We start from the raw sequence: 57,117 nt of genomic DNA on the forward strand, positions 1-57,117 counted from the left end.
TGGTCCAAGCAGAGAGGGAGTGTCTTGTTGGGGCCTTCACGCATTTAACCCACCAGGCTCTAGCGTGCAATGAATGCGAGCGGGAAGAGCGTCGCGTCATAAGAATTGGCGTGGCCGCCGCAGAGGTTTTCTTGCCATTCCAGTCAGTGCTTGATGTCTTCTGTGGCCATGTGCTTTAGAATACTTTTATGGTTAAAATCCAAAACGCTCATTGGACACAGATGCGTCATGAAACGGCATACAATATTGCACGTCTTCGGTACCGCGTCTATGTCATGGAACAAGGCATCACAACGGTTGAAGAACTTGATGGTCGCGATTTAGAACCCACGACTCAAGCCTGGTGGATCCAAATTGAGGGTGTACCAGTCTCGACACTCCGTGTGTTGCGAGAGGACCCCCACACGCTGTCTATCGGTAGGGTTGCGACAGATAAACCGTTTAGAGGGCTTGGTCTTGCGAGCGCGTTGATCCGTGCCGTAATGGCGTATTATCCTGATCAGCGACTTGTAATGCACTCACAATCGCATTTACAGGACTGGTATCGGACCTTCGGGTTAGAAACCCAGGGCGAACCTTTCTACGAGGCCGGTATCGAACACGTATCAATGGTGCGGGATCCTACGCTGCAATCCGACGAGCAATTAACGGCTGACATCGACACCTCTTCATTGTGGGCCATAAATGAAGATACGCCCTCTGAAGTTGATCATGGGACTCCGGATCCTGGGACGCCCCAATATTTTGAAGACCTACAGCGCCGCTATCTTATGCGGCGAAGCCGGAGATCCTAGAACCCTCAGCCCGTAGAAGATGTAGCGGACGTTAGAGCAGCTGTCGGGTGAGTTGCTCGGAAGTCGCCGCAACGTTGAAATAGGTGGTTCCTGGCTCGGTCTGCCGGCCGGCGGCCAGGGAGTCCGCAACAACGGGGTCGAAACCTAGCAGAGCCAACACCTCGGCGACCTTTTGGGCCGCTTCGTCGTGGTCTGAGGCGACCGCCGCTGCTCGAGCGTCATCCGCGCGAGGCGTGTCCATGGCCCAGTGCGAGATATGGTTCAAAGCTTTTACGACTCGCGTCCTTGGGAATTGTTGTGCGATGACCTCTGAGGAGCTCAAGCCAGAGTTTAGCGCGGTTGTGAACCATTCTGGAAGTGGCTCATCCTCCCATCGATTCGTAGCGTCTACGAGAATGCCTTCACCAACCCAGTCTGGGGAGACGTCGTCAAGATCCTCTTGCGGTACTACGAGGACGACGACGTCAACGTCTGCGGCTATATCATGAGCATATACAGCCGTGGTAGAAGGCGCATACTGCAAAAGATGATACTTCATCTGCGACGGCGATCGGGTGGAAGCGATCTGTGTATCCACACCTGCCCGGGCTGCAGCTCGAGCAATGGCAGTCCCGGCACGGCCCGCGCCTAAAATGCCTATTTTCCTAATTGATGACATTTCGCTGTGCCCCCAGACCTTCGATGCGAGTCTCTACAACGTCTCCTGGCTGCAACCATGGCCGACGGCCATTTTCATCGCGCATGGCGAGAGCAACGCCTCCCGGCGTACCGGTCATGATGATGTCACCGGGCAGCAGCGTGATCATTTGAGATAGGTACTCGACCAGCTCGGCTACGCCAAATACGAGATCGTTGACGGAGTCGTTTTGTCGTACCTCGCCATTGACCAGAGTTGTCAACTGGGCGTCGTCGTTGAACTCATCGGCAGAAACGAGCCACGGCCCCACCGGCGTAGTTGCTTCAAAGATCTTTCCTTGCATCCATTCGTCGGTCCGCCCTTGATAGCCTCGAAGCGAGATGTCGTTGCTGATCGCGTAGCCGCCGACGTGCCGCATGGCTTGGTTCTTCGGGATGTTTTTGCCGGGTGCTCCGATGATCACCGCGAGCTCGCCCTCATAATCCATGCGGTGATCTGCCTCGGGGAGGGCGATATCAGCAAAAGGACCGGTGAGCGTTTGACCATACTTGGCGAATACCGTGGGATATTCTGGTAGCTCGAGACCAGTTTCAAGAATATGATTGCGGTAGTTCAAACCAATGCAGAATATCTTGGACGGGTACGGTATTAGAGTGTCATAGTTGAACTGGGTAATATCGAGCACTTTGGTGGGATCTTCTTGTGCCTCGCTCATGGCGGCTCGGATCGCTATTGTGCGCTCTTGCGGCGGCAACGTCAGATACGCTCCGGCATCTGTGATTCCGCTGAGTTCAATCGCCTGCGTCGCGTATTCAACGCCCGCGTCGTCGATGGCAGTTTCTGTAATGACTGCTGCAAAAGTGGCGCCAGGCTGATCAGGCCGCGCGTGAGGTAGTCGAAAGGTAGCAATTTTCATAGTCCAAGTTCACCATACTCTCAACCTCCAGGGAACGATGCGTGACCTTGTAACCTCGGTCTGACTACGCGCACAGTCAAATACGGGTGATTTAACTGGTGATCGCTCCTATATCGGGGACAATGGAGATATGTTTGAACCCCTGGATTTACAAACGCCGCAACTGGCGGTAGGGCTTGGTTTTGTGTTCGCCATTGCCGGTGCAGCAATCCTGGCGCACGCGCTCTGGCGAAAACGTCGCCTCAAAGCCTGGGGCGAAGGTGAGTCCAGACGGTTCGAAGGGACCGACTCCCGAGGAGAGCGCCCAGACGCACCGAAGGATGTTCGCATCGAGACCATTGCAGCGGTAATTGCCCTAGTCCTCGGCATGGGTGGGATTGGGTATGGGATGGTTGGACAGGTTCACCAGAACGATGTCTTGGAATCTAATACGATCGCCAAGTACCCGGAAATTGAACGAGTAGTCCCAGAACAATGGCGCGGAAACCTCTTAGAAGCTGAGGTGACGACCACTGATGGTGAACAGCTAAAAATGCGCATTACTTTTGATCCAGACACAGGAGAACCCTCTATTCAGGGAGACCATCCGGAACTTTCGGAGTCGCAGTAGCTCATCAGGCAACATACAGTTTATTTGCGTAGAATCTAACTCGTTCAAAACTTGATAACCTCGATTCGCTTAGGTAAAGGATAATGGCCAAAAACAAAGCACCAGGTAGCTCCCGTGATACAGCACGGCAAGCGCATGCCAATCAACTGGCAGCAGAGAAGCGCCGCTCGCGCACCATCACGTGGACCATCGTTGGTGTGATTGCAGTAGTGGTTGCTATCGTCGTCGTCGTAATGGTGATGAATTCCTCGCGTTCAATTCCTGACGCCGGTCCTGCCCCGACTTCGGGGACGGCATCAGGCGGGATCCTCTTTGAAGATGGTGCGCCTGCCGAAGGCGATGCTCCAGATGAAGTGAATGCGACTGAGGTTGACGAGCCAAATCCCGAGGCAGCCGGGGAAACACCGACAGAAGTGCCAGGTGCAGATTCAGCAGATATCATCATTTACGCTGATGCAAACTGCGTGCACTGCGCCTCTTTTGAAGAGGAAAACTCTGAAGCAATCGACGAGCTAGCCGCTGATGGTCACACCGTTGAATACCGTCTAGTGAACTTCTTAGATAACCCGGGCACTGATAACTATTCGTCCAGGGCTGCCAACGCAGCGACCTGTGTCGCTGAAGAGTCCCCGGAGAACTCCCTAGACTTCATCGGCGAACTCTTTGCCAGCTACAACACACATCAGGGTGCCGGACTTTCTAACGAAGAAATAGAAAGCGTAGCCTCTGATGTTGGGGCAGACATTAGTGATTGTGTATCGGACAACACGTACCGTCCTTTTGCGGACTACACGACTGCAAAGGCTATTGAAGCCGGTATTGCTGGAATACCTTCAGTATGGGTCGGTGGCGAATACTACGAAAACACCGGCGGAGGGGAAACCTTCCAAGAATTCGCCGAGTCTCAGCTCGAAGGTTAATGAAATCCGAGCTAACCGTTTAGTTTTTGTTTCCTGTTGATTTGGGCTAGACTAGCCAGGGTCGATACGACCTCGGTTAGTCGGCCCACGCCTCCTTAGCTCAGCTGGCCAGAGCATCTGTCTTGTAAACAGAGGGTCACCAGTTCGAATCTGGTAGGGGGCTCCAGCCCTAGTGCGTTGCAAACACAATGTACTGGGGCTTTTCTGTGCCCGCAAGACGCCCGACTTGAGCGCACGGTGCCAACCGTACCAAGTGGCTTTCGCCTTTCCTGAGCCGAGCGCATCCGTTGGACATCGTGAGACTGGTTGTCGAGCAGTTCGGCGAACTGGATACGCTTCTTCAACTTCAGGTTTTTCGCCGACAGTTTCTTCGTTGTCGGGACGCTCTGAGACGTTTGCAAGACGACGAGAATGGTGCTGTCGTACCTCTAAAGTCCCACTCATCGAGAACGCATTGAACGCGGCGGGCAAGTGATCCTTAGAGCTCGGTGTGATCGATTCGTCGTTGATGCTGTTATTGCTGGATTCTCGAATGATCAGGCAAGGGGGTCTCATCACCAACCGCCTAGAGCTGAATTCCTATCTTGGCTGTTTCCAAGAGCTTGCTCAACCGGTGCAGAGCGTCTTTTCTGGATAGCGCGTGTTTGACGCTAACCGGTCCGAACGCTTTAGACAGCCGTAGTCGTCGTCATTGACGTCTTGGGGCGTCAAATAGACTAGTGGGTACGTTTTTATGTCGATAAAAACCAGGATGCGGATCGACTGACTGGCGGCGGACACTGTTTCGCTTATAAGGAAACTACGAATCAATCAGCGCATGGAGGAGTGGGTTGTTGCTATGCATTGAGGACTGCCGCAGGGCGTGATGAGCTTGCAAAGTAGCGGTGAGCCACGATTGATATATTGCGAACTTCCAACTGGTGGCGTTGGGCTGACGAGGGGTGACTATGCATGGCTGAGAAGAATGCTGTCGGGGCGAATGGCGCGGATGTCGGCGCGGCCGCGCCGATTCAGTCGGTGGACAGGGCGCTTCAGATTTTGGAATTGCTGACTGAGTCGCCCACACTTGGGACTTCGGACATCGCACGGAAGCTTGGTGTTCACCGATCCACGGCGTCGAGATTGTTGGCCACTCTGGAAGCGCGGGACGTTGTTGAGCAAGTTTCAGACCGTGGAGCATATCGACTTGGGCTGGGTCTCTTGCGCATGGCATACCCCGTATCGACGCGGTTCGATTTGGCCCGTGATGGCCAGGTTGTTTGTGACGCTTTAGCTGAGGCAACGCAAGAAACTTCCAACGTTGCGATCCTTGATGGTGGTTATGCGGTGACGATTACGCAAAGCGCCGGCCAGCGGATGGTCGGGGTAGCGGGGCAGTATGTGGGGCAGCGGGCTCCACTGCACGCGACGTCGACGGGGAAGCTTTTGTTGGCCTATGTCTCCGGGCGGGCGTGGGACCAGTTGAGTGAAGGCTCGCTCGAACGGTTCACCCCGGCAACTCGGACCAATTTTGATCAGCTTGCGGAAGAGCTTGAGGAGATTCGTCAGCGGGGTTGGTCGTCAGCGGTTGGGGAGTGGGAAGAAGGCATCAATGCTTTGGCGATCCCGGTGTGGGATGCCACCGGGGAGCTGGTCGCCGCGGTGTCCGTGACGGCACCCGACTTCCGGATGCCCGAAGCCGGATTCGAGCAATTTCTGAGCTCGCTCAGGATTGCAGGGAAAGATTTTGAAGCGCGTCTGGGCTTCTCTCGAATCGACCCGACGACACCGAGCATGTAGTCGTCGATTCGACGCGAAATTTAAGCTCCCAGGGCTCTTTACCTGTGATGGGGATCACGCGTAGAATGCCAGTATGTGCTGCATAGTCCGAAACATGCATCACATTATGCAACAGTGAGAGTGGGTTTTGGCGTCCGCTACGATGCGCTCTCCTTTCCCAATGGGAGGTCCTCCATGAACATGAATATCCCTTCCGTCGATCAAACAGATCGTCATGTGCCTATCAACTTGCGCCAGTCTGGTCCTACATCTGTCGAAATGCTGGTCGATACTCGAGTTCGAAAATCCCCGTATTGGCATCTGTCGATGGAAGCTGGCTGTTGGCGTGCTTCTGTCTATAACCGCATGTATCATCCACGCGGTTATGTGCGTCCCGAAGACGGCGGAACCATGGTGGAGTACGAAGCACTCGTTAACCATGTGACCTTGTGGAATGTCGCCGTCGAGCGTCAGATTCAGGTCAAAGGCCCGGATGCCGAGGCATTTGTGAACTTCGTGATCACTCGAGACGCCACCAAGATACCGGTGATGCGTGCGCGCTATGTGATCTTGTGCAATGAGACAGGGGCATCCTCAATGACCCGGTATTGCTGCGCATCGCTCAAGATGAGTTCTGGTTTTCCCTCTCGGATTCGGATCTTGAACTCTGGTTGCGGGGCGTCAATGTGGGACGCCGATTCGACGTCGACATCCAAGAGATCGATGTCGCACCGGTCCAAATCCAAGGTCCGAAGTCAGTCGATTTGATGACTGATCTCTTTGGCGATGGCATCGCTGAGCTGCCGTCATACGGGCTCTTGGCAGGTCAAGTCGCCGGGCACGACGTGATTATCTCGCAAACTGGTTTTTCAGGCGAAAAGGGCTACGAAATCTACCTCTATGATGCCTCGCAGCATGCCGAAGACTTATGGAACGCCATTCTGCAGGCCGGAGAGAAACATGAGCTGTCCGTTATCGCGCCGGCACACCACCGTCGGATTGCAGCTGGGATTCTCTCCTGGGGGCAAGACATGGACCAAGAGGTTCTGCCGTTTCAGGTGAATCTCGCCTATCACGTGCCACGAGAAAAGGAAGCGCAATATATCGGTAAGGCAGCACTCGAAGAAGCTCGTGATCAACTGGATGTCGGTGTGTATCCGTTCACCCACCAAATGGTTGGCATGATTATGGGTGGTGCGCCGATTGACGACTACGCCCCGGATTTCTGGCTCATCTCGGAAACTGCTGACGCAGAGCCAACCGGCTACGTCACTTCTCCGTGGTTCTCCCCAGAACTTGGGCAAAATATTGCCATGGGTTTCGTGCCCATCGAAGCTTCCGCTATCGGAACCGAATTATGGGTTCACCTACCGGAAAAGTACTCGGACCTTCCAGGTAGCCCAGTGGCGGCCCAAGTAGTTCCCGTACCGTTTCGGGAATCGGTGAATCCCAATCAGCGTGAGATTCTGCAGAGGAGGGGGCTGGACACCGCAGTCTAAACTGTGTGATCTCTTGCAAACACGTTGAAACTCGTAGCCCCGTACCCGGGTGAAGGCCGGGTACGGGGTTTAACTGTATTGTGCGACGAGGCTATCGTGGAGAATCTAGCCCCCGGGGAGCCGCCATCGGCTGAGAGTGCGCTTGAGCGCAGACCCGTACACCTGATCCGGGTCATGCCGGCGGAGGAAGGGCTCCATGAGCTTAGCTGTTCACACAACATCAACTGCCACACCATTTGCGTCATCGATTCCCTGTGCGGCGATGATTTTTCCACCGTTATTCCAGTTTGCTGGAGCGTGGCGACAGCCTGGTAACCGCGCTGACTGGCTGCGTGCTGGTTTCTGGAGTGACATGGGCCAGCAACTGGAAACTGACGGTTACGACATGCTATTTATTCCTGACGCTCTAGCTATGGCACGCGGTCATGATGGCAGCACAGACGCCATCATTGCAACAGGTGCCAAAGGTGGCATCTACCTGGACCCGGCTACCGTTATGTCGACTGTAGCCGCAGCCACGAACTCGCTGCGGCTAGGATGCACCATCTCGACCTCGTTTCTGCCCCCTTATGACATTGCCCGTCGCATGGCGACCTTGCATCAGCTCTCCAATGGGCGGGCCGCATGGAACATCGTGACGTCAGCCTATGATTACGAGGCAATCAATATGGGGTTGCCGGAACTCGAGCCGAAAGATGAGCGATACCGGACCGCAGATCGCGTGACTCGAGAAGTTCTAGATGTTTGGGCATCATTTCCTCACGAGGCGCTATTAATTGACACAGCAGCAGGTCGATTTGCTGATGCAGACAGGATCCGACCGACGGCCACTGGTATTGGCCCGCTCACGTTGCCCGGTGATGTGCGCGGACAACGGCCCATGCTGTTACAGGCAGGTGCTTCACCGATTGGTCTGGACTTCGCAGCACGTTGGGCTGACGCTACGTTTATGGTCGCAGCCGATACTTCGCAGGCAAGACGGATTCGCACAGACCTTCGATCCCGGGCGGCCAGAGCCGGTCGGAGTCCAGACGACATCACCACATTAATGGGTGTTCAACCGGTCGTTGGTACAACCGACGAGGAAGCTCAAGCGAAGCTCCAGCAGCAAAAGGACCTAATTGATCCGTGGACCGCCTGGCAAGATTTGGCCACACTGTTCCGCGCGGACCCAAATGACTGGGAGCTGGCAGATTCGGCAGAAGACTTCCTCAAGAGGCAACGCGGCGCCACCGGCGCAGCAGGATTCGAAAATATCGTCGCCCAAGTTGTTGCTGACGGCGCGACGACCCTCGGTGCGCTCGCCGTCATTGGCGCGCTGGCGCAGTTCAAACCCATTCTGGTGGGGTCGGCAGAGACAGTTGCACAGGAAATGCAGGCGATGGTGGAACAGGGCGCCACGGATGGATTTATGATTATGGCTACCGTGGTTCCGGAGTCATTCACCAGTTTTGCTCCGGTCATTGCCCGGCTCAATGGCCGAACATAACTACTGTTCGTTTGCCCGTAGCTGGTCAAAGGACACTACGTTGGAACGCAGCCGGGGTGCTTGGTTCGAACTGCTATTGCCTTCCACAAGCTGGTCAATAAAGTTGGAGATCCACGGCGGTAATGGTTCCCAGCCGGTAAAGTATTTCTCTCGGTTGGAGACTTTTTCGGCGTGACTATAGGTACTGCGCAGGGCGTGGGCGATTTCTTTCTCTGTTGACGTGGGAAAGAGCTTGGCCCGGATCTCGCCGTTGGTGATCGTGCGTTCAATGATTGGTAGGGTTCGCCAATGTTTGAATGCGGACGACGCCGCGTAAGCTCCACCGCCACCGTGTTGTCGGGCCGACGCGTTGACGAGCCAGGCATAGAGGAAATCGAATTGGCACAGCGAGTTCAGCAGTGTTTCGGTCGTGCGGGTCTTGTTATTATTCAGTCCAAAGTCGTGCAGTACATCGGGACGCAGGAGGGGATTCGACCGGGCCCACGATAGACCTTCGGAAATCATTGTGCCGTTATCGTCGTCGTGATGGTTTTCATCGGGCGGCTGGGACGAGAATGGATACTGGTTGTGTGCAGAGGCTTCGATCTGACCGTAACGGATCCAGGAGCTATATCGCGGATGTGCCGGGGTTCGCTGAAACGGACGCAACACAAGTTCTGGAATCAGTTCCCAACAGCCTGTGCGGACGGCGGCAGCCCCGAATAAATAGCCTGCGACAACCTTGCAGCTACTGCGCTGGGCGACTTCGCAATGGAGGCGAAAGCGTCGTACATTGTCTCGATGGTTTTGACCGCCAAGTAGTGGTCATCGGCCAACATTGCTTCGCACCCGACGCCGACTAGTCGGACTAACGGTTTGACCAGGTCGTCGTTCATCACGATGTCATCCCGTGAGTTTTGCAGGAAGATCTTCAGCTCGGCCCGATTGCCCTGCCGAATGTTGGCTCGAATGGCGCTAGAAACAGTTTCATCTGCCAGGAATGGTTCCAGCGGGACATTGACTTTGCTGCCCCCGCCAATTGCATCGGCGAGCTTGGACATCAGCGAATTCACGTCGCTGGTCGCAGCTTCTTTCATATGATGGTCATGCTTGGATAAGACCGATGGCCAATCGCGGTAGCGCACTGGCACATTGCCGGCACCATCCCGGATAAAAATTTCTCCTGGTCGGAACACCGTTTTCGTTTTCATCCGGCCTTTGCCGTTGGGCTTGTTGTATTGTCCTACGCTCATCATCGGAACAGGCAGGCCAGAACGGGTAGAAAATATCGCAACAACGACGACGTCGCTGCCGTTGAGGGTGTGGATCTGCGAGACGACTTCGATATCGGCTTCAATGTACTTGCCAATTTTGTCCCGCAATGTAGCACCATCAAACATCTGCCGGTTCTTGATGCGCCAAGGCTTGTCTGGCAAGTTGCCTTCATCTGTGATGCCGATCAGAATGTAACCCCCGGGCGGACGATTCGCCATGGCGACGGCGTCTTTGACGAAATCGAGTTCATGTTTCCGATCGCGCAGATCTAACTCGACCTTGAAGTCCAGTTGAGTTTGTTCCCCGAGCCGGAGTAGTTCTTGAAGTTTTTCCTCGTCGGTTCTTCCGTCCCATACCACTGCCATAAATGATCCCAATCATGCGAATATAGCTAGCTTGATCCGAGTATCGTTCACGCTGGTTACAGTCTCCCCGCGTGTCTTTACGGTCCACGCTAACGCACGATTGCAACGAAAGGGGAGAGCTGCGGTGAATATTGTTGGATGCCAATGACCTACGAAATGCCACGGTAAGGCTGCGTTCACCTAAGCTCACCGCCGACAAGGAGACTTAGGTTTTTTGTCGTCTCAAATTTACTCGCCGCAGCCGTTAGAGAATATGACACACCCTGGCGCCGAGACGCCGATTTGCGCTCAAGAGGACCTCAATATGCTGCGTTGTTAGTGGTACCGTAAAGTTCAACTATCCTGTGACTATATTCATTAGCGGAACACCCTGGGCCAGAGCCACGGAGGAGACGTATGTCGAACGAACAGCGCCCGAACGACAAATGGCCGGCGTCGCAATGGCCACACGGAAACGGGTCAGCTGGACAATCTCCATATGACGACGACCAGCCTACCGAGGCGATGCCCCCGCAGAATCACTGGCATGATCCGCAGTGGGCCAGTCCGGGACAGCAGGATCCTCAACAGACGAAACCGCTGTGGCGTGGTCAGAACGAACCGCAGTGGCAGCGCCAAGATTATGGGGCCTGGCCGCCGCAAGATAATCAATCTTGGCAGGGTGCTGGACAGCAACCATACGGCGGTTCAGGCGACCAATGGCAGGGACAAGCCGGTCAGTTTTACGACCCAAACCAGCCGTTCTATGACCCAAACCAGCATTATTACGATCCGAACAACCCCCACGCATGGCAGGGTGCGCAAATGCCTGGTGGTGGACCGCCGCCGAAACCTGCCTATAAGCAGTGGTGGTTCTGGACCATCATCGGCATCATTGTGGTCGGTATTGTTGTCTTGATCTTCGCGCTACTGTCTGGAGATGATGAAGATCCGGCCTCCACGGATCCAAACCCAACAGAGCAGTCCGACCCAAGCCCAACGGAACCAGCGGAATCTCTTGACGCCACGAACGATCCTGAGGTGGATCAGGAGCCTGAGCCAGCCGAAGAACCCGATAACGGCGGAATGGCACAGGGCGACGGCGGGAACAACGATGAAGCTCTGGCAGCCGCCCAAGAACGGATCGACGGCGGGTATTCTTATTGGGGTCCAGAGGATCTCGCAGGTCTGTTAGAAATCGACGGTTATGACAGCGAAGCCGTGGACTATGCGATCAGTAACCTGGACGTTGACTGGAGTGAGCAAGCAAGCGGCGAGGCCCAACAGCTGGTGGACAGCGACTACAACGGCTACTCAGAAACTGGAATTGAAAACTACCTGGAATATTCCGGATTTGAACCGGGGCACATCGACGCTGCGATGAATAGCATTGACGTGGACTATAACGACCAGGCAGTCGAAGCGCTGGAGTCTTATCAAGAGCTGTTCGACGATTCCACTGAGGACGAAGCTCGTGATTATTTATCGTATTCAGGTTTTTCTGATGAACAGATCGATCATGCCTTTAGTAATGCTGGCTAACAGCGAAAACCAGGCTGCACCCCTCGGTTTTTCGGCAGTATTTCACTGAAAATCGAGGGGCTGGTCGACCCTGGAGTAGGGTGGAATTCTGATACAGTATTGGCGTTATCGGATCCTTAGCTCAGCTGGTTAGAGCGTTCGCTTCACACGCGAGAGGTCGCTGGTTCGAGTCCAGTAGGATCCACTGTTTCCCGGGAGGTTTTGCCCGGGATTTTTGCTTGGAGGGAGGGCAACGGTGGCGAACGAAGAACGTGAGAGCAACGATGTTGAAAAGGAACTCGAACCGAGTACTTTCGACGCATCGAAGCATGACTCAGACGAAGTAGAATCTCGAGAGCCTCTGCCTGAGGTCGGTATCATGCCCGTCATCCGTCCGGCAGTGACGCTACCGAACCCGGATGTTGATGCTCGGCAGGTTGCGCCTCAGATTGTTGGACCCGAAACGGCCCCACAGGATCCAGTGCCCACTTCAGTGCTCTCCACTGACGACGATCTCGAAACCGCCCCCCAACCTCTTCGGGATCTTCCCAATGAGGAACAAGAGGCCGCGTATATTCAGGAAAAGACTGATCCTGATACACGAAAATTTCCGGCGCTCACGACTTGGCGGCAAGCGTTTCAAGGAATCGGGGACCGCCAGAAGGATAAAAAGTCGGAGCAGGACACCGAGCGGGCCAGTTACGTCGATGATTATGCACCCCAGACCGAGGCGTTGCCCACCCAAGCGATACGACTGGTAGATCGTCTCCATGACTCGCCATACCAGCTAACTGGTGCACGCTATAAGGCCGTCGCTGAGGCAAAAGATGCCCATAACACCATGTTGTTGGCGCTAAAATTGGGCGAAACCATGTTTAGGTTTGGTGCCGGGGCTCTGGAAGTTGAGACATCCATCATCGTGGTCACCCAGGCCTATGGTGTCTACGATGCTGAAGTAGATATCACGAACCAGTCGATCTCTTTAAACTTCGCTCCGGTAGGTGAGCCGCCAGCTACATATCAGCGAGTCGTACGTTCTTGGGATTCAGACTTCGCGGGCTTGGCAGATCTCCATGAACTCGTGTCAGGTATTGCGGCAGGCGACGTTGCCCGTGACGACGCGCAAGCTGCGCTAGCTGCTATTCGACACCGAAAGAAGACTTTTCCGCACTGGGTGTCGTTCGTTGCCAACGGTGTTTGGGCTTCGGCCTTCGTGTTGTTTATCGGGGGATCTTGGTTTTCTGCTCTGCTTAGCCTGGGAGCCTCAACCTTGAGCATGGCGACCGTGTTCGTGATGACTCGTTGGCGCGCGCCCGATGTGTTTGCGACGATGGCTGGTGGGAGCATGGCGACCGCCCTAGCGTTTGGACTGTATTGGCTGGATATTTTCCGAGACCCTGCACTGATGATTGCGGCGTCGTTGATCCTTCTGGTGCCTAGCCTGCGGATTGTGTCCGCGGTGCAGGACGGGATTAATGGCTTCCCCATCACCTCTGCGGGCAGGATCGTGTCTTCGGTGCTGACGTATGTTGGCCTGGTGGCGGGCATCGTGGTCGGCATCGTTGTCCTCGCCATGTTGGGAGCACCAGAAATCGATATCACGCAACTGCCGACGCGACAATATCCACATTGGCTCGTCAGCATTTTTGTTGCGGTTGCAGCTATGGGCAACGCGATCGCAGGTCAGACGCGATGGCGACTCATTTTGCCGACTGCGCTGGTGTCAGCCATCGGCTATGTCGTCTACGTCACTGCAATCGAAGTTGGTTTCGGCCCGAGTATTGCACCCGCGGCAGCAGCCGTGGTCTTAGGGTTCTTCGCCCGGATTGTCGCCTTGAGTTTTCGTGCACCGCAGTTGGTTATTGCGGTACCTGCGAGTATTTTCTTGTTGCCAGGGCTGATGATTTTCCGGGCGATGTATCAAATGGGCTACAACGTGGACATGATGTCTGACGGCGTCTCCGTGCTTTTGCAAGCCTCAATCATCATCTTGGCGACGACGACCGGCTTGGTGCTGGGCGATTCACTGGCTCGGCCACTGACGTCGGGACTCAGAGCCAATGAACGTCGTCGAGTGGCCAATAGCTAGTCAAAGAGCACCTGCTGCTCGGCGGAGCTCTGCTGTGTTTCGGTTGCCCAATTAATCGGAGCCAGACCGTGGCCGCTCAAGAAAGCGTTGGTCCGAGAAAAGGGCTGTGACCCAAAGAACCCACGTCGGGCAGATAACGGCGACGGATGTGCGGATTCGACAACCAAGGTGTTTGGGGCCGTGAACAGCGGCGCAAGCGTCCTGGCCTGACCACCCCATAACAGGACAGCCAGGGGAGTGTCGCGTTCGGCTAACGCCCGGACGACAGCATCGGTGATGGGTTCCCAACCGATTTTGCGATGTGAACCTGCGTCGTGTGCGGTCACCGTCAGGGCACGGTTCAGCAGAAAAACGCCTTGAGCCTCCCACGAACTCAGGTCACCGGAAGCCGCTGGTTCAATGCCAAGATCATCGCGCCGCTCAAGAAAAATATTGGTCAGTGACCGGGCGATGGGACGGATCGACGGATCCAGCGCAAAGCTGAGTCCGACCGCGTGACCCGGTGTGGGGTAGGGGTCCTGGCCAACGATCAGGACTTTGACCTGATCAAATGGCATCCGAAAGACTCGTAGGACATGTTCCGGCTGTGGCTCGATGCGCTCGCCGTCGTCACGCCGTGCTTGCAGCTGCTCCATGAGATGGTGCAGCTGAGCTGCCACCGGTTCTAAGACCGGGTACCAGGACGGATCAATATCAGGCCAGAGAGAAAAGGACATAGGTTTAGCCTAACGAATACTACTGATCGGAGTAGTTTAGACTGGTGGGCGATGATTGGATCAGAAAGGGGACGCATGGCAGTGCTGAGTGCGACCGAACAGCAAATGCTGGAGTTTGAAAAACGCTCCTGGCATTACGCTGGAGCCAAGGAACGGGACATTACCGATACCTTTGGCATGACACCGACCCGGTATTATCAGAAGCTTGCTCGTCTGATTACTACCGAGCGTGCCTACGCTTATGCCCCAATGTTGGTTGATCGCTTATTGAACTCACGGTCCACCGTGCAGCGGGCAGAAGGTGTTGCATAGTGAGTCAGGGATCTCCTGAGCAGAAGTATCCGCGCGACCGTTTTGACGACGTCGCGCCTTATACCACTCAGCAAGGTGCACATCGCAAAGACTTTGCGCCCCCTAAGGGAAGCGGTCATCTTAATGCCATTATCCTTGCAGGTGGTGTCGCCCTTGCCATCGGTGTTGGTTCGTTCTTGTGGTTGCTGCCCTCCGATCCGCTGAACCAGGCCGGATCCGCGCCCGAAGAAACGACCAGCGAAACAGTCGAAGACGAACCCCAGGATACAGAAGAAACTGTTGAACCAGAGGACGTCGCCGAGCCTGAGCCAACTGCTGAACAGGATGAGCCGGAAGCGTTCGAATCCGAAGACCCCGAAGACCCTGAAGAGACAGCAGAGATGGATGAGTCGGAGTCTGATGAGCCGGTGGATTATGAGGTTCCGATCGGGGTGTATAACGCTTCGACCGTTCAGGGCCAGGCAGCATCGGTTGCCCAAGATCTTGGCGGTGCAGGCTTTAACGTGCCGGTCGCTGATAACTGGAGCGGTGCTGTTCCATCCTCGACCACCGTCTATTTCTCTGATAACGAAGCCACGGCCAATGCTGTAGCGGAACAGCTCGGGGCAACAGCCATCTATGAGCCGTCCGTCGACGGTGTAGTCGTTGTGTTGACGGGCAGTTAATAAACCTTTAGCTACTTGCACTCAAGTGTTCCGAGTGCTAAAACTAGTGTTAGCACTCTCTGGGCGTGACTGCCAAAGTACGCTCGGAGGATTACCTCACCATAAGATGAAATCTTTGTACCGCCACCCGGTTAGGTGCATTGGTTTGCCGTCGCGGGCACTTTGGTGCAGGTGCGGAATCTACTCGTCCCGAAAGGACCGTGCAATACATGGCTAAGACCATTGCATTTGACGAAGAAGCACGCCGCGGCCTCGAAACGGGTTTGAATACCCTTGCCGAGGCTGTCAAGGTCACCCTGGGCCCCCGTGGCCGTAACGTCGTACTCGAAAAGCAGTGGGGCGCTCCAACCATCACGAACGATGGTGTATCGATCGCTCGTGAAATCGATCTGGAAGACCCATACGAAAAAATCGGCGCCGAGCTGGTTAAAGAAGTTGCCAAGCGTACCGATGACGTAGCCGGTGACGGTACTACTACCGCAACCGTATTGGCACAGGCGCTTGTCTCTGAAGGCCTACGTAACGTGGCTGCTGGTGCAGACCCGATCGCTCTGCGTCGTGGCATCGATAAGGCTGTTACTGCAGTGACCGACGCACTTCAGTCGCAGGCTCGTGAAGTCGAGACCAAAGAGCAGATCGCCAATACTGCCGCAATTTCAGCCGGCGACACCGAAATTGGTCGTTTGATTGCTGAAGCGCTGGATAAGGTCGGTAAAGAAGGCGTGGTCTCGGTAGAAGAGTCCAACACTTTCGGCCTGGAACTGGAACTGACCGAAGGTATGCGCTTCGATAAGGGCTATATCTCCGGCTACTTCGCCACAGATGGTGAACGTCAGGAAGCAGTTCTCGAAGACCCATACATTCTGATTGCCAACTCCAAGATCTCTAACCCACGTGACATGGTTGGTATCCTCGAGAAGGTCATGCAGTCCAACAAGCCGCTGCTGATCATCGCTGAAGATCTCGAGGGTGAAGCCCTGGCGACCCTGGTTGTCAACAAGATCCGCGGCACCTTCAAGTCGGTAGCCGTAAAGGCTCCAGGCTTTGGTGACCGGCGTAAAGCGATGCTCAATGATATCGCTATCCTGACGGGTGGCCAGGTTATCTCTGAAGAGGTTGGCCTGAACCTTGAAAACGCTACCCTCGATATGCTGGGTACCGCACGCAAGGTTGTTGTAACCAAGGACGAAACCACCATCGTTGAAGGTGCTGGCGACTCCGAGCAGATCGCTGGTCGTGTGACACAGATCCGTGGCGAAATCGAAACCACCGATTCAGACTATGACCGTGAGAAACTGCAGGAACGTCTGGCCAAACTGGCCGGCGGTGTTGCCGTTATCCGTTCGGGCGCTGCAACCGAAGTCGAGCTGAAAGAGCGCAAGGCTCGGATCGAAGACGCTGTTCGTAACGCAAAAGCCGCGGTTGAAGAAGGCATTGTTGCCGGCGGTGGCGTTGCACTGATCGAGGCTGCACAGACTGCCTTTGCAAGTCTGGAACTCGAGGGCGACGAAGCCACTGGCGCCAAGATCGTTCAGGTTGGTGTTGAAGCTCCACTGAAACAGATCGCGCAAAACGCTGGTATGGAACCAGGCGTCGTTGTTGATCGCGTGAAGAAACTTCCTACAGAAGAAGGTCTGAACGCAGCCACCGGTGAGTACGTCAACCTCCTTGATGCTGGCATCAACGATCCGGTCAAGGTAACTCGTTCTGCACTGGAGAACGCAGCTTCAATTGCTGGTCTGTTCCTGACCACAGAAGCTGTCATTGCTGACAAGCCAGAACCTATGGATCCAGCTGCTGCTGCAGGTGGCATGGACCCAATGGGGGGCATGGGCGGCATGATGTAAGGCTCTTTGCCTTAGCTGCTCTCAAGATCCCTAGATCTTGTATTTATCCCCGGTCGATGAGACCGGGGATAAATGCTTTAATACGATGATTTTGTTTTCAAGCGCTTCCGCACAAGATAGGATGAGCCAGTAGGTCAGAAAGGAACAACGTGGGGAAATTGCTTCGTGCCGTTCGAAACGTGACGGTCACTGCTGGCGCTATCGGGGTTGCCGGCGTGTGGTACCGAAAACGTGCTGAACGCTTGCTATCACTTCGAGCTCAAACCGTGCTGGTCACAGGTGCGGGATCCGGTATCGGACGTCTCCTGGCCATCGGCTCGGCTCAACGAGGTGCTGCCCACGTCGTCGTCTGGGACATTGACGAATACGCTGCTCAAGAGGTCGTCCAAGAAATTTTAGCCTTGGGCGTCGACGCGTCCTATGATGTCGTTGACATCACCAGCGACGAGTCGGTAGATGCAGCGGGCCACACAGTGCGTGAGCGAATTGGCAGCATTGACTTCCTGGTCAATAACGCCGGTGTTGTGACGGGAAAAGCGTTTCTCGATCAGAACCATGAAGACGTTGAACGCACCTTCCAAGTCAATGCACTAGCGCTGTACCGCGTTACCCGACAATTTCTCCCCGGCATGCTGAATAACCGGTTTGGCTCCGTCACCGTTATTTCTTCAGCCGCGGCATTTACCGGTGTCGCGCGCCAGACCGACTACGCTGCTTCGAAGTGGGCGGCTCTCGGGTTCACCGAATCACTGCGAGCTGAGATGCGGCATCAGGGCCACAACATTCATACGTTATCAGTGCATCCGTTCTATGTTGCTACCGGCATGTTTGAAGGAGCAACCTCCCCTAACGTGCTGCTGCCCATTCTGGAACCGAATTATGTAGCCGATCAGGTGTTCCGCACACTGGAAGCCGGTAAACACCAGCTCGTCCTGCCAGCAAGCGCTTCGATTGCCAGGTGGTTGAACATCCTCCCAGTGCCGGTTGCCGATCGGTGCCGAGATCTCTTTGGGATCAACTCGACCATGGATCATTTCGTAGGACGGGACGAGGACGCTACCGCTTAGCTTAGGGGTTTACCACGGCGGGGGTAGAGCTCGGACATCAGGTTCCGCCTTGCGGGCCGCTCCCAACGTTTTCGTCCGGTGTGCGTGTTGAAAATTGGGTTTTGCGCCAACATGCCGCGTATGAATTTCTCGCGGCCGGTCACGAAGTCTTCGTCACTGACTTTCTGAAAATCTTGGCGCACGCCGTCGCGATAGCGCTGATAAGCGCCACTGGAACGAGCAAGGACTTCGAGGTCAGCATCGGTGAGCACTTTGCCGCCGAAATCCTCCTCAATTGGATCATGCGTGAACGTCAGGCGAATCAAGCGTCCGGTTTCTAAGATTTCGGGGCCTGGTACGCCAAGCTCCGGTAGGACGCGTTCGGCAAGTCGAGCAGAGTCCTCTTCGTCCTGTCCTGGTGGGTGCATTGGATCGGCACGATAGATAGCGTCATGGAACCAGGCAGCGAGCTTTACGGCCCGGGGGAAGGGGCCCATTGGTTCCCCCTGACGTTCCAGATATTCGATGTTCTTGAGCACTGACATCAGGTGCGTCAAATCGTGATAGTGCCGGTGATCTTCATCCCAACGTTCCAGCAGGGCATCGCATATCGGGTCACGTTCGAGTTCCGAAGTGTTCGGGAAGAGCCGTGCAAAACGTTGATGCAGAATTTTTTCGAGTTTGGAAGAGCGTTCTGCTGCCGTAATGCGCAACCCAGATTTCACTAGGCGACGTACCAGCTCTGATCCGGAGACCTCCTGGGCTCCCGCGGTCACGAGGTCTTCGTACATGCTGACTGGAACGTCGTAGTGGTCCCCATCAAAAGCATTGGGTGCGACCCCGGTTGCACGAGCAAAAGCATGCAATTCTTCTAGTGACTCGTCAGACACTAGGTGGGAGAACACGGTGCCGTGCGCTGGCCACCGTGCGGGATCGATCAATACGGCCATCCTCCTAGCCTACCCACCAAACCCCTCACCCCGTGTGATTCTAGACCTCGAGGTGAAAGGTTGATGTCGTTTGTTAGCCGCGGAACATGGCTGCGTTTGCCTGTTCGGTAGATTCGTATTGTTGGCCAGCATGCTGCATGGCGTCTCGAATGGAACGCAGGGACTCTTCAACGCGTTGCTGTGTACCACGCCACTCCGTGACAACTGTCTGGAAGTTTGATGATGCTTGACCCACCCAGGACTCTTGTAACTGCCGGAGCTGAGCATCCATGCTGTTGACCTCGGCCTGGATTCTATCGGCAGTGGACTGGACCCCATTTGCCTTCGTGAAGAGTTCTTGGACATCAATTTGGATACGAGCCATAACGGTTCTCCTAGATAGCTGGGACATCACGTGCCGTGATGCGGTACAGCCAGCCTAGGAATCTTCAAGGTATATGGGGCACGCAAGCGAACCTAGTGTGGATAACTATTGATTATCAGGATCGTCTGTGGAGAAATCACCGGCGCTGTCATCCTCGTCATCGTCGTCCGGAGCCAGCGGGTGATATGGGAGTCGGACTACCATGGTCGCTCCGCCGCCGGGTGTTTCCTCGTGTCGAACGCTGCCTTTGTGCTGGCTCACGATGCCGGCAACAATGGCCAGTCCGAGTCCACTACCGCCGGTGTCACGGTGGCGAGAGGTGTCGGCTCGGTAGAAGCGTTGGAAGATTTTTTCGGCATCTTCCTCAGAAATACCCGGACCGTGATCTCGAATCTTGATCACTGATTGAGTGCCGTGCGTGGTGGGGCTGCCGGTGGTGTCTGGGGTGGACTCTTCGGTCCCCACCGCAATTTTAATGTCGGTGCCTTCCGGGGTGTAGCGCAACACATTGGTCATCAGATTCGAAATTACCTGACGTAGCCGGTTGGAATCTCCAAAGGTGGGAGCCGACTTCGGGCCCGATTCGCCATCCAGCCCGGTGAGGGTGATGTTTCTACCCTGTGCGGTGGCACGAGTATCCACGACCAGGTCTGAAGCGAGCCCCAACAGGTCGATGGGCTGAGACTCCAGGGTGCGCTGTTCATCGAGTCGCGCCAAGGTCAGGAGGTCTTCCACCAGCTGGGTCATGCGTTTGGCTTCTGATTCGATGCGACCCATGGCAGTGCCGACATCGTCGTCGGACGCCAGCGCCCCGTGACGATAGAGCTCGGAGAAGCCGCGGATGGTTACCAAGGGTGTACGAAGTTCGTGAGAGGCGTCCTGTACGAAGCGACGCATCCGTTCTTCCGATTGCTCATTGGCGCGGAAAGCGATTTCGATGTGTGCCAGCATGGCGTTCAAGGAACGGGAGAGACGGCCGACCTCGGTGTCTGGTGCTCCCGACGGCACACGTTTGGAAAGATCGCCCGCGGCGATACCCGCTGCAGTGCGTTCGACTCGGTTCAATGGGCGGAAAGCCGTGGTTACGAGCCCGTAGGCAATCATGGTGACCACCAGGGTGGCTAAGAAACCAATGGTGATCACCAAGGTGGTCACGCGTTCTACAGAGCGCTCGACAGGGTCCAACGGTAAGGCAATGGCCACGGTGCCACCATCGGATTCCAGCCGGTAGATCTGTACTCGCCACTGACTCTGGGGGTCGCTTTGTCCTGGTACTTCAAAAGAGGAGGAGCCATGTTCTGCGGCTTGCGCAGCACTGAGGCGTTGAATGTCTGGCACATCGGCACCCTCAGTGTGAATTCGAGACACGAGGTTGCCCTCATTATCCCAGGACTCGCCGTAAAACCGCACGATCGTTTGCTGGAAACTCCCCGTATCGTAGGGGCCCGCCGAACCCATGGACGTGAGAAACATTGACACGTTGTGCCGGTTTGTGAAGATGTTCTCATCGATTTGGCGGACAAGTTCTTGCCGGTACAACGAGGCTGTCAAGAGGGCAGTCGTGGCTACGGTGAGGGCCATGAGCACTCCGGTGATAAGTGTCAGCTGAGTGCGGAGAGAGGTGGCCTGCCAGGTGCGGACTATCCACTGCAGCAGTTTCGGTTTGGCCATGTAAAGTTATTTAGCGTTTATCTAAGGTGCGCAGCAGGTAGCCGACACCGCGTTTGGTATGGATCATTTTTGGCCGGTCGCCGGCGTCAATTTTGCGGCGCAGGTAAGAAATATAGGATTCCACGATCGAAGCATCGCCGTTGAAGTCATACTCCCAGACATGATCCAGGATCTGCGCTTTCGAGAGCACCCGGTTCGGGTTCATCATCAAGTACCGCAATAGCTTGAACTCGGTGGGGGACAGGTCAATGATGTCGCCGCCACGGCGCACTTCGTGAGCGTCGTCGTCGAGTTCGAGATCGTCGACCACCATGATCGCTTCGTCGTCCTCGGCGGGCGCGGTACGGCGGAGAACCGCGCGAATACGAGCTACGACTTCGTCAAGGCTAAAAGGCTTGGTGACATAGTCATCACCTCCGACCGTTAGACCGGTGACTTTATCTTCGGTCTCATCGCGAGCGGTCAAAAAGACAACGGGGAAGTGGCGACCGGTCGCGCGCAGTTTACGGGTTACTGAGAACCCGTCCATGTCGGGCAACATGACGTCGAGTACCGCCAGGTCTGGATTATGTGCTTCTGCCGCTTCGAGCGCTTCGCGGCCGTTGGACGCGGCGATCACGTCGAAACCGGCGAACCGCAGCGAGGTGGAGAGCAGTTCGCGGATGTTTGGTTCGTCATCGACGACTAAGAGTTTTGCTTCATAAGTTTGAGACGTCATGTCTCCATTGTAAAAAAACTAACCTGAGAGCCAGCTGAACGTTTGCTGGGTGCGTTACTAGGAACGCTGGCGACGGCGTCGCACCATGACGTTGCCGACGAGCGCTATGAGGAGCAGGATGAACCCGGTGGGGAAGGCAAATAGGGCTAGCCAGAACAACCAGATTGCGGGTGTGACACCGGCAAAGTAGTAGATCAGCACTCCAACGAGTGCCAGGAATGACACCACCACGGTGGCCACCCCGAGCCACAGAACGGTGGCGATCCAGGTTGGCATCACGTCGAGATTTTTGTGGTCATATGTGGTCATGAACGGTATTCTACGCTTGCAGCACAGGAACGCGCTCATTGCGAAGAGTGGTGCCAAATAGCACTATACTTGCCTGGTATAGGCTTTTGGGGTTCTCGTAACCGCACCCGGATGGTGTGTGACGGGAACCCTTTGTGAATGACGTACGTGACAAAGGAAATGACCATACATGCCAACCGGCAGAGTAAAGTTTTACGATCATAATAAGGGATTCGGGTTTATCACCACCGACGACGGCGATGACATTCATTTGCCGGAATCAGCGCTGCCCGCAGGCGTGACCCAGCTTCGTCCTGGTACCCGCGTGGAATTTGGTATCGCAGATTCTCGTCGTGGCCCGCAGGCACTTTCGGTGGAACCGATAGATAAACTCCCCTCGGTGGTTCGTGCCACCAGACCAAAAGCCCAGGATATGGCCGGCATTGTTGACGATTTGATTCGGATGCTGGATTCGGCCTCCACTGGGTTGCGTTCCGGCCGTTACCCGGCTTCCAAGCAGGCCGAGCAGATGGCCACCATCATGAGAAGGGTGGCTGATGCATTTGATGCATGAAACCGAAGAAGACACTGTCCTGACTACCGAACAAGTACGCGCTACTTTCGGGCCGCCGCGGACTGTAAGTCGTAAACCGCGGGTTGATGCTGCGCTGACTGATGCCGTTGATATCGCACGCTCTGCGCTCGCCGATTTTGCTGACGAAGCGGAAGTTGGCGACCACATCGGTGTTGTTGCCGACGATGAGCGCGTGGTGACGCACCGGTTCGCGTCCAAAGTCCGAGGCTATGGCGGCTGGGAGTTTTTTACTACGTTAGCCAGGGCACCGCGCTCCAAGGTTATTACCGTGTGTGAATCCGGTATGTTGCCCGGTGAAAATTCCATTCTGGCGCCCGAATGGGTGCCGTGGATGGATCGTGCATCGGAAGAAGAGCGCATTCGGCTCGATGCTATTGCCGCTGGCGAAGACCCGGCCAAAGCACTCGAGGACGCTGGCTATGGTCAAGAAGTCGAAGCTGAAGCTGTAGAAGAGCCCGCAACAACTGCACCACAGCCGCAAGATGAAGACGTCTCAGAGAAGAATAAGCAGGCTCGCCGTGCTGCGAAGCGTCGGCGGGCAAAGCAAAAAGCTGCACGCCAGAAAAAGAACAAAAAATCTGGTGGCAAAGATCAAAAGGCTCAAGCCTCGAAAAATTAGCACTGAGACGACGTCTCAAATACAGCGGTGGCCGTTGCTCTGCATAGAGTATTGCAGGACAACGGCCACCCGTGTTTTTAGGCCTCGAAGGTTAGAGCCGATCGACGATGTAGTCGATGCAAGCGGTCAGCGCGGACACATCTTCCGGATCAATCGCGGTAAACGTTGCGATGCGCAGTTGGTTTCGACCCAGCTTGCGGTACGGTTCGGTATCCACGATGCCATTAGCCCGTAATACTGCGGCAACGGTAGCAGCGTCGACGTCGTCCTTGAAATCGATGGTGACGATAACCTGCGAGCGGTCCTCTGGACGAGTCACGAACGGGGTTGCATAAGATGATGCTTCAGCCCAGGTGTAGACGCGGTCGGAAGAGTCCTTGGTGCGTCCGGTTGCAAAATCGAGACCACCATTGGTGTTCATCCAGGTGAGCTGTTCGTTGAGCATAATCAACGTCGCCAGCGCTGGAGTGTTGTAGGTCTGGTTCTTGGCTGAATTATCAATTGCTGTTTTCAGGTTCAGGAAGTCTGGTACCCAGCGATCGGTTGCTGCGATCTCCTCAGCCCGCTCGATCGCTGCCGGGGAGAACAGGCCCAACCAGAGTCCGCCATCTGAAGCAAAGTTCTTCTGCGGTGAGAAGTAATAGACATCTGACTGCCGAACATCGACCGGTAGTCCACCTGCGCCGGACGTTGCATCGATGAGTACCAAGGCGTCGTCATCTGCGCCGTCAACACGGTGGACCGGAGCGGCGACACCGGTGGAGGTTTCGTTCTGTGGCCAGGCGTAGACGTCCACGCCTGATTCAACGCGTGGGACTGGACGCGTACCCGGGTCTGCCTGCAAGATCACTGAGTCATCCAAGAACGGAGCGCTATTCGTTACTTTGGCGAACTTGGAACCAAACTCACCAAAGGAGAGATGCTGAGCTTTCTCACGGACGAGTCCAAAGGCCGCCGTATCCCAAAACGCGGTGGCACCACCGACGCCCAGTACGACTTGGTAATCTTCCGGCGCATTAAAGAGTTCGCTCACGCCTTCCTGGACGGACTTGACCAGGTTGCGCACAGGCGCTTGACGGTGGGAGGTCCCCATGAGGCTGGAGCCTGCCGCAGCGACCGCATCGGCGGCGCGTGGGCTGACTTTGGAGGGGCCGGCGCCGAAGCGACCATCCGCTGGTTTGAGGTTCTCTGGGATCTCGATGTCCGGTATGGTCATGGCTACTCCTTAGCAGAAGGTGGCAGGTTACCTGATCCATTGTGGACTGTCACAGGTATGTCTCACCATAATAAGCCGTCATATGAACTGGATTCCCGGGCCAATGTGGTCAATCCGACAGCCCTTCGCGAAAGATTGTAGATAAGTTCTCGTTCCGGCATGGTCGGATACGTATGATAGATGGGATTAATTGGTCCAGCGGCATTGAGGCCGCAGTGCAGATGAAGGAACGTGGGCAGTGGTAGATCTAATCGATACAACTGAAATGTACTTACGCACCATCTATGAACTGATGGAAGAAGGTATCGCGCCGTTGCGTGCACGAATTGCCGAGCGTCTGGAGCATTCTGGCCCCACGGTGTCGCAAACGGTGGCTCGGATGGAGCGCGACGGATTATTGCATGTTGCATCGGATCGTCGGTTGGAACTAACCCAAGAGGGGTTGAACGCTGCCGCGACTGTCATGCGCAAACATCGTTTGGCGGAAAGGCTCCTCGCCGATGTTATTGGTTTGGACTGGCCCTACGTCCACGATGAGGCATGCAGGTGGGAGCATGTGATGAGTGACCAGGTCGAAGCTCGACTGATGGTGTTACTTGATTCTCCTTCCAACTCGCCATTTGGTAATCAAATACCGTTACTTGAAGAACTTGGTGGCCCCACAACTGGACTTGAGCCCGCTACTTACGAAGGCGAACCGCTAACTGTGGCGTTAGAGCAGCCAGGTAATTTCGAAGTTAAAGTGCTGACCGAGGCAATTCAAACTGACCCAGAGCTGCTCACACAGTTTGCTGCGGCGGGTATTCAACCGGGTGCGGTCTTGGCTGCAGAATCGGCAGATGGGTATGTCGCCGCGCGGACAATTAAGCGCGGCCCCCAGCTGCCCGGAGACGTGCAGGATTTCTCTGATCTGGGGCTCGAAATTTCTGAAGACACCGCAGCGCATGTTCGGGTTGTCCGGGTCAAGTAATCGAACCGTGATGTTGGGAGGAAATAAGCCTCCTAAGCGGCGTTGAAACGCCCGAAAATAACGTGTTGTTGTAGAAATGTCACGAGCCGTTATACTTGTCCTTCCGCACAAACATGCGGATGTTGCGGAACAAATGCCAATGTTTGTCAACTAATCGTTATCCGAACGTGACATTTTGTTTTGCTTCCACTAAGCTGACTCTCGGTGCCTGAACAGAATAGGTTCTTGCACTGGCCACCAGTTTGCTTTGTACTCCGCGGCTGGCTGGCGAAACATAGCAGTTGTATCAACGTGTTCATGGCGGAGTGAGGCTCAACGTCCTGCAGCACATGAGAGAGGTAAAACCAAGTGTCGAAGCGCATTTCAACCGCACGTCATCGTGCAACTCCTGAGAAGGGCGCAACGCTAGGGGCTATGACTCAGGTCATCGGCCGCTCGGGTCGCCAGGCAGCTGTTCTTGCAGCAGCCTCCGGAATGGTTCTAGCCGTACCACCAGCAGCTAATGCTGCTCCTGTGCAGACTGATCGTGAAACATCGACTCTGCCAGCCACAAACTTTAAGCTGGAACGTACCTCGCGCAATGCAGATGTCATCTCCGCCGAGCCTGGCACGCTGAGTCTGAACCGTGCAGATATTGAATCTGAGCACAACGAGCCTGAGCCAGCACCAGAGACTGAGTCGACAGAAGAAGCTGACCTGGCTCCGGTAACACGGGAAACTGCAGACGAAACTTCCACCGAAACCCAGAACGAAACTCAGAGCGAAACTGAAACCGCTTCGACCACCGAGACTCAGGAAGCACCAGCTCCCTCCTCGTCCGGGTCATTGGGCGCAGTTGTTTCAGCTGCATACTCGGGTGTCGGTACACCATACGTATGGGGCGGCAAAGGACCAGGCGGCTGGGACTGCTCTGGTTTCACCGCATGGGCATACGCACAAGCTGGAATCAACATTCCATCCAGCACGTCAGCCATCTTGGGGTCGGGCCAGTTCGCTCGTACCTCTAGCCCACAGCCAGGCGACCTCGTCTTCCAAAACGGTGGCGGCCACGTTGGCATTTACGTTGGCAACGGCCAGATGATCGGTGCACAGAACCCATCGACTGGAACTATCCTGCACGACGTTACTCGTAACCCACTGATGGGCTACTACACCTACACCGGCTAGGTTTTCTCTTTTACAACTGCACAATCAAGGTCTCTTCTGGCAAACAGGAGAGACCTTGATGTATTTAACAGAAAGTTTACGACGTGTCTCACATACTGCCCGAGTGGGCCAACCAGCTTCTGCGGTCTTTAGAGATAGACCCCGTTGACATTGATCTCGTTACGCTGCAGGAGATTGTCCAAAACCTCAACGACGATCCACAGCGCGACAGCATCCTTGTTGGGTTCATTGCCGGTTATGCAGCAGGACTAGCCGAAGGCGGCGGTATGGCCACGTTCGATAAAGCCCACGCCGCATCGGCGCAGTTCATGTATAAGCGCACCTCAAGGGAATAGTTCTCGATATTTGCTGTTGACATGATGCGTAGCAGTGAAAGGGATTTAAAAGTCATGAGTATGAGCCATGCGGGCAGAGCTGCCCTGGGTGGAATGCAACGCGGTAAAGAGGGGCATTCGCTGACGCCGGGCACGATACGACGGTCATGGTCGTTCATTTCGCGCTATCGTGCCAGACTGATCGTCTATCTGACCGTCTCAGCCCTTGGCGCTGTTCTGACCGTCGTCTCACCCATATTGGCCGGTGACGTCGTCAATGCCATCGTTGACGGGTCCGACGTTAGCGTCGTCATCCGCCTCGCACTGTTGATCGCAGGCGTCGCTGTCGTTGAGGCCATCCTCGACGTGATCTCACGTTGGCAATCGGCTTCCCTGGGCGAACGCACGATATTCGATTTGCGCACCACCGTCTTTAGCCACGTGCAGACGATGCCCGTTGCCTTCTTTACTCGCGCCCGAACCGGCGCGCTCGTGTCTCGGCTCAATAATGACGTCATTGGCGCCCAGACCGCAATCGCGCGTACTCTGCCAACCGTGGTCATGAACGTCGTCACGTTGGCTGTAACCCTGGTCGTTATGCTGACCACCTCATGGCAGATCACCCTGGTATCACTTGTCTTGCTGCCGGTGTTTCTTTTCCCTGCCCGATCGCTTGGTTCCCGACTCGCCGTGCTGACTCGCGAGCGTGCCAAACGCAACGCCGCCATGGGAGACCAGATGACCGAACGCTTTTCGGCACCGGGTGCAACACTGGTCAAGCTCTTTGGCGAACAACAGTACGAATCAGATATCTTCGCGAACCGGGCAGATAGCGTTCGTTCCTCCGGCGTGCAGATCAGTGTGTGGACTTCAGTTTTTATGACCATGTTGACGTTGGTGTCAGCGCTGGCACTTGCCGCCGTATACGGGATCGGCGGGTATCAGGCCCTGACCGGCAGCCTCAACGCCGGCGAGGTGGTTACCATGGCGCTGCTGCTGACCAGGCTCTATGCTCCACTGACTGGGTTGGCAACCGCTCGTGTCGAACTGATGAGTGCCCTGGTTTCGTTTGAGCGGATCTTTGAAGTGCTGGACCTCAAGCCGATGATCACTGACCCGGCGAAGCCGAAAGCAATTCCAGCGGGCGGCGTTCATATCGAATTTGACGACGTGGATTTTCAGTATCCCGCGGCGTCTGAAGTTTCCCTGGCGAGCCTCGAAGAAGTGGCGGTTTTAGATGACCGCGCCTCAGACCAAGTACTCCACGGGATCAACTTCACTGTGAAACCCGGCCAGACCGTCGCGTTGGTTGGCTCCTCGGGGGCTGGTAAGTCCACTATCGCTAGCCTTGTCTCTCGGCTTTATGATGTCACCGGCGGGTCCATCAAGCTCAATGGTATTGATCTGCGTGAGGCCAGTGCCACTGACATTCACGATCGTGTTGGTATGGTCACTCAAGATTCACACCTCTTCCACGCTTCCATCCGTGACAACCTCACTCTGGGGCACCGCACCGTTGGTGATGAACACATTTGGGAGATCCTGGGGAATGCCCGGTTATCCGAAGTGGTTGGGTCGATGCCGGATGGTCTCGACACCATTGTGGGGGAGCGTGGCTACCGTCTTTCCGGTGGCGAACGTCAACGCCTGGCCATAGCTCGCTTGCTGGTTGCCGCACCGGAAGCGGTGATACTCGATGAGGCGACTGCTTCGTTAGACGCAACGAATGAAGTCGCCGTGCAGCAGGCCTTAGATAAAGCGCTTGAAGCGCGCACTGCTTTGGTAATCGCGCACCGGTTATCTACGGTGGTTAACGCAGATGTGATTCTGGTCGTCGAAGATGGCCGTATTATCGAACGTGGCACGCACCAAGAATTATTGGCGGCGGATCGTCGTTACGCCGAGCTCTATACGACGCAGTTTGAATAACCCAATGAAGGAGAAGGATTTGGATAGTACGCAGGTGGATCCTGAAACGTTCTGGGATGAGCGCTATGGCGAATCAGATGCGATCTGGTCGGGCCATGTGAACGTTGCGTTAGCGGACGTGGTCGTCGAACGCGAGCTGGAAGTTGGTACCGCCCTGGATTTGGGATGTGGCGAAGGAGCTGACGCTCTGTGGCTGGCACAACATGGTTGGCGAACCACGGGCCTCGATATTTCGGTCGTGGCGGTCCAACGGGCGCAAGCTGCGGCGAAGGCTCAGGGATTCTCTGCGGCTCAAGCACGGTTTGAAGCCGCAGATCTGATGAGTTGGAACAGTGACCAAAAGTTCGATCTCATCACCGCTTCGTTCCTGCAGTCACCCGTACAATTCGATAGGACTCAGGCGCTCCATGTAGCTCAAGATCTGGTGGCCCCTGGCGGAAGACTCCTCGTGATCTCTCATGCTTCATTCCCACCGTGGGCGAAAGACCACCACGAGGACGCTGATCATGAAGCGAAACACGAAACAACCACACCGGAATCGGAGTTAGAGCTGCTGCAGCTCGATGAACGCCGCTGGTCCGTTGAAATTGCGGAATTGCGGTCTCGAGAGATCACCGCGCCGGACGGGAAGCTGGCAAGTCTGGACGACACCGTCATTCTGGCACGACGCACCGGCTGGGACTAATTACTACGACGGCATAACAAGAAAAGCTCCTCGGCTGCTCCGACTGAACGTGTAGACGTCAATGGAACGACCGAGGAGCTTTGTGTATCGTTGGCTGCGCCTACTCGGGCCATGGGTTGTCGCGGATAACTTCGACGAAGTCACCACGTTGGAAACCCGGTAGGAAGTGTTCCAGGACATCGGCTTTGACGTTGCCGAACGTCGTTTCTGGGCGGTCCTTGAGACCATTCGTAAAGGCAGCAAGAATCTGGTTCTTAAAATCAGGACGTGGGTGTGCTTCTACGACCGCTTGTCGCTGCTCAGCGGTGATCGCGTCATATCCGATGCCCAGTACGTCGAGTTCTACACCGCGAGTAACCAGCGCGACTTCGGACTGCATATGTAGAGGAATTTCTGGCGTCGTGTGCAGCGCAACGGCGGCCCATACTGTGTCGGCGGCGTCGCCGTCCACGCCGTACTCCTTCAGGAAGTCGCGGGCAACATCTGCGGCATCGATCTCGAAGCGCTGGTCGGTACGACGGTAGGTATCGGTGAGTCCCAGATCGTGGAACATCGCACCAACGTAGAGCAGCTCAGAATCGTAGCGCAAGCCCTCATCCATGCCCCGCAGGGAGCCAAAGAGAAAAGTCCGACGGGAGTGGTCAAAAATCAGATCATTGGCGACGTCGCGCACTAGCGCGGTGGCGTCCTGTGCCATCTTGCTGTCGGGAATTGTCACCCCGGCGATAGTCTCAGTCACGGTGAGTCCTGCCTTTCGTCTGTCGCGGCGGCTGTGTCCGGTCAAGCGCACCCTGTTGTAGAGTGTTTCCTTCCATACTCGCAAACTCGGGCCGACTCGGCCAGGCCTGATCTGGCTGAACTCGTCGTTAACCGAGACCGTGCGCGGCCCCAAAGAGGGATCGCGCACGGTTGCAGTCAGTAGGGTTTACTCAGAAACAGGGCTGAGTGTCCCGTCAGACTTGGTGATAAATGAGCGCAAGAACCACTGGAATAGTTCAAGGCCGCGGGTGACCTCAACGAGAATATCCTCGGTCATCGGATCAGCCTTGCCGGTTTCAGCAATAGCATTGCGGAAGTCTTCGATGACACCGGTGTAGACGTCGCTCAACGCCGAGATGTGAGCTAAGGTCGAACCGCGATTCACTGGGTAGTCTTCCCAGGTGCGGCCCGTGACGATCGCACCGGGGGTGCCCTTTGGCGATGCCCCCATAGTAGCGATGCGTTCAGCGACAAGATCGGCCCAGGCGCGCACTTCGCCTAGCTGTGGGTCGAGCATCTCGTGAACCGAAATGAATTCTGGTCCAACAACGTTCCAGTGTGCATGCTTGAGCGTTAGATGTAGGTCATTGAGCGCATGGAGGCGCACCTGCAAGATGTCGGTGATGCGGTGGCTGTCTTCGAAATCCATGCCGGGGGTGGTGTAATCTGCGTAGTTGTCAGTCATTGAGTAACCTTTCTGTCGCTGACGTAAGCGATCTGCCATGTCGCGACGACGAATCATGTCTCTATAAGGTTCTACCCTCAGACACTACTCAATACCTTTTCCCGAGACGTCGCAAGATATGTAAGGCTTACCTCACGGAATTTTGAGTACTTTATGAGGTTCAGATTCGTCTCAAACGGAGAAACGGTGGTGCCCCCGACTGGATTCGAACCAGCGACCTTCCCTTTAGGAGAGGGATGCTCTATCCAACTGAGCTACGGAGGCTAAGGCCAAGAAGGCCACAGGCTATCTTAGGGGATCTCGCGTTCCGGATCCATTGATGTTGCAAGCCCGGGGCTATTTCGGCCAATAAATTTCAGAACCAGCATTGCGACGATCCAAATGATCAGAAACGCAAAGACGAGCCACTGGAGAACGGTCAGCGTGGAGGCAAGTGAGGTATTGGCTTCGGTTATGTCGTGCAGGGCTGCTTCACGGGTGATCGACGCCCAGATTTCCAGGGCGGCATAGACTACGGCGGCGGCTACCGCACCCCATTTGGCAAGTTTGGTGCGTAGCGTCCACAGCCCTACCGCTATAACGCTGAGGCCCATCATGACCGCGAAGATGCGACCCGCGGTGATGTGCACCCAGTTGTATTGGCCCAGGGCGTCGTCGTCCATACGCTCGGCGAGATGCTCGACGTCAGTGAGCGTAAAACCAGAAACATGGTGGTCGAGCATGGACATGCCCCCGGTGAGCTGCTGCAGGCCCTGCAACGCAAGAATGTGGTAATAAAATCCAATAAACAAGGTGACCGCGAGGACAGCGAGAACCAAGATGCCCGGACTGCCTTCTTGCCGGCCGGCTTGTTGCAGGTCGTCCTTCGCCTTGGCAGCAGTCAACCGTGGACGATCAGCCTTCTGATTCGGTGTATACCGAATCGTTTGATTGTCCTCGTAGTCTTTGGCTCGGCGTTTTCTTGCCACTCATCCTCCGGTGCTGCTCTCTATGCCAAACATGGCGTGGGGAACCTCAGGTGATTCTGAAATACCTGGTGTTCATCTTAGTTGAGTTCACGAGCGCCGTCTCGCAGGGCTTCTCCACAGCCGGCGAACACAGACCAGTTTTGGAGGCGTGACCGGCTAGACTTGGAGCCTATGGCCTACCAGACTTCTTTGCCCCAATTTCGCCCTGCGTTTTCCGTTGATGCCGGACCTGAAAGTCCGGTGCAGAAACCAAACGCGTCTGCGGAGCGGTTGGTGACAGGTTTGAACCAATCTCAAGCCGAGGCGGTGCTGCACCGGGGTGGGCCCTTGCTGATCGTCGCCGGCGCTGGTTCGGGTAAAACCCGTGTGCTGACACACCGGATCGGGCATTTGTTGGCAACCGGGGATGCACGACCACACGAATTCTTAGCTATTACGTTTACGAATAAAGCCGCAGCTGAAATGCGGGAACGTATTGGGGAACTTGTTGGTCCGGATGCAGCCAAGATGTGGATCTCGACGTTCCACTCATCGTGTGTGCGCATCTTACGTCGCGAAGCCAAACACGTTGGTCTGAAATCCAACTTCTCGATCTATGACGCGGCTGACTCGTTGCGCCTGATCACCCAGATTGCCAAGGATGCTGACTTAGATCCCAAACGTTTCGCACCGCGGGCGATGCGAAATAAGATTTCCTCGTTGAAAAATGAACTCGTCGACGACGAAGTATTTGCTTCTACGGCTCCTGCAGATCCGTGGCATCAAGCCGTTGCGGAAATCTATAAGGAATATAGCTCTCGACTGCGCGGCGCCAATGCCATGGACTTCGATGACCTGTTGAGCAACGTGGTCCATATGTTTGATGCGTTCCCCGCGATTCTCGATAACTACCGTCGTCGTTTCCGGTTTGTCCTGGTGGACGAGTACCAGGACACGAACCACGCGCAGTACCGTTTGGTGCGGCTCCTCACCGGTGCACCTGGTGAGCCGGAAGGTGTGGCAACCGAAGGCGGCCAACTCACCGTTGTGGGCGACTCCGACCAGTCGATCTATGCTTTCCGAGGTGCCGATATCCGCAACATCGTGGACTTTGAACACGACTACCCGGACGCTACGGTGATTCGTCTGGAGCAAAACTATCGCTCCACTCAAACCATCTTGGATGCTGCCAACGCCGTCATTGCACAGAACCCATCCCGTGAGATCAAGCGGCTGTGGACTGCTGAGGGTAGCGGCGAGAAGATTATTGGCTACGCCGCAGAATCTGAGTCGCGCGAAGCCCAATGGATAACCGACACGATCGATGATCTGATGGACAACCAAGATTATCGGCCAGCCGATATGGCGATCTTTTACCGTACCAACGCCCAGTCACGGTCCATTGAAGAACGACTCATCGCCTCGGGCATCCCGTACCGAGTGGTTGGCGGTACACGGTTCTACGACCGGAAAGAAATCAAAGATGCCCTGGGTTACCTACGGGTCTTAGATAACCCGGATGATGACGTGAACCTCCGGCGTATCCTCAATGAGCCAAAGCGCGGTATCGGGGATCGGGCCGAGGGCACCATCGCTGCACATCAGACGCGTGGGCAATCCACCTTTATGCAGGCATTGCGTGACGCCGAAAATTCGCCCGGTGGGATGGCCACTCGGTCATTGAACGCGGTCAAAAAATTTACCCAACAGCTCGATGACTTACAACAAGTTGCGGAAACAGAATCGGTTGCCACGATTCTTGAAGCTGTACTGGAACAGACCGGCATGCTGGAGGCACTGCGAAGCTCCAAAGATTTCCAGGACGAATCCCGGGCCGATAACCTCGGTGAGCTGGTCGGTGTTGTACGGGAATTTGATAAAGCCAATCCGGACGGGACCCTCGGCGACTTTCTGGAGCAGGTTGCCCTAGTCGCCGACGCTGATCAGCTACCGGATGCGGCGGACGAAGAAGGTCGAGCGCTCGCAGAATACCTGGGTGAAGTCACGCTTATGACACTGCATACGGCGAAAGGACTGGAGTTCCCGGTGGTATTTCTGACCGGCATGGAACACGGCGTTTTCCCGCACGCACGTTCAATGGCTGACGAAAAGGAATTGGCTGAAGAACGCCGTCTGGCATATGTGGGTCTGACACGAGCGCGCGAACGCCTGTATGTATCACGTGCAGAGTCGCGCAGCATGTGGGGGCAGCATCAGTTCTATCCGGCCAGCCAGTTCCTGTCGGAAATCCCGGCCGAGCTCATTGAGTGGGAGCGCGAAGGTACAGGGGCGCCGGCAACTTCTGGATTCGGCGGGGGCTTTGGCGGATTTGGACAAGACACCGGTGTGCGTGGATTCCGCTACCGCGATGCGCAACGCTTCAGCGGCTCTCATTGGGGCGCTTCGACCGCCAACAGGAACTATGGCAAGGCGGCAGCCGAGGGGATAACTGAGGCCCAAGAAACAGCCCGAGTGAAAAAACCAGCACCTCGAACTCAGGTGAATCCAAATAAGGAAGTCCTGGCGGTGGCTACAGGCGACGTCGTCGAACATAAATCATTTGGCACCGGAGTTGTGACCGGGGTCCAGGGTGAAGGCAACAAAGCCGTAGCTGTTGTACAGTTCGCTGAGTCTGAAAAACGTCTACTGCTGCGCTACGCACCGTTGAAAAAGACGTAAATAGCGCCAATATGTAGTCATTGTTCGGGGTGGCCCTTCTCGGTGGACTACAGTAAGGGTTTAGGAGTTCTGTGGCGTTAAGCCGAACTCGCAGACGCCCGGGGATATCTGTTCCGGGAGTGTCATTCAATAAGTTGTCGAGGTAAAAGGACTGCAAACTCGTGGACCTGTATGAGTACCAGGCACGCGATCTTTTTGAAGCACACGGGGTACCCGTGCTGGCTGGGATCGTTGCCGAAACACCGGAAGATGCCAAAGCCGCCGCTGAAAAACTCGGTGGCGTTACCGTTGTCAAAGCCCAAGTCAAAGTAGGTGGCCGCGGCCTGGCCGGCGGTGTCAAAGTCGCCAAGAATGCTGACGAAGCATACGAATATGCCAAAGACATTTTGGGCATGGATATTAAAGGTCACACCGTTCACCAGGTGATGATCGCTGCAGGCGCTGACATCAAAGAAGAGTACTACTTCTCGATGCTGCTGGATCGCGCCAACCGCACCTACCTTGCTATGGCATCGGTAGAAGGCGGAATGGACATCGAGCAGTTGGCAGAAGAGCGTCCAGATGATCTGGCACGCGTCCCAGTTTCGCCAACCACCGGTCTGAACCGCGAAGTCGCAGAGCAGATTGCGAAAGAAGCTAAATTCGCTGAGGACATGCAAAGCGATATCGCTGATGTGCTTGTCAAACTTGGTGAAGTCTTTGAGAAAGAAGACGCCACCCTGGTTGAAGTCAACCCACTGGTCCTCACCGGCGAAGGCAAGCTCATTGCCCTTGACGGAAAAGTCACCGTGGATGACAACGCTGACTTCCGTCAGCCAGCACACGCTGAACTCGTTGACGAACGTACCGAAAACCCGCTCGAAGCCAAAGCTGAAGCCAAAGGCCTCAACTACGTGAAGCTTGACGGTGCCGTTGGTGTTATTGGTAACGGTGCCGGACTGGTTATGTCCACACTGGACGTCGTCGCATACGCCGGTGAAAACCACGGCAACGTCAAACCGGCCAACTTCTTGGACATTGGTGGTGGCGCTGACGCACAGGTCATGGCCGATGGTCTCGACGTGATCCTGGGTGACGAGCAGGTCAACTCCGTATTCGTAAACGTCTTTGGCGGTATTACTGCCTGCGACCAGGTTGCCCGCGGTATCGTGCAGGCATTGGAAATCTTAGGCGACGCTGCATCCAAGCAACTGGTTGTACGCCTGGATGGAAACAAGGTGGATGAAGGCCGCGCCATCCTGGCCGAAGCCAACCACCCGCTGGTCACCATTGCGGCCACCATGGACGAAGGCGCTGACAAAGCCGCCGAGTTGGCCAACAAGTAAGGACGGGATAAAGAAGAAATGTCGATCTTCCTCAATAAAGATTCAAAGGTCATCGTCCAGGGTATTACCGGTGGCGAAGGAACCAAACACACTGCGCTGATGCTCAAAGCTGGCACCAATATTGTCGGCGGCGTGAACGCACGTCGCGCAGGCGAAACCGTTGAGCACGTTGACGCCGATGGCAACGACGTGACGCTGAACGTGTACGGCACTGTAGAAGAAGCCATGAAAGAAACCGGCGCAGATGTGTCGGTCATGTTCGTGCCACCGAAGTTCGCTAAAGACGCTGCAATGGAAGCCATTGAAGCTGAAATCGGACTCCTCGTAGTCATCACCGAAGGTATCCCGGTTCAGGACACCGCAGAGTTCTTCGCTGCTTCACAGGCCAACGTTGGTTCTGATGGCAAGCCGAAGACTCGGATCATTGGTCCAAACTGTCCGGGCATCATCACACCGGATGTATCCCTGGCGGGCATTACCCCGGCTACTATTACCGGAACCGGCCCCATTGGTTTGGTCTCCAAATCGGGTACATTGACCTACCAGATGATGCACGAACTGTCCGAGATTGGTATCTCTACTGCTATCGGAATTGGTGGTGACCCTGTCATCGGCACCACCCACATCGATGCGCTGGAAGCTTTCGAACAGGATCCAGACACCAAGGCCATCATCATGATCGGTGAAATCGGTGGCGACGCCGAAGAAAAGGCTGCGGAGTACATTAAGGACAATGTATCCAAACCAGTTGTTGGCTACATTGCTGGCTTTACCGCACCGGAAGGTAAGACCATGGGTCACGCCGGTGCGATCGTTTCCGGTTCCTCCGGAACTGCTGCAGCCAAGAAAGAAGCTCTTGAAGCAGCAGGCGTTCAGGTTGGCCAGACCCCAACTGAGGCCGCTGATAAGATGCGCGAGATCTTCAAAAATCTCTAAGCTCTAATATCTGATCTCATCAGAATCAGACGAAGCCCAAGCACATGCTTGGGCTTCGTCTGATTTAACACGCAATCTTAGGCCGCATTTTTGAACAGCAGCGCAAGCGCCTGTCCGCCACCAATACATGCCGTGACGATGACATACTCGTGGTTGTTGCGACGCATTGCATACAGGGCACGCAGGGTGAGCACCGCACCGGTAGCGCCAATGGGGTGGCCCAGAGCAATCGCGCCACCATACGGGTTGGTTTGCTCCATCGACAACCCGGAATCTCGGATGACGGCCAACGATTGGGAGGCAAACGCTTCATTGAGTTCAACGTGACCGATATCGGCTGGGCTGAGTCCGGTCTCCTCCCACATCGTGTTCAGCGCATGTGTGGGCGCGTACCCCATAAGATTGGGGTCCATGGCAGCCTTTGTTACGTGTTCCAACGAGCCCAGCACGCTGTGACCCTGGGCGGCCGCCACTTCAGCGGTTGATAAGACCATTGCGGCCCCACCATCGTTAATCCCTGAAGCGTTGCCGGCAGTCACCGTACCGTCTTTCTGGAAAGCCGCGCGCAAGCCCGCAAGTTTATCGGCTGTCGAATCAGGTTTTGGATGCTCGTCGGTATCGACGGTGCCCACTCGGTTAACCTCAAGGGCGATGATCTCTTCGGCAAAAGCAGCCTGCGCTTCCGCAGAAGCAGCCCTACGCTGTGATTCGGCCGCGAACTCGTCTTGGTCGACTCGGGAGACGTTATATTTTGCGGCAACGTTTTCTGCAGTGACACCCATGTGCGCATTCGAGAAAGGGTCGGTCAGCATCGCGATGGTGCCATCCAGCACGGTTCGATGGCCAAGACGTTTATTGCCGCGTGCATTGAAGTCTAAGAATGGCATCCGCGACATCGACTCGTTACCACCGGCCACCACGTAGTCGGAGCCGCCCCAGTGCAGTTCTTGAGCAGCAGACCATACCGCTTGCAGGCCAGAGCCACACAGACGGTTCACGTTGAACGCCGGAGTGCTCTCCGGGAGTCCGGCTTCCATGACCGTACGACGAGCGTTATAGGCGTCAGGCCCAACCTGGCCCACCTGCCCCATTATGACATCACCAATGTTGTTACCATCGACCCCGGTACGGGAGAGTGCTTCGGCAATGGCGTGGCCACCTAGCTGGTACGCCTCGACCGATGAGAGCACACCACCATAAGAGCCAACAGGAGTCCTGGCACCATCGAGTACAACGATTTTTTGTTCAGACATGAAGTTCCTTCGAGATTGGAAGCGCGCTGACTTCACAATCAGTGCATGTGGTTATCTGTATTCTATCTCACAGGTGAGTTTTCGCGGCGGCTTTTGCATGTTGTCGATACCTATTCGGATTCGAACCGTTCCTTGCCGAAAGCGACCTGCCATTCGGATACGTGCCGGGATACGACCACTCCCCGGATCACGAAAGGATCCTTAGTAGCGAGTTCTGTGACGCGGTCCTTGGATTCCACACTGAAAAGTAAGAGCCCGCCAGCTGACTCGTCGTCCACCAGAGGACCAGCGGCCAGCAGGTGCCCTTGATGGAAGAGGTGTTGGAGGTATTCGCGATGCTGGGGACGGTGCTCGTTGACGAAACCAACATCGTCGACGTACTGATATTTGAGTGTGTAGATAGCCATGGAAATGTCTCCGCAATATTGAGATGAAACGTGGTCATGTAAGCGCGAGCAGTTTAGGCGGGCTCTGGAGTGTAGCCCTCGAGGTTGCCATCCGGGTCCACGTATTTGGCGATGAGCGTGCAGTCTTTGTGTCCGTAGCCTTCGGCGCGAAGGTCTGCCATTTGAGTGTGGACCAACTCAGTAGCTGGCATGTGCAGGCTGTGCTGTTCCGCAGCATCAAGGGCCAGACCAAGATCTTTATATGACAGGTCAGCACGGAAGACTGCGTCGAAGTTTCGGTTAGACGCGGACGTCTCCAAGATGTTGGGTACTGGATACCAGACTTGCTGGGCCCAGCTGCGCCCAGAGGATGCCGAGACGATGTCGTGAAACACCTTGGGGTCCAGGCCCAGGCGGGCAGCCAGCTGTGAGCCTTCCGAATTTGCTAAAAGATTGATGTGGACCATGAGGTTGTTCGCAATTTTGGCTGCGGTGCCTGTCGTGGGGCCACCGGCCGCGAACGTTTTGCCAGCCATCGGTTCAACGTATGTTCTGGCTTGCTCTACGTGTTCGGCTTGGCCACCGATCATGAACGCCAGCGTAGCTTGCTCAGCACCAGAGATCCCTCCGGAAACAGGCGCGTCTACGAACCGGAGTCCAAGTTTTCTTGACTCCTCGTGGCACCAAAGCGACGTGTCGATATCTACGGTGGAGCAATCTAGCAGCAAAGTCTTATCGTCAACGAGCTCAAATAATTGCTGATAGACCGACCGGACGTGTGGCCCAGCCGGAAGCATAGTGATAACTGCATCGGTTCCCATTACGGCCTCTGACAGCGTCTTGGATCCCGTTGCGCCAAGTCTTGATGCAGCTTCAACGGATCCGGCGTCGAGGTCAAATACTTGAACTTGGTGATCTGCTCCCAGCAGATTCTTCACCATGGGGAGCCCCATGTTTCCTAAGCCGATAAATGCATAGCGTGTCATTTGACCTCCGTCGATTATCAGGTGTTGCGTGCATGAAGTATTGGCTGGTGCGCATACTAGCCAAAGAAGAGAATTCCAACAGTGAGCAGGGCGGTCACGAGTGCTGGAATAACCAAGGTGATCATGAAGACATCTTTGTAGGATTCCCTGTGGGACAGTCCGCAGACCATAAGTAACGTAATCACCGCACCGTTATGTGGCATGGAATCGAGTCCACCTGAAGCCATAGAAGTAATGCGATGCATGACCTCCATGGAAATTCCTTGATCTGTAGCCATGGTTTTGAGCTCATCGCCGAAGGCGTTGAGGGCGATGGTCATACCACCGGAGGCCGAACCGGTGACACCGGAAATCACCGAGGTAGATATAGCAGAGGTCACTAGGGCGTTGGCTGAAAGACCGAAGATCCCGTCTCGAATAATCGCAAAGGCAGCAAGAGCGGCGATGACGGCGCCGTAACCAACCTCTGAGGCCGTGTTGAAAATTGGTTGCAGTGAGTTTTTGGAACCATCAACAAATGCTTGCCATAATGGTTTTACATTCCGAATGTTGATGAGCACGATTGAGGCAATGGCCGCTAGCAGCGCCAGAATAACGGCCCATGTAGCCGCGCGATCTCCGAGTGTAATGCCCCCAAACGCGTCATCTTCGAGGACCGACCAGTCGAGGTTGGGCAAGATGAACTGTGTGGCACTAAAGTTCACGATGAAGACCAACAACAGCGGAATAAATGGCAAGAAATGATTTCTTGGTTTGAGTGTTTGCTGCGTGGTGGTTGGAGCTACAGGGAGACCTTCATCGTTATAGTCGATGTCCTCGTCCTCGCCATCTGTGCACCGGGTACGGGTCTTCGTTTGAACCTGAGACGTTGACTCGGCCCCATTTCCGGCGTTGTCTGGGGCTGATCTTCCGGACGGGCTGTCGTCTGCTGTGCCGCCTGATGAAAGCCCAAGGTCGGCACCGCGTCCGTAACGCTTTTCTAAGATGGTGATGTCATCAAAAGCTTCGCCAGCACTGATCAGCTGTTTCTTGCGGAACTCTAACCACACCATGCCGAGGATGAAGATGATGGTACCGCCAACGATTCCCAGCACAGGGGCGGCAAAGGTGCTGGTTTGAAAGAAGTTGCCGGGAATAATGTTTTGAACCTGTGGGGCTCCCGGTATCGCCGTCATAGTAAATGTAAGAATGCCGTGCGCAATGGTTGCCGGGATGAGTCGACGCGGAATATTGGCAACTCTGAAGAGCTCGCGTGCCAGCGGGAACATGACAAAAACTGCAACGAACACAGAGATGCCGCCGTAGGTCATGAGTGCCGAAGTCAGTACTGTCGCAAATATCGCACGCTTGGACCCAAGCCAACGCGTAATGGTGTCTGCTAGGTCAGTTGCATAGCCCGAGAAGAGCATCAGCGCGCCAAAAATTGCCCCCGTGAGGAAAATTGGGAAGTAGCTACCCACGAAACCCGCCATGGCGGGCATGAATATATCAGTATATGTTGCTAAGAGCGGCATGCCAGAGGTGACCATTGCTACCAGAGCGGCAAGGGGTGCGGCAAGAATGATCGAGACGCCGCGATAGGCCAGCGTGATCAGTATGGCCAGCGATAAAAAGATGCCAATGAGTCCGATGGCCATGTGGCTACCTCCCGATAGATTCGTGATGTGGATCACGGGACAGTTTAGGTCTGTGACACTGAATCAGCGACCCGCAAAAGTGCACATATGGTGTGTGGCGGTTGACGTTCTGCGACCTCTTGCGGCGTCTGTGTGATGAGGGTAGTTTCTCGGACACAAACGTTTGCGATTAGCTGTGCTTCACGACACGGTTTCAGTCAGAACTTACCCAATCCACCGGAAAGAAGTGCCCCAGCATGTCACAGATTCAGGCGCAAGTACTCGCCTCTACGGAACCGACGCTTACCCCTCAAGATCTGCAACTAGACGCTCCGAAGTCAGGGGAAGTGTTAGTAGACGTTGCGGCTTGCGGGGTATGTCATACCGACTTGCATGTGATGAAAGAGGAGGTAAACTTCCCGCGGCCTGCGGTATTAGGGCACGAAATCTCAGGTGTGGTCGTCGATGTTGGTGACGACGTCGATCACGTGGCTGCAGGTGATCGGATTGTGGCAGCTTTTATTATGCCGTGTGGTTCCTGCCGACATTGTACGAACGATTTGGAAGAGATTTGCGAAGTCTTTTTTGAAAATAACCGGATCAATGGGCGGCTTCTGGACGGTACAACACGATTGCATGAAGCAGATGGCACCGACGTAGCCATGTACTCGATGGCCGGTCATACAAGCCGTACAGTAGTCCCGGCGTCCGCTGTTTTTGCGGTACCGGATCAAGTAAGTTTGCAGGACGCAGCGATTCTAGGGTGCAGCATTTTTACCGCGTACGGCTCTGTATTCCAAGCGGGTGAAGTCAGCGAAGGCGACACAGTCGCTGTGGTTGCAGCCGGAGGTATTGGCCTATCGATTGCGCATTTAGCGGCGGCAGCAGGTGCTGCCCGAGTATTCGTTGTGGATTTAGACGATGAAAAGTTGGCGCTTGCCCAAGAGCTTGGTGCAACCGATCTCATCAACGCTAGTCAGCAAGATGCCTTAGAGATCATCAGCGCGGAGTTGGGGCATGGCGTTGACGTGGTATTCGAAGCTCTCGGCACCCAGGCCACAGTCACACAAGCAGTATCCTTAGCTGATGATGGCGGCCGCGTCGTATTGACCGGCATCGCCCCTCCTGGACATGTACTTGATACGGCCATTGCCCATGTGGTTCGGCGGAAAATTCAAATCGTTGGCTCCTACGGGGCTACCGTCTCGACGGCGATGCCGGCGGTCATCGAACTTGCTGGCCAAAATAAAGTAGATCTGCAGAAACTCATTACCGACCGCTTCGACTTTGACCAGACCGATGTCGCGTATCGGGCCTTAGATGCTCGCGAAATTCGTGGGCGAGGAGTGATCTCGATCAATCCGGACCTCAAGTAATTCCTCGGGCAGCGTTGAGGAAGCGATGACGACGGCTAACAGTCCAAGGTCAAGTAAACTCGCATGCATGGACTGGGAAGAACTGCATACCAATTTGCCCTCGTTGATGACGTTTCTCACGGTGGCCAGGCTGGGCCGTTTTACTGCGGCAGCAGACTCTTTGGGTATTAACCACGCAACGGTTTCCCGTCGGATCAGTGGGTTGGAAAAAATAACCGGACAACGGCTACTACTGCGTTCTCAATCAGGGTGGGAAATTACCACCGAAGGCAGAGAGGTCTTCGAAGTGGCTGAAGAAATCGAACAGTCGCTGTCTAAACTTGTTTCGGAGAACACCAGGTCAACCGTGACCGGAACCGTCCGCATTGGCGCGCCGGAAGCCTTCACCGGCCATGTCGCCGTGCCGGTGCTGGCTCGTGTTCAACGTGAGCATCCAGAACTAGATGTTGAACTGTTTACTTCTACTCAGCGGGCGCGTCAGAACCGATCGGGACTCGATCTCGAAATAGTGGTTGGCAAACCCGAAGTGCCGCGCGCTTGGGAGCGTCCACTGCTGGAGTATCAGCTGAAACTCTATGCCACGAAAATGTATCTGGAAGAGCACGGGCAACCCACCACCCTGCAGGCACTACAACAGCACCGGTTGAACTACTACGTTGAAGCCATATTATTGGTTCAGGACCTGGATGCAGCGTTGACGAAACTGCCACGGATGCGCCAAGGGATCGCTTCAACGAATGTTTACGCGCATCTCACGGCCACCCTTGCCGGTGCTGGAATCGGATTGTTGCCTGACTTTATGGCCCAGGCGCAACCGGATTTGGTGCCCATTTTGGGCGACCAGTTTTCTCATCCTGCGACCTTTTGGGCCGTTGTTCGACAGGAGTCGTTACGGAATCCAGCGGTAACAGCCGTATACCAGGCATTCCAAGATTATTCGGGTCGTCCTGCTGGTGTGCATCCCGGGGCTGGCCCTGCAATTTTGTAAGTCTGCAGGATGCGCTCAGTTAGAGCACAACCGAAACGAGTATCGGGACCGTGAGAATTGACAAGAGCGTGGTGCCCGCAAGCACGGCTGCGGATAGGTGAGCGGACTCATCGTAGCGTTCGGAGAGAATATAGCCAGAGGTCGACATCGGCATGGTCGCCATTAAGAACACTGTGCCAAACCATCCCGGGCCCATGGCATCGCGGAAGATCCACGCCAGACCCAGCGTGACCAGTGGGAAGATAATATTCTTCAAACCGATGCCAGACATGACCATCCCGAGTGAGAGCATGCCGGAGCGTAAGCTCGCCAAAGCAGGATGCATGGCGATTCCCACGGAGAAGAGTGCAAGTGGGATGGCCGTGGCACTAAGCAGCTCTAGGCTGTTGGTGATGACGCCTGAGACTGGAATGGAAAAGGCGACCACAACGATGCCCAGGAGTGTGGAGATTGTGACCGGGCTCAGGAAAATACGGGAGACTATTTCGCGACCAATTCGAGACAGACTACTCCGGTTGGACCTCTGCGCATCAGCGTGACCGGAAGGTTGGCTACGCTCGCCACGCAGGATGGGGTACCCGATCAAGAACACCAGGTTGTGCAAAAGGTGGACGATAGCTGCCGGTACGGCAGCGTCAGTGCCGAGCAGTGCGATAGTCATCGGGATACCGAAATAGCCCACGTTTCCATAGGATGCGCTCAACGACAGCGGGGCTGCCAGCGATCGGTGTTTGGGTGTGAGCCAGTATGTCGCGTAGTAGACGACTGCGGAGAATGCGCCTGGCAAGATCAGCGCGAGTAACCAAACTTGCCAGGGGAATGATTCAGGTAATTCCGCGGTAGCAATTGAGGTGTATATAAAGCAAGGCAGGGCGATAGAGAATACGAAATTATTGAGCCCTGGCGCACTTTTCCGGAACCTCTCAGCATATCCCGCGACGAATCCAACCCCGAAAATAACGAACATCGGGGCAAGGACGGCTAAGGCTTCAAACATGGAGCTATTCTAGGGAAACTTTCTCATCCCGTGTCTACACCTGGTGGCTCGAAGGTACTGTCAGACTTCGAATAGCAGACCTAATAGGTACGTGACGGTTGCGGCTCCAATGCCGATACCTAATTGACGTATTGCACGCTTGAAAGGAGAAGCCCCTGAGAGCAGACCGACGATCCCACCGGTGACAAGCAGCGCAACGGACACCGCACAGAGGGCCCACGCCAGGGCGGTAATCCCGGTGGCACCGAAGAAAAACGGCATAATTGGGATGATGGCTCCGGAGGCAAAAAATAAAAATGATGCGATGGCCACTTTCCACGGATTGCCCACCGATTCGTACTCTTCTGCTTTGAGTTCTTCAGCAGGCCCCTGTGATCCGTCAGGTCGAGCTGAAAAGCTAGGGTCACAGTCACAGCTCAGGTAGCCTAAACGCTCTAAAACACGATGTTTCGCAGCCGCAGGCTCCATACCTCGAGCGCGGTACACCAGCTCAAGCTCGTTCTCTTCGATGTCCAAGTGCCGTGCTGCCCGGAGCGTGGCGTGCGTTGGGTGAGACGCTTCTAAAAGTTCACGTTGTGAGCGAACTGAGACGTACTCGCCGGCACCCATACTTAACGCACCGGCTAATAAACCTGCGATCCCGGTGAAGAGCACTACTGGGGCAGAGGCCCCGGTCGCTCCGATGCCCATGACGAGAGCTAGGTTGGAAACGAGGCCGTCGTTAGCTCCGAAGACAGCGGCCCGAAAATTGCCGGCCATCGTTTCCCGTCCGCGAGCGGCAAGACCGCGGACAACTTCCTCGTGAATAGCCTCATCTGCAGCCATTTCGCGTGGAACTTCGGAATCTCGTTTATACGGTGTATCGGATTCGGCACGTTGCATCAGCGCCAACACGAACACCGAACCAAACATCCGTGCGAGGAATCGTAGCAGTGCCCGGTGCAGGCTGGGACGAGGCAGTTTCTTCGCATCATTGCCCAGCAAGCTGCGCCAGTGCTCTGCGTGGCGATCTTCAGCGTCAGCTAGACCGTGCAGGATGTCGCGCTCAGGTTTTTCGCTGCGGTGAGCTAAATCCCGATAAATCTGGCCTTCAGCAATTTCATCGGCCAAATACCGGCGCCAACGCCGAATTTGTGACTTCGTCGGCCCTGGGGCGACGGTCACTTCGTGGTTATATTCCGACATCCTTGTTCCTCGCGTATCGGTGAGCCAATACAGTCGTCGACAACTTTACCCGGTTGTACTTGACCCTGGGCGTTCCGGGCGCGCCTATATTTTTTTCGAACGGCATGGCACCTTTCAATCAAGGTGTTTAGCGAGAGAGCTGTGTTGGATCCGGATCTTCCGGCGGGGTGGAGGTCGGTTGTTCCGGATCGTAGCTGAATTCTTTGTCGTGGCGTTCGGGCTGACGAGCGAAAATGAAATGCCGCCCGGAAAGCTCTTCGATACTCAGCGAGACAAAGAAATCTTTATAGGTTGGTATCCAGGGGGCGAGTCCGAGACCACGGACGTAGTCGACGTCTTCTTCGGTAACTGTGTGAATGTTGCCGCGAACAACCACGGACCATGCTTGGTCAGGCAGGATGCCGTCGGTTTCAAAGGCCACCATCGCCTCGGATTTTGCGGCCAGTAGTTTTGCACCCGGAGCAGTTCGGAAATACAGGTTCTTACCGTCAAACGCGTAATTGACCGGGAAGATCTCCACACGTCCGTCTGTCATGAAGGCTAGCCGACCGTGGCGGGTGTTCCGCAAGAGCCGTTCGCATTGCTCGTGGTTCAGGTGGAGAACCGGTTGGTCTTTTTCGTGTTCAAACATGTAGGCGCTCATAGGTCCTATTCTGCTGGTTTCCGGCAGGGGGCGCCACCCTTGCATTCGACCCCGTCACAAACCTTGGATTGTGTCCAATACGGACCTGATCATTGCTGACTCGCGGCCCGGCGCTAGAGCGACATAATGTTTGGCTAAATGTGGGGGGCCGTCAGTCGCCGTGACGTACCGTCCTCCTGCCTGGTGCAATATATAGGACCCTGCTGCAACATCCCATGGTTGGGTATCCGCACCGAGGACGACGTCGGCTATCCCGCAGGCCGCATGGCATAGCTCGAGTGCCCCAGAAACTAGACGCCGTACCGTGGCAAAGTTGGTCACGAGGTCACCAAAGAGCGCGGTCGCTTCGGGCACACGATGTAGCACTTCGGCGGCAGGAAACGAGGTGATCAGATTGTACTGGGACTCGTGTGCGGGTCCCGGACGGGCAACGATCGGCTCGTTATTGCGATAGGCTCCGGTGACGTCGGCAGAAAATTCGGTGCCGGCCACCGGATCAATCACGACGCCGGCCACGACCGTATTATCAATGGCTGCAGCGATCGAAATAGAAAACATCGGGTAGCCGTGGACGAAGTTACTCGTGCCATCAATTGGATCGATAATCCATTCCAGCTGGCCAGGCTCGGCAGGGGATTGGCGTCCGGTTTCCTCACCCCAGAACACTGCATCATGGCCGGCCAGACTTGTTTTGAGCATTTCCTCGACGCGGCGGTCCCAGACGGAAACTAAATCGTGTCGATTTGTTTTGGTTTCAGCCACGACAGTGCCGGAGGTAAAAGCCTCGGCAAGCAGTGCGGTGGGCTCTCGAGCTGCATGCAGTGCCAGAGTACGTAAATTGGACATGACACTCACCATAAACCAGCATGGAGAAACGTATTAGACTGTGGACGTGATCAACGAGTGGAACCCAAAAAACTATGACGCGTCGTCGTAAAACCTATGATCTTCCGGCTATTCCTCGGCAGGCACCTGCTGCGGCGAATGAGGCCTCCCCTCCGGAACAGCTAGCCACCCTGGCTTATTACAGTTTTCAGAAGAAACGACGCGAACGCTCTCGTAAACGCGGGGATACACCGCGGATCCTGTCGTTTACCGGTTATGGTTCAACTCGCTGGGTTCGCATTTTTTCTCGGGTGTTATTATCTAAGCCCCAGTGGAGCGAAACCGAATATGTCAACCAGATTTTGCGGGACGGCGTACGAGGTTGGCAGAACTTTGTGTCACCGCCCATCGCATATGCGATGGTGATCATTGAGGTCAACGGTGAACGCCATCAGGTGCGAGCTGACCGTAACGGTGTCGTGGATGCCCGGATTGAAACGACGTTGGTTCCGGGGTGGGCGACCGTAACCGTCCACGCCGGTGACGAAGAACGTCGCACCCAGGACGTGCTCATTATTGATGACGACACCACCAACGCCATTATTTGCGACGTTGATGACACCGTGTGGGTTACCGCCCTGCCACGTCCATTCACGGCTGCGTGGAACTCATTTTTGATCGATGAGCATGCTCGACGTCCGGTAGCTGGTATGCCGGTGATGTTGAATCGGTTGGCCGAAAAGCATGCCGGTACGCCGGTGTTCTATGTTTCGACTGGTCCGTGGAATGTGGCAGAAACCCTGACTCGCTTCATGACCCGTCACTTGTTTCCGCTCGGCCCGATGCTGTTGACGTCGTGGGGCCCGACCGAGGATCGTTGGTTTCGGTCGGGTATGGCCCATAAGGTCAATGCGCTGGCTCGACTTGCGGAAGATTTCCCACAGCTGACGTGGACACTGGTGGGCGATGACGGTCAACACGACCCAGAAATTTACACGCATTTCGCTCTTCACCACCCCGGCCGGGTTGATGCGATTGCTATCCGTCAGCTGTCTGCTGCTGAGGCGCTGCTGGCTGGCGGCCGCGCGGAAAATATGCGGCAGGCTACCCAGGGTATTGCCTGGGCTTATGGTCCCGATGGGGCTGCGATCTCGTTCCAGCTGGAGAATTCGGGTGTGCTCCCTCCGCGTGAGCATGCTCCGTTGGCGTGGCCGCAATCAGTCACAGCAGAGGAACAACTTACCGTTGCCGAACTGCGCGCCGATTACCCAGAATTTACCCAAGACATTTCACACCACACACAGGAGGAGTCATGACCGTGCTTGAGATTCCGTTGCGCTGGGGCGACATGGACGCCTACGGCCACATCAACAACGTCCAGATTGTGCGGTTGATGGAAGAGGCCCGTGTGATTGCGTTCGGCATCCCATCGGGTACCGGGACGCTCGATGCCACGACCCCAACACCGTACGTCAACCTGTTGGCTGGCGTGGGGGACAGCGTCATGACACTGATTTCAGAGCACACCGTGAAGTATCGCCGCCAATTGCCCTATCGTGGGTTGCCTGTTCGTGTGGACATCGGCATCGACAAGGTTAAAGGCGCCTCGGTAGAAATTTTCTACGCATTCTACGATGGCGACGACATCGCGGTGAATGCCACCTCAACGATGGTTTTTGTCAGCAAAGATTCTGGTCGGCCGGTGCGGTTGAGTGAACAACAGCGGGCCGAGGTGGCCAAGCTTAGATAATGCCCTGGGCAATCATTGCGTCGGCGACTTTCAAGAAGCTTGCGATGTTTGCTCCGGTCACGTAGTCACCGGGATGGCCGAAGTCTTCGGCGGTGGCGATGCAGCGATCATGGATTTCTTCCATGGTCTCTTCTAACCGACCGTGGGTGTAGTCGAAACTCCAGGTGTCTCGAGAGGCGTTCTGTTGCATCTCTAACGCTGAAGTTGCGACACCTCCAGCGTTGGCTGCCTTGCCCGGGCCAAAGAGGATCCCCGCTTCACGGAACGTAGCGATCGCATTGTGGGTGGAAGGCATGTTGGCGCCTTCCGCTACCGCCTTGACCCCGTTTTTCACCAGGGTGATTGCGTCGTCACCGTTCAGCTCGTTCTGCGTGGCACAGGGCAGTGCCACATCAACGGGGACGTCCCACACTGAGCCGTCGGAAATAAAACGCGCATTCTTGCGACGTTCGGCGTAGTCCGAGATACGGCCGCGCTCGACAGTCTTGACTTGGTGGAGCAGATCGATATCAATGCCTTGTTCATCCACCACATAGCCGGAGGAATCCGAAGCGGTAATGACGTTAGCGCCAAGTTTTTGTGCGTAGTCGATGGCGTTGACCGCAACATTTCCAGAACCAGAAATGGTGACGGTGGCGCCGTCTAACGAGGTGCCTTGGGTCTTCAACATTCGGTTGGCGAACATGACGACACCGTTGCCGGTGGCTTCGGGGCGAACTAGTGAACCGCCCCAGGACACACCCTTGCCGGTAAACGCACCGGCCTCAAAACGGTTTGTAATCCGACGGTACTGGCCGAACATGAAACCGACCTCGCGGGTGCCAACCCCGATGTCGCCTGCTGGCACGTCAGTGTGTTGGCCGATGTGACGATACAGTTCGGTCATGAATGACTGACAGAAGCGCATGATTTCGCCTTCGGAGCGTCTGGCTGGGTTGAAATCAGCTCCGCCTTTGGCGCCGCCAATCGGCATGCCCGTCAACGAGTTCTTGAACACTTGCTCAAATCCGAGAAATTTCATGATGCCCAGGTACACGGAGGGGTGGAATCGAATGCCACCTTTATACGGGCCAAGTGCAGAGTTGAATTCCACGCGGAAACCGCGGTTCACTTTGACTACGCCTTTGTCGTCGACCCAGGGGACTCGAAAAATAATCTGACGCTCTGGCTCAACCATGCGCCGCAGAATCCCGTGTTCGACGTATTCGGGATGGCGCTCCATGACGGGACCGAGGCTGGCGAAGATTTCATCGACCGCTTGGAAAAATTCGGTTTCACCAGGGTTGCGGCGCAGTACTTCTTCTCTAATCTGGGCTAAACCGGGTTCCATGTCGTAACCTTCCTCAAGCATCGTCATTGGCTCGCTCGGCGACGCCGGGAAAAAGACACGGCTAACACCCAGACAGCCGTTGTCTTCTGAGCTTTATCCTAGGCTAAAACCCACCCCTGCTGCACCACGTTGCACAAGATTTTCTCAGAGTTTCCTCACAGTCATCTTAAGGATCGTGCCGGTCAACCGGCAAAGCGGTTCCAAGTGGCACGATAGGAGATGATGAGCAACACCACGACCCAAACTAAATCCTTCCCGATGCCTCTGTGGTTGCAAGGCATCGTGGAAGCGTTAGCTGCTGCCTTTCTGGGCGCTGCAATCATTGTGGTGCCAATGGCCATCATGTGGCTCACCGGAGCATTCGCCGATATGCCCATCGGAGAAGCAGGAGCTATTGGCGCCTATACCTGGTTGTCCAGTTACGGAGTGCCCCTCGAGTTCTTCAGCATTGATACTGAAGAAGTTGTCGGCACCTGGTGGTTTATTCCGTTGGGCTTGCTACTGGTGTGGTTGCTCCTAGCCCGACGCGCCGGTGGGAGGTTAGCCAAAGCCTCCCAGTTGAAATTTCTGTGGCAGCCAACGCTCGGCGCCATTGCCGCATACATGTTTTTTGTGTGGGGGACCATCACCCTGGTCAACCTGGACACCGTGATCATCAACCCGGCCGTCGCTACGCTCATCCCCGGGGCCGTATTTGTCATCGGATATACCTGGGGAGTCCTGGGGTATTTTCGAAGACCAATCGCCCGGGCCATAGGTGAGCGCGTTGAGATGTTCTCCGGCGCCGCTCGAAATTTCAGCCACTATCTCTGGGCTCTGCTGCGCGCCGGGGTAATCGGCCTGGCCGCTGCCTGGGCTATCGCATCGATCGTTTTGTCAGTGCAACTCGGGATGCGCTGGGCCGAAGTGACGGATGTGTATCAGCGTCTGGACGCCGGGATCTTTGGCGGACTGATCGTGACCGTGCTCCAGATCTTGGTATTGCCCAACATTGCAGCGTGGACGCTCAGTTATTTGACCGGGGCCGGATTTAGCATTGGCGGAACCATCGTCTCGCCAGCTGGAACCCTGGCCGGGCCGCAGCCAGCACTGCCAATCTTTGCCGCGATACCCACAGAGCAAAGCCTCCAGGAGCACTGGTGGATACTCTTGCTGCTCGCACTGGCCGGAGTTGCAGCCGGCTGGTGGTTCTTTGGTGTGGGAGAAAATCATCTGGAAGATTTCATCATTGCCAAGATTCCGAATCATCCCACGGCCATCACGGTGGCCGTGGTCGCTACCGGCACGGCTATTGGTCTCACTGCCGGGCTGTTGTGCATGCTGGTCATGCTGATGTCGAGTGGTTCCTGGGCCATCGGTGACCTCAGTTCTGTCGGCCCACCGGTGTTTGTGTCATCAGGCCTCTTCGCCGCGCACATCGGGATCGGTTCGGCCATCGGATACGCGCTGGCGCCATTGCCGCACGGCGCTTTTTACTATCGACGCTCCGTCGTCGAGGAAAACGACTAATCCCACAGACTCTGGGAATACTGGTCCTCGCACGCCACAAGGGCAGTATCCGTGAGCGCTTCTGCCATACACTGCTCGTAGGTCACCGTGGGCTCCCACATGATGATCTGCGATGTCGCGACACCACCGAAAAGTACCGCACCTACCAGGCCTGCCGTGCCAGCGAGCCACACCAACATGGTGTGTTCACCCTTGGACGCCAACCGAAATAACCGGATAATCGCCACCACGGCTGCGATCGCGAAAACCGGGGTGGCCACCTTATACGGCAGTGGCAGCGCCATCGCAGCGTAGGTGGCAATCATCGCTGCCACAATCCACAAAATGGCGTCAGCGACCTTGCGTCGATGGGATGGTTGCTCTCGTTCACTCACCGGTGGCGCCTTCCTGCAAAGACTTCTGTGCGTCAATAGCCCAGCTTAGCTAGCTTTTCTTTACACTAGACCCTATGCGTTTGGTGGTATTACTTTCAGGTTCCGGATCCAACTTTCAGGCAGTCATTGACGCTGTAGCGGCCGGAGACCTTGACGTCGACATCGTTGCCGCCGGTTCCGACGTGCACGATGCCTACGGACTCGCTCGCGCTCAGGCTGCAGCGATACCGACTTTCGTGGTCGACTACCACGCATATGAATCTCGCAGCGCATGGTCTGTAGCGCTGGCAGACGCCGTCGCTGAATATCAGCCGGACGTCGTATTGTCTTCGGGCCTCATGCGCATTGTCGGTGAATCCTTTATTGATCGCTTTGCCGGGCAATTTATCAATACTCACCCCGCCATCTTGCCCGCGTTTCCGGGTGCTCGAGCCGTAGCTGATGCGCTCGCAGCAGGAGCAGTGGTGACTGGCACTACCCTGCACTTGGTCGACGCCGGCGTCGACACCGGACCGATCCTGGATCAGCGTGCCGTCACGATTGCTGCGGACGACGACGAAGCAAGCCTGCATGAGAAGATTAAACGTGCTGAACGGCAGATGTTGCTCCAAAATCTTGCCGTGTTAGCCACCGGCGTCGCACCGACGGCACTGATCCGTTCGTATACCAAACCGCGCTAGAATGACGCGAGTAGAGTTGGACCGCAATCGGTTAACAAACACTGTAGAAGGAGCACCCTGTGACCAATACGCTGGATCAAATCCCGGTAAAGCGCGCGCTAATATCCGTCTATGACAAATCAGGATTAGCCGAACTGGCCCAGGGTCTGTCGAGTCTCGGGGTCGAGATTGTCTCCACCGGTTCCACTGCAGCCATGATCCAGGCTGCAGGCGTGCCCGTCACCGAGGTCTCCCAAGTTACCGGCTTCCCCGAAGTACTGGGCGGCCGCGTGAAAACCCTGCACCCGTTCATTCACTCGGGTGTGCTGGCCGATAAAAATGTGCCCGACCACATGGCCCAGCTGGCCGAACACGACATCGCACCCTTCGACCTGGTGGTGGTCAACCTCTACCCGTTTGTGGAAACCGTTGCCTCGGGTGCTACCCAGCCGGAAGCCATCGAACAAATCGACATCGGCGGTCCGACCATGGTGCGCGCGTCAGCGAAAAACCACGGATCGGTGGCCATCGTGACCAATCCGGAAACCTACCACGACATCCTGACGGCGGTAGCAAACGGCGGTTTCAGCCTGGATGCTCGTCGCCGTCTGGCCGTTGAAGCTTTCGCACACACCGCATCATACGACACGGCGGTGGCCACCTGGATGGCAGAAAACTTCGATGACGGCGACCACCCCTCCTACGCAGGACACGCGCTCGAGTTGAAAGAGTCGCTGCGCTACGGTGAAAACCCTCACCAGCCTGCGGCGATCTACACCGCAGACAATCCTGCTCCCGGCATCGCCCAGGCGAACCTGCTGCACGGCAAGGCTATGAGCTTCAACAACTATGTTGACGCCGACGCCGCCGTTCGCGCTGCCTATGCCTTCACCGAACCAGCCGTGGCCGTGATTAAACACGCCAACCCGTGTGGGCTCGGCGTTGCCTCGAATGACGCCGACGACGCGATTGCCGATGCACACCGCAAAGCGCACGCGACCGATCCGGTTTCAGCCTTTGGTGGTGTCATCGCTGCAAACCGCCCGGTCTCAGCTGCCATGGCTCAGCAGGTCAAGGATATTTTCACTGAAGTTGTCGTCGCTCCAGGATTCAGCCCGGAAGCCCACGATATCCTGTCGACTAAGAAGAATATTCGCTTGTTGGAACTCCCGGAGGGTTTCGCGCCCGATACCAAAGAGTTCAAACAAATTTCCGGCGGCATGCTCGTCCAAGATTCCGACATCTACCAGGCAGCAGGTGACGACCCGGCGAACTGGGAACTGGCTGCCGGAGAGCCCGCCGACGAGCAGACCATGCAGGATCTCGTGTTTGCGTGGCAAGCCGTGCGTGCACCAAAATCCAACGCCATCCTGTTGGCCGCCGACCGCGCCGCCGTCGGGATCGGCATGGGCCAGGTTAACCGTCTGGACTCCTGCCGACTGGCCATTGAGCGTGCCAACACTCTGGGGTCCGCGTCGACCGGTGCGCAGGACGTGTCCGCGCCAGGCGGTGCCGAAAACGTGTCGGGAGCAGACGCCCCAGATCGGGCAACCGGTTCGGTAGCCGCGTCTGATGCGTTCTTCCCATTCGCGGATGGCCTGCAGATCCTCATTGACGCCGGTGTGCGCGCCGTCGTTCAACCCGGAGGTTCGATGCGTGACAACGACGTCATCGAAGCTGCCAATGCAGCGGGGATCACCATGTACCTCACCGGTGCTCGCCACTTTTACCACGGATAACCACCCACAGAAATAGCGAAGGGGTACGTATGTCGGATCTCAGATCAGCTGAAGCAGTCTTTGCGGAGCAAGAAGAAGAAGTCTGGGATCTTTTACGTGCCAAAGAATATGCGACCGCAGCTGAGCTCTTAAGAGACATGCGTGGAGCAACGGTGGAACGGCTCTTAGACAGAACACCGCCGTCACTCATGCCCGTGGCCTTCCGACTCCTGGATAAAGATGTTGCCGTGGAAGTCTTTGGCAACATGGAACCTTCCCTGCAATCGGACTTGATTGACGGGCTGGCCGACGAACACACCCAAGATCTGTTCTCGCAACTACAATCCTCTACGCAGGCTCGTCTTGTCGACGAAGTGCCAGCCGAAGTCGCTCAGCGGCTTCTCGCCAGTCTGGGAGAGCCCCAACGTAATGCGGCCGGCAAGATCCTGGGCTACCCCGAAGATTCCGTGGGGCGTCGCATGGCGGCGGTACCTCAGGAATTGACCCCGAATATGTCCGTGGCAACGGCCTTGAACATTATTCGCGACGTCACGGTGGCCGAGCACGAGATCGATCACTTATCTGTGTTGCCGGTTGGCTCGACCTCACACAAAGTGCTGGGTCTCGTCCACCTGCCGAAACTGGTGCGTGCCGAACCGGATGAACTGATTTCCGACATCATGGATCCCACCGAGACCGTTCACGCCCACGACGATGTGGAAGATGCGGCCCGTACCGTGGTGCACGACCGCGTCCAGGCTCTGCCCGTCGTTGATGAAGCCGACCGACTGATTGGCATGCTGACCATGGCGGATGCCCAGCAGGTCCTGGAAGAAGAAGAGTCCGAAGACTCCTTCCGTTCCGGTGGTGCCGAACCGCTGGGACAGCCATACCTGTCGACGTCGGTCATGCACTTGGTGAAATCCCGTGTGACTTGGCTGCTGGTGCTGGGCATCGGCGCTGTACTGACCGTTCAAGTCCTCGACTACTTCGAAGACACCCTGGCCGCCATGGTCGTCCTGACACTTTTTGTACCATTATTGACTGGTACCGGGGGAAACACCGGCAACCAGGCGGCCACCACGGTGACCCGTGCTATCGCTTTGAGCCAGGTGACCACCCGAGATTTCCTCCGTGTGATCTCTCGAGAAGCCTTGGTCGGTGTCACGCTGGGGTTGTTGCTGGGCACGCTGGGCTTCATCGGGGCGTCGATATTCTTTGATGTCGAACTCGGTCTGGTTATTGGTGCCACACTGGTGGTCATCTGTACCCTGGCGGCCTCGGTGGGCTCCATCATGCCGCTCATCGCCTCTAAGATCGGCGTTGATCCGGCCGTATTCTCAAACCCATTCATCTCGACCGTCGTCGACGCGCTCGGACTGATCGTGTACTTCCTGATCGCCAAAGCTATTCTGGGGATCTAAGTCCAAAAATTCTCCCGCACGTGGCTTAACTCCCGGGCGAAAACGGGATATTGAGTCCCTGGTGAGTCAAGGTGCGTTAGATTAGGGGAGAAACTGTGAGGTGCCCTGCACCCAATGGGCGCTTGAACCATGAGGAGATAATTCATCTATGTCAAAGATCATTTACACCTACACCGACGAAGCGCCGATGTTGGCAACTGCATCCTTTTTGCCCATCGTTCGTGCGTTTGCCTCGAAGGCCGGTGTAGAACTGGAAACACGGGATATCTCCCTTGCCGGCCGTATCCTGGCCGCATTCAACGACGTGTTGCCAGAAGATCAGCAAGTTAACGACTCGCTGGCCGAACTGGGTGAGTTAGTCAAAGAAGCAGATGCCAACATCATCAAGCTGCCAAATATCTCGGCATCTGTGCCGCAGCTTGTCGCGGCAGTCAAAGAACTTCAGGCTGCAGGCTTTGACCTGCCAGAGTTCCCGTACGAAGTCACCACCGACGAAGAACGTGAAATTCGTGAGCGGTATTCGACCGCTATGGGTTCTGCCGTCAACCCTGTGCTGCGTGAAGGGAACTCGGATCGCCGTGCACCACGCGCGGTCAAACAGTTCGCAAAGAACAACCCGCACTCCATGGGCGAGTGGTCCAAGAACTCCAAAACCAACGTTGCCACCATGGACAAAGACGACTTCTTCTCCAACGAGCAGTCGGTCACGATAGGTCAGAACGACACCCTGACTATTCGTCACACTGACGCCGACGGCAACGTCACAGTACTGAAAGACGGCCTGAAGGTCCTCAAAGACGAAATCGTCGATTCGACTTTCATGTCCGCCAAAGCCCTGGATGCATTCCTGGCAGAACAGATCAA

Annotated in this window: 55 protein-coding genes, 3 tRNA genes, 1 pseudogene and 1 riboswitch (1 of these 60 only partly in view); of the genes and pseudogenes, 34 read left to right on the forward strand and 25 right to left on the reverse strand. The window is 55.8% G+C overall.

Going from position 1 to position 57,117, the window contains the following annotated elements; all coding sequences use genetic code 11:
• The first annotated feature begins 221 nt into the window (after positions 1-221).
• Positions 222-794 (forward strand): GNAT family N-acetyltransferase, encoded by a 573-nt coding sequence (locus tag L0H14_RS01315; RefSeq protein ID WP_301421323.1) that lies wholly within the window; start codon positions 222-224, stop codon positions 792-794.
• Between the two features lie 31 nt (positions 795-825).
• Here the strand turns inward: L0H14_RS01315 and L0H14_RS01320 are convergent, their stop codons facing one another.
• Together L0H14_RS01320 and L0H14_RS01325 are read right to left on the reverse strand one after the other, a co-directional pair.
• Entirely contained in the window at positions 826-1,452 is a 627-nt protein-coding gene (locus L0H14_RS01320; RefSeq protein WP_301416796.1) for an NAD(P)-binding domain-containing protein, read from the reverse strand.
• The gene (locus L0H14_RS01325; RefSeq protein WP_301416795.1) at positions 1,439-2,347 is read right to left on the reverse strand and encodes a fumarylacetoacetate hydrolase family protein; all 909 of its coding nucleotides are present in this window, start codon (positions 2,345-2,347) and stop codon (positions 1,439-1,441) included. The genes L0H14_RS01320 and L0H14_RS01325 overlap by 14 nt, the downstream gene beginning before the upstream one ends.
• Before the next feature lie 130 nt (positions 2,348-2,477).
• On the opposite strand from L0H14_RS01325, the gene L0H14_RS01330 reads away from it, so the two are divergent.
• The 7 genes and pseudogenes from L0H14_RS01330 (at position 2,478) to L0H14_RS01360 (ending at position 8,623) form a co-directional block, all read left to right on the forward strand.
• The gene (locus tag L0H14_RS01330; protein WP_301416793.1) at positions 2,478-2,957 is read left to right on the forward strand and encodes a hypothetical protein; all 480 of its coding nucleotides are present in this window, start codon (positions 2,478-2,480) and stop codon (positions 2,955-2,957) included.
• 83 nt (positions 2,958-3,040) lie between these two features.
• Complete coding sequence (locus L0H14_RS01335; RefSeq protein WP_301416791.1) at positions 3,041-3,877, forward strand: thioredoxin domain-containing protein; 837 nt, start codon at positions 3,041-3,043, stop codon at positions 3,875-3,877.
• 89 nt (positions 3,878-3,966) lie between these two features.
• Positions 3,967-4,043: transfer RNA gene (locus L0H14_RS01340), tRNA-Thr, on the forward strand.
• Positions 4,044-4,828: 785 nt separating this feature from the next.
• Positions 4,829-5,656: an IclR family transcriptional regulator gene (locus L0H14_RS01345; protein WP_301416789.1), complete on the forward strand. Its 828-nt coding sequence runs from the start codon at positions 4,829-4,831 to the stop codon at positions 5,654-5,656.
• 390 nt (positions 5,657-6,046) lie between these two features.
• Positions 6,047-6,645: pseudogene (locus L0H14_RS01350) on the forward strand (aminomethyl transferase family protein); the annotation flags it as partial.
• A gap of 177 nt (positions 6,646-6,822) precedes the next feature.
• Positions 6,823-7,134 (forward strand): glycine cleavage T C-terminal barrel domain-containing protein, encoded by a 312-nt coding sequence (locus L0H14_RS01355; protein ID WP_301421331.1) that lies wholly within the window; start codon positions 6,823-6,825, stop codon positions 7,132-7,134.
• Positions 7,135-7,237: 103 nt separating this feature from the next.
• Positions 7,238-7,340, forward strand: a riboswitch (TPP riboswitch).
• Positions 7,331-8,623, forward strand: coding sequence for an NtaA/DmoA family FMN-dependent monooxygenase (locus tag L0H14_RS01360; protein WP_301416785.1), 1,293 nt, complete (start codon positions 7,331-7,333; stop codon positions 8,621-8,623). It overlaps the preceding riboswitch by 10 nt.
• Here L0H14_RS01360 and L0H14_RS01365 read toward each other — a convergent pair whose 3' ends face one another.
• Both L0H14_RS01365 and L0H14_RS01370 read right to left on the reverse strand, forming a co-directional pair.
• Positions 8,624-9,274: a hypothetical protein gene (locus L0H14_RS01365; protein ID WP_301416783.1), complete on the reverse strand. Its 651-nt coding sequence runs from the start codon at positions 9,272-9,274 to the stop codon at positions 8,624-8,626.
• Positions 9,275-9,285: 11 nt separating this feature from the next.
• The gene (locus L0H14_RS01370; RefSeq protein WP_301416781.1) at positions 9,286-10,242 is read right to left on the reverse strand and encodes a helix-turn-helix domain-containing protein; all 957 of its coding nucleotides are present in this window, start codon (positions 10,240-10,242) and stop codon (positions 9,286-9,288) included.
• A 396-nt stretch (positions 10,243-10,638) separates the two neighbouring features.
• Here L0H14_RS01370 and L0H14_RS01375 point away from each other — a divergent pair, with 396 nt between their 5' ends.
• The 3 genes from L0H14_RS01375 (at position 10,639) to L0H14_RS01385 (ending at position 13,831) form a co-directional block, all read left to right on the forward strand.
• Positions 10,639-11,763, forward strand: coding sequence for a hypothetical protein (locus L0H14_RS01375; RefSeq protein WP_301416779.1), 1,125 nt, complete (start codon positions 10,639-10,641; stop codon positions 11,761-11,763).
• A 110-nt stretch (positions 11,764-11,873) separates the two neighbouring features.
• Positions 11,874-11,947: transfer RNA gene (locus tag L0H14_RS01380), tRNA-Val, on the forward strand.
• A gap of 51 nt (positions 11,948-11,998) precedes the next feature.
• Positions 11,999-13,831: a threonine/serine exporter ThrE family protein gene (locus L0H14_RS01385; protein ID WP_301416777.1), complete on the forward strand. Its 1,833-nt coding sequence runs from the start codon at positions 11,999-12,001 to the stop codon at positions 13,829-13,831.
• Here the strand turns inward: L0H14_RS01385 and L0H14_RS01390 are convergent.
• Positions 13,828-14,547 (reverse strand): uracil-DNA glycosylase, encoded by a 720-nt coding sequence (locus tag L0H14_RS01390; RefSeq protein WP_301416775.1) that lies wholly within the window; start codon positions 14,545-14,547, stop codon positions 13,828-13,830. The two genes, L0H14_RS01385 and L0H14_RS01390, sit on opposite strands and share 4 nt — an antisense overlap.
• A 75-nt stretch (positions 14,548-14,622) precedes the next feature.
• On the opposite strand from L0H14_RS01390, the gene L0H14_RS01395 reads away from it, so the two are divergent.
• The 4 genes from L0H14_RS01395 (at position 14,623) to L0H14_RS01410 (ending at position 18,438) form a co-directional block, all read left to right on the forward strand.
• A complete protein-coding gene (locus L0H14_RS01395; RefSeq protein ID WP_301421325.1) occupies positions 14,623-14,859 on the forward strand; it encodes a DUF3263 domain-containing protein in 237 nt (78 codons plus the stop codon).
• Entirely contained in the window at positions 14,859-15,524 is a 666-nt protein-coding gene (locus L0H14_RS01400; protein ID WP_301416771.1) for a LytR C-terminal domain-containing protein, read from the forward strand. The genes L0H14_RS01395 and L0H14_RS01400 overlap by 1 nt, the downstream gene beginning before the upstream one ends.
• Before the next feature lie 209 nt (positions 15,525-15,733).
• Positions 15,734-17,371, forward strand: coding sequence for a chaperonin GroEL (gene groL / locus L0H14_RS01405; RefSeq protein WP_301416769.1), 1,638 nt, complete (start codon positions 15,734-15,736; stop codon positions 17,369-17,371).
• Between the two features lie 149 nt (positions 17,372-17,520).
• Positions 17,521-18,438: an SDR family oxidoreductase gene (locus L0H14_RS01410; RefSeq protein ID WP_301416767.1), complete on the forward strand. Its 918-nt coding sequence runs from the start codon at positions 17,521-17,523 to the stop codon at positions 18,436-18,438.
• On the opposite strand, the gene L0H14_RS01415 is transcribed toward L0H14_RS01410, so the two are convergent.
• The 5 genes from L0H14_RS01415 to L0H14_RS01435 all read right to left on the reverse strand — a co-directional run bounded on the left by L0H14_RS01415 (position 18,435) and on the right by L0H14_RS01435 (position 22,429).
• Entirely contained in the window at positions 18,435-19,367 is a 933-nt protein-coding gene (locus L0H14_RS01415) for a DUF4031 domain-containing protein (RefSeq protein WP_301416765.1), read from the reverse strand. The two genes, L0H14_RS01410 and L0H14_RS01415, sit on opposite strands and share 4 nt — an antisense overlap.
• A 73-nt stretch (positions 19,368-19,440) precedes the next feature.
• On the reverse strand, positions 19,441-19,731 hold the full coding sequence (locus L0H14_RS01420) for a WXG100 family type VII secretion target (protein WP_301416763.1): 291 nt from the start codon (positions 19,729-19,731) through the stop codon (positions 19,441-19,443).
• Positions 19,732-19,836: 105 nt separating this feature from the next.
• Positions 19,837-21,402 carry a cell wall metabolism sensor histidine kinase WalK gene (locus L0H14_RS01425; protein ID WP_301416761.1) on the reverse strand — a complete coding sequence of 522 codons (1,566 nt, stop codon included), beginning with the start codon at positions 21,400-21,402 and terminating at the stop codon, positions 19,837-19,839.
• Between the two features lie 10 nt (positions 21,403-21,412).
• A complete protein-coding gene (locus L0H14_RS01430) occupies positions 21,413-22,120 on the reverse strand; it encodes a response regulator transcription factor (RefSeq protein WP_301416759.1) in 708 nt (235 codons plus the stop codon).
• 57 nt (positions 22,121-22,177) lie between these two features.
• Entirely contained in the window at positions 22,178-22,429 is a 252-nt protein-coding gene (locus tag L0H14_RS01435; protein ID WP_301416757.1) for a hypothetical protein, read from the reverse strand.
• 169 nt (positions 22,430-22,598) lie between these two features.
• Here L0H14_RS01435 and L0H14_RS01440 point away from each other — a divergent pair, with 169 nt between their 5' ends.
• Both L0H14_RS01440 and L0H14_RS01445 read left to right on the forward strand, forming a co-directional pair.
• Entirely contained in the window at positions 22,599-22,982 is a 384-nt protein-coding gene (locus L0H14_RS01440) for a cold-shock protein (RefSeq protein WP_301416755.1), read from the forward strand.
• Positions 22,966-23,622, forward strand: a complete 657-nt coding sequence (locus L0H14_RS01445) for a DUF3027 domain-containing protein (protein WP_301421326.1) — start codon at positions 22,966-22,968, stop codon at positions 23,620-23,622. Before L0H14_RS01440 ends, L0H14_RS01445 begins: the two co-directional genes overlap by 17 nt.
• A gap of 91 nt (positions 23,623-23,713) precedes the next feature.
• Here L0H14_RS01445 and serC read toward each other — a convergent pair whose 3' ends face one another.
• Entirely contained in the window at positions 23,714-24,838 is a 1,125-nt protein-coding gene (gene serC / locus L0H14_RS01450) for a phosphoserine transaminase (protein ID WP_301416751.1), read from the reverse strand.
• Positions 24,839-25,076: 238 nt separating this feature from the next.
• Between serC and L0H14_RS01455 the strand changes: the two genes are divergently transcribed.
• The 5 genes from L0H14_RS01455 (at position 25,077) to L0H14_RS01475 (ending at position 29,903) form a co-directional block, all read left to right on the forward strand.
• Positions 25,077-25,808, forward strand: a complete 732-nt coding sequence (locus L0H14_RS01455; protein ID WP_301421328.1) for a metal-dependent transcriptional regulator — start codon at positions 25,077-25,079, stop codon at positions 25,806-25,808.
• Between the two features lie 348 nt (positions 25,809-26,156).
• Complete coding sequence (locus tag L0H14_RS01460) at positions 26,157-26,975, forward strand: C40 family peptidase (protein WP_301416747.1); 819 nt, start codon at positions 26,157-26,159, stop codon at positions 26,973-26,975.
• 83 nt (positions 26,976-27,058) lie between these two features.
• Positions 27,059-27,310 (forward strand): hypothetical protein, encoded by a 252-nt coding sequence (locus tag L0H14_RS01465; RefSeq protein WP_301416745.1) that lies wholly within the window; start codon positions 27,059-27,061, stop codon positions 27,308-27,310.
• 93 nt (positions 27,311-27,403) lie between these two features.
• Positions 27,404-29,218, forward strand: coding sequence for an ABC transporter ATP-binding protein (locus tag L0H14_RS01470; RefSeq protein ID WP_301416800.1), 1,815 nt, complete (start codon positions 27,404-27,406; stop codon positions 29,216-29,218).
• Positions 29,219-29,237: 19 nt separating this feature from the next.
• Entirely contained in the window at positions 29,238-29,903 is a 666-nt protein-coding gene (locus tag L0H14_RS01475; protein ID WP_301416743.1) for a bifunctional 2-polyprenyl-6-hydroxyphenol methylase/3-demethylubiquinol 3-O-methyltransferase UbiG, read from the forward strand.
• 100 nt (positions 29,904-30,003) lie between these two features.
• On the opposite strand, the gene L0H14_RS01480 is transcribed toward L0H14_RS01475, so the two are convergent.
• The 4 genes from L0H14_RS01480 to L0H14_RS01495 all read right to left on the reverse strand — a co-directional run bounded on the left by L0H14_RS01480 (position 30,004) and on the right by L0H14_RS01495 (position 32,315).
• Complete coding sequence (locus L0H14_RS01480) at positions 30,004-30,642, reverse strand: HD domain-containing protein (RefSeq protein WP_301416742.1); 639 nt, start codon at positions 30,640-30,642, stop codon at positions 30,004-30,006.
• A gap of 186 nt (positions 30,643-30,828) precedes the next feature.
• The gene (locus L0H14_RS01485) at positions 30,829-31,347 is read right to left on the reverse strand and encodes a Dps family protein (RefSeq protein ID WP_301416740.1); all 519 of its coding nucleotides are present in this window, start codon (positions 31,345-31,347) and stop codon (positions 30,829-30,831) included.
• A 187-nt stretch (positions 31,348-31,534) separates the two neighbouring features.
• Positions 31,535-31,611 (reverse strand) — tRNA-Arg (locus L0H14_RS01490).
• Positions 31,612-31,637: 26 nt separating this feature from the next.
• Complete coding sequence (locus tag L0H14_RS01495) at positions 31,638-32,315, reverse strand: hypothetical protein (RefSeq protein WP_301416738.1); 678 nt, start codon at positions 32,313-32,315, stop codon at positions 31,638-31,640.
• Positions 32,316-32,555: 240 nt separating this feature from the next.
• Here L0H14_RS01495 and L0H14_RS01500 point away from each other — a divergent pair, with 240 nt between their 5' ends.
• The 3 genes from L0H14_RS01500 (at position 32,556) to sucD (ending at position 37,234) form a co-directional block, all read left to right on the forward strand.
• The gene (locus L0H14_RS01500; protein WP_301421332.1) at positions 32,556-34,973 is read left to right on the forward strand and encodes a UvrD-helicase domain-containing protein; all 2,418 of its coding nucleotides are present in this window, start codon (positions 32,556-32,558) and stop codon (positions 34,971-34,973) included.
• 161 nt (positions 34,974-35,134) lie between these two features.
• The gene (gene sucC / locus L0H14_RS01505) at positions 35,135-36,298 is read left to right on the forward strand and encodes an ADP-forming succinate--CoA ligase subunit beta (protein WP_301416734.1); all 1,164 of its coding nucleotides are present in this window, start codon (positions 35,135-35,137) and stop codon (positions 36,296-36,298) included.
• Between the two features lie 18 nt (positions 36,299-36,316).
• On the forward strand, positions 36,317-37,234 hold the full coding sequence (gene sucD, locus L0H14_RS01510) for a succinate--CoA ligase subunit alpha (protein ID WP_301416732.1): 918 nt from the start codon (positions 36,317-36,319) through the stop codon (positions 37,232-37,234).
• A 77-nt stretch (positions 37,235-37,311) separates the two neighbouring features.
• Here the strand turns inward: sucD and L0H14_RS01515 are convergent, their stop codons facing one another.
• From L0H14_RS01515 to L0H14_RS01530, 4 genes are all read right to left on the reverse strand, one after another.
• Positions 37,312-38,487 (reverse strand): thiolase family protein, encoded by a 1,176-nt coding sequence (locus tag L0H14_RS01515; RefSeq protein ID WP_301416730.1) that lies wholly within the window; start codon positions 38,485-38,487, stop codon positions 37,312-37,314.
• 110 nt (positions 38,488-38,597) lie between these two features.
• The gene (locus tag L0H14_RS01520) at positions 38,598-38,894 is read right to left on the reverse strand and encodes a YciI family protein (RefSeq protein WP_301416728.1); all 297 of its coding nucleotides are present in this window, start codon (positions 38,892-38,894) and stop codon (positions 38,598-38,600) included.
• A 53-nt stretch (positions 38,895-38,947) separates the two neighbouring features.
• Positions 38,948-39,859 carry an NAD(P)-dependent oxidoreductase gene (locus L0H14_RS01525; protein ID WP_301416726.1) on the reverse strand — a complete coding sequence of 304 codons (912 nt, stop codon included), beginning with the start codon at positions 39,857-39,859 and terminating at the stop codon, positions 38,948-38,950.
• A 56-nt stretch (positions 39,860-39,915) separates the two neighbouring features.
• Positions 39,916-41,496, reverse strand: coding sequence for a GntP family permease (locus L0H14_RS01530; RefSeq protein WP_301416724.1), 1,581 nt, complete (start codon positions 41,494-41,496; stop codon positions 39,916-39,918).
• 236 nt (positions 41,497-41,732) lie between these two features.
• On the opposite strand from L0H14_RS01530, the gene L0H14_RS01535 reads away from it, so the two are divergent.
• On the forward strand, positions 41,733-42,851 hold the full coding sequence (locus L0H14_RS01535; RefSeq protein WP_301416722.1) for a zinc-binding dehydrogenase: 1,119 nt from the start codon (positions 41,733-41,735) through the stop codon (positions 42,849-42,851).
• A gap of 67 nt (positions 42,852-42,918) precedes the next feature.
• Positions 42,919-43,839, forward strand: coding sequence for a LysR family transcriptional regulator (locus tag L0H14_RS01540; RefSeq protein ID WP_301416720.1), 921 nt, complete (start codon positions 42,919-42,921; stop codon positions 43,837-43,839).
• A 19-nt stretch (positions 43,840-43,858) separates the two neighbouring features.
• Here the strand turns inward: L0H14_RS01540 and L0H14_RS01545 are convergent, their stop codons facing one another.
• The 4 genes from L0H14_RS01545 to L0H14_RS01560 form a co-directional block, all read right to left on the reverse strand.
• Positions 43,859-44,836, reverse strand: coding sequence for an AEC family transporter (locus tag L0H14_RS01545; RefSeq protein ID WP_301416718.1), 978 nt, complete (start codon positions 44,834-44,836; stop codon positions 43,859-43,861).
• 60 nt (positions 44,837-44,896) lie between these two features.
• Positions 44,897-46,021, reverse strand: a complete 1,125-nt coding sequence (locus tag L0H14_RS01550) for a VIT1/CCC1 transporter family protein (protein ID WP_301416716.1) — start codon at positions 46,019-46,021, stop codon at positions 44,897-44,899.
• Between the two features lie 127 nt (positions 46,022-46,148).
• On the reverse strand, positions 46,149-46,652 hold the full coding sequence (locus L0H14_RS01555; RefSeq protein WP_301421329.1) for a pyridoxamine 5'-phosphate oxidase family protein: 504 nt from the start codon (positions 46,650-46,652) through the stop codon (positions 46,149-46,151).
• 66 nt (positions 46,653-46,718) lie between these two features.
• Positions 46,719-47,510, reverse strand: coding sequence for an inositol monophosphatase family protein (locus tag L0H14_RS01560; RefSeq protein ID WP_301416712.1), 792 nt, complete (start codon positions 47,508-47,510; stop codon positions 46,719-46,721).
• Positions 47,511-47,584: 74 nt separating this feature from the next.
• Here L0H14_RS01560 and L0H14_RS01565 point away from each other — a divergent pair, with 74 nt between their 5' ends.
• Both L0H14_RS01565 and L0H14_RS01570 read left to right on the forward strand, forming a co-directional pair.
• Positions 47,585-48,805, forward strand: a complete 1,221-nt coding sequence (locus L0H14_RS01565) for an App1 family protein (RefSeq protein ID WP_301416711.1) — start codon at positions 47,585-47,587, stop codon at positions 48,803-48,805.
• Positions 48,802-49,239, forward strand: a complete 438-nt coding sequence (locus L0H14_RS01570; RefSeq protein WP_301416709.1) for a thioesterase family protein — start codon at positions 48,802-48,804, stop codon at positions 49,237-49,239. The genes L0H14_RS01565 and L0H14_RS01570 overlap by 4 nt, the downstream gene beginning before the upstream one ends.
• Here the strand turns inward: L0H14_RS01570 and gdhA are convergent.
• A complete protein-coding gene (gene gdhA / locus L0H14_RS01575) occupies positions 49,232-50,569 on the reverse strand; it encodes an NADP-specific glutamate dehydrogenase (protein ID WP_301416707.1) in 1,338 nt (445 codons plus the stop codon). The two genes, L0H14_RS01570 and gdhA, sit on opposite strands and share 8 nt — an antisense overlap.
• 222 nt (positions 50,570-50,791) lie before the next feature.
• Between gdhA and L0H14_RS01580 the strand changes: the two genes are divergently transcribed.
• A complete protein-coding gene (locus tag L0H14_RS01580; protein ID WP_301416705.1) occupies positions 50,792-52,078 on the forward strand; it encodes a DUF6350 family protein in 1,287 nt (428 codons plus the stop codon).
• Here the strand turns inward: L0H14_RS01580 and L0H14_RS01585 are convergent.
• Positions 52,075-52,452, reverse strand: coding sequence for a hypothetical protein (locus L0H14_RS01585; RefSeq protein ID WP_301416703.1), 378 nt, complete (start codon positions 52,450-52,452; stop codon positions 52,075-52,077). The two genes, L0H14_RS01580 and L0H14_RS01585, sit on opposite strands and share 4 nt — an antisense overlap.
• A gap of 74 nt (positions 52,453-52,526) precedes the next feature.
• On the opposite strand from L0H14_RS01585, the gene purN reads away from it, so the two are divergent.
• From purN to L0H14_RS01605, 4 genes are all read left to right on the forward strand, one after another.
• Positions 52,527-53,132: a phosphoribosylglycinamide formyltransferase gene (purN, locus tag L0H14_RS01590; RefSeq protein WP_301416701.1), complete on the forward strand. Its 606-nt coding sequence runs from the start codon at positions 52,527-52,529 to the stop codon at positions 53,130-53,132.
• A 59-nt stretch (positions 53,133-53,191) separates the two neighbouring features.
• On the forward strand, positions 53,192-54,850 hold the full coding sequence (gene purH / locus L0H14_RS01595) for a bifunctional phosphoribosylaminoimidazolecarboxamide formyltransferase/IMP cyclohydrolase (RefSeq protein ID WP_301416699.1): 1,659 nt from the start codon (positions 53,192-53,194) through the stop codon (positions 54,848-54,850).
• A 29-nt stretch (positions 54,851-54,879) separates the two neighbouring features.
• Positions 54,880-56,253 carry a magnesium transporter gene (mgtE, locus tag L0H14_RS01600; RefSeq protein ID WP_301416697.1) on the forward strand — a complete coding sequence of 458 codons (1,374 nt, stop codon included), beginning with the start codon at positions 54,880-54,882 and terminating at the stop codon, positions 56,251-56,253.
• A gap of 148 nt (positions 56,254-56,401) precedes the next feature.
• Positions 56,402-57,117, forward strand: partial view of an NADP-dependent isocitrate dehydrogenase gene (locus L0H14_RS01605; RefSeq protein WP_301421330.1) — the start only. The gene runs 1,507 nt beyond the window's last position; the window shows 716 of its 2,223 coding nt (coding positions 1-716); the start codon lies at positions 56,402-56,404; the stop codon falls past the right edge of the window.

This window comes from Yaniella sp., assembly GCF_030453185.1.
In the GTDB taxonomy this organism is placed as follows: Bacteria; Actinomycetota; Actinomycetes; order Actinomycetales; family Micrococcaceae; genus Yaniella.

What these genes read in the sequence shown, in the direction of transcription:
- L0H14_RS01580 (WP_301416705.1), top strand. Translation starts at nt 50,792, where the DNA reads ATGAGCAACACCACGACCCAAACTAAATCCTTCCCGATGCCTCTGTGG.
- L0H14_RS01415 (WP_301416765.1), bottom strand. Translation starts at nt 19,367, where the DNA reads ATGGCCGTATTGATCGATCCCGCACGGTGGCCAGCGCACGGCACCGTG.
- L0H14_RS01515 (WP_301416730.1), bottom strand. Translation starts at nt 38,487, where the DNA reads ATGTCTGAACAAAAAATCGTTGTACTCGATGGTGCCAGGACTCCTGTT.
- L0H14_RS01530 (WP_301416724.1), bottom strand. Translation starts at nt 41,496, where the DNA reads ATGGCCATCGGACTCATTGGCATCTTTTTATCGCTGGCCATACTGATC.
- L0H14_RS01325 (WP_301416795.1), bottom strand. Translation starts at nt 2,347, where the DNA reads ATGAAAATTGCTACCTTTCGACTACCTCACGCGCGGCCTGATCAGCCT.
- L0H14_RS01315 (WP_301421323.1), top strand. Translation starts at nt 222, where the DNA reads ATGCGTCATGAAACGGCATACAATATTGCACGTCTTCGGTACCGCGTC.
- purN (WP_301416701.1), top strand. Translation starts at nt 52,527, where the DNA reads ATGCGTTTGGTGGTATTACTTTCAGGTTCCGGATCCAACTTTCAGGCA.
- L0H14_RS01565 (WP_301416711.1), top strand. Translation starts at nt 47,585, where the DNA reads ATGACGCGTCGTCGTAAAACCTATGATCTTCCGGCTATTCCTCGGCAG.
- L0H14_RS01375 (WP_301416779.1), top strand. Translation starts at nt 10,639, where the DNA reads ATGTCGAACGAACAGCGCCCGAACGACAAATGGCCGGCGTCGCAATGG.
- L0H14_RS01425 (WP_301416761.1), bottom strand. Translation starts at nt 21,402, where the DNA reads ATGGCCAAACCGAAACTGCTGCAGTGGATAGTCCGCACCTGGCAGGCC.
- L0H14_RS01555 (WP_301421329.1), bottom strand. Translation starts at nt 46,652, where the DNA reads ATGTTTGAACACGAAAAAGACCAACCGGTTCTCCACCTGAACCACGAG.
- L0H14_RS01520 (WP_301416728.1), bottom strand. Translation starts at nt 38,894, where the DNA reads ATGGCTATCTACACACTCAAATATCAGTACGTCGACGATGTTGGTTTC.
- L0H14_RS01395 (WP_301421325.1), top strand. Translation starts at nt 14,623, where the DNA reads ATGGCAGTGCTGAGTGCGACCGAACAGCAAATGCTGGAGTTTGAAAAA.
- L0H14_RS01430 (WP_301416759.1), bottom strand. Translation starts at nt 22,120, where the DNA reads ATGACGTCTCAAACTTATGAAGCAAAACTCTTAGTCGTCGATGACGAA.
- L0H14_RS01360 (WP_301416785.1), top strand. Translation starts at nt 7,331, where the DNA reads ATGAGCTTAGCTGTTCACACAACATCAACTGCCACACCATTTGCGTCA.
- L0H14_RS01440 (WP_301416755.1), top strand. Translation starts at nt 22,599, where the DNA reads ATGCCAACCGGCAGAGTAAAGTTTTACGATCATAATAAGGGATTCGGG.
- L0H14_RS01485 (WP_301416740.1), bottom strand. Translation starts at nt 31,347, where the DNA reads ATGACTGACAACTACGCAGATTACACCACCCCCGGCATGGATTTCGAA.
- L0H14_RS01540 (WP_301416720.1), top strand. Translation starts at nt 42,919, where the DNA reads ATGGACTGGGAAGAACTGCATACCAATTTGCCCTCGTTGATGACGTTT.
- mgtE (WP_301416697.1), top strand. Translation starts at nt 54,880, where the DNA reads ATGTCGGATCTCAGATCAGCTGAAGCAGTCTTTGCGGAGCAAGAAGAA.
- L0H14_RS01470 (WP_301416800.1), top strand. Translation starts at nt 27,404, where the DNA reads ATGCAACGCGGTAAAGAGGGGCATTCGCTGACGCCGGGCACGATACGA.
- L0H14_RS01435 (WP_301416757.1), bottom strand. Translation starts at nt 22,429, where the DNA reads ATGACCACATATGACCACAAAAATCTCGACGTGATGCCAACCTGGATC.
- L0H14_RS01560 (WP_301416712.1), bottom strand. Translation starts at nt 47,510, where the DNA reads ATGTCCAATTTACGTACTCTGGCACTGCATGCAGCTCGAGAGCCCACC.
- L0H14_RS01345 (WP_301416789.1), top strand. Translation starts at nt 4,829, where the DNA reads ATGGCTGAGAAGAATGCTGTCGGGGCGAATGGCGCGGATGTCGGCGCG.
- L0H14_RS01355 (WP_301421331.1), top strand. Translation starts at nt 6,823, where the DNA reads ATGGGTGGTGCGCCGATTGACGACTACGCCCCGGATTTCTGGCTCATC.
- L0H14_RS01370 (WP_301416781.1), bottom strand. Translation starts at nt 10,242, where the DNA reads ATGGCAGTGGTATGGGACGGAAGAACCGACGAGGAAAAACTTCAAGAA.
- L0H14_RS01320 (WP_301416796.1), bottom strand. Translation starts at nt 1,452, where the DNA reads ATGTCATCAATTAGGAAAATAGGCATTTTAGGCGCGGGCCGTGCCGGG.
- L0H14_RS01420 (WP_301416763.1), bottom strand. Translation starts at nt 19,731, where the DNA reads ATGGCTCGTATCCAAATTGATGTCCAAGAACTCTTCACGAAGGCAAAT.
- L0H14_RS01390 (WP_301416775.1), bottom strand. Translation starts at nt 14,547, where the DNA reads ATGTCCTTTTCTCTCTGGCCTGATATTGATCCGTCCTGGTACCCGGTC.
- L0H14_RS01335 (WP_301416791.1), top strand. Translation starts at nt 3,041, where the DNA reads ATGGCCAAAAACAAAGCACCAGGTAGCTCCCGTGATACAGCACGGCAA.
- sucD (WP_301416732.1), top strand. Translation starts at nt 36,317, where the DNA reads ATGTCGATCTTCCTCAATAAAGATTCAAAGGTCATCGTCCAGGGTATT.
- L0H14_RS01445 (WP_301421326.1), top strand. Translation starts at nt 22,966, where the DNA reads ATGCATTTGATGCATGAAACCGAAGAAGACACTGTCCTGACTACCGAA.
- L0H14_RS01570 (WP_301416709.1), top strand. Translation starts at nt 48,802, where the DNA reads ATGACCGTGCTTGAGATTCCGTTGCGCTGGGGCGACATGGACGCCTAC.
- L0H14_RS01535 (WP_301416722.1), top strand. Translation starts at nt 41,733, where the DNA reads ATGTCACAGATTCAGGCGCAAGTACTCGCCTCTACGGAACCGACGCTT.
- gdhA (WP_301416707.1), bottom strand. Translation starts at nt 50,569, where the DNA reads ATGGAACCCGGTTTAGCCCAGATTAGAGAAGAAGTACTGCGCCGCAAC.
- L0H14_RS01525 (WP_301416726.1), bottom strand. Translation starts at nt 39,859, where the DNA reads ATGACACGCTATGCATTTATCGGCTTAGGAAACATGGGGCTCCCCATG.
- L0H14_RS01545 (WP_301416718.1), bottom strand. Translation starts at nt 44,836, where the DNA reads ATGTTTGAAGCCTTAGCCGTCCTTGCCCCGATGTTCGTTATTTTCGGG.
- L0H14_RS01330 (WP_301416793.1), top strand. Translation starts at nt 2,478, where the DNA reads ATGTTTGAACCCCTGGATTTACAAACGCCGCAACTGGCGGTAGGGCTT.
- serC (WP_301416751.1), bottom strand. Translation starts at nt 24,838, where the DNA reads ATGACCATACCGGACATCGAGATCCCAGAGAACCTCAAACCAGCGGAT.
- groL (WP_301416769.1), top strand. Translation starts at nt 15,734, where the DNA reads ATGGCTAAGACCATTGCATTTGACGAAGAAGCACGCCGCGGCCTCGAA.
- L0H14_RS01550 (WP_301416716.1), bottom strand. Translation starts at nt 46,021, where the DNA reads ATGTCGGAATATAACCACGAAGTGACCGTCGCCCCAGGGCCGACGAAG.